The sequence below is a fragment of the Comamonas sp. JUb58 genome (assembly GCF_004364775.1).
GTDB lineage: Bacteria > Pseudomonadota > Gammaproteobacteria > Burkholderiales > Burkholderiaceae_C > Comamonas.
This window is the reverse complement of sequence record NZ_SOAL01000017.1, coordinates 54,839-110,493: the sequence shown is the minus strand read 5'-3', so window position 1 is coordinate 110,493 and position 55,655 is coordinate 54,839. Positions and strand designations below refer to the sequence as shown.

Here is a 55,655-nt window from a genome sequence, read left to right as displayed (position 1 = left end):
CTCCAAGGTCAGATAGCGGGCTTCGGGGCCATCCATCCACTTGGCGTCCATGTTGGGGTCTTGCTGGCGCATGCGGTCGGAAGCAACGCGGTGCGCATTGTCCCAATCCATCTGCGTAATGTCTTTGCCATTGACTTTGGCGACCACCGGGCTCTTTTCGGTGAAGTAGTTCTGGTTCACTCCCACCAAAACAAAAGACAGAATGATCAGCAAGAACAGCGGATACATCAGCACCTTGGAGTACTTGCGGATGGTTTCAAACATCGTCTAACTTTCCTGAGGACAAAAAAAAAGGCGAACCCTCATTCGCCTTTATTCGGTTTCACTAGGTGGTACGGGCTTGCTGCCTGGCCAGAAGCGCCTACCCTAGCGCTTGCAATGGATGATTTCCCATTGCAAATCAATCAGATAGAACCTCAGCTGACGCAGACACCCCGCCCCCTGTCAAATAGGGCGTGCAACATGCGTCTTGGCAACGCACGAACGTCGAAACAGCAAGTGTACAGCGAAAGAGTTTTTGATCCCTATGAGGGCCAGGGGCGCCTCAGGGAATACGGGAATTTTGCGGCTGCGGGTGCGTGGAATGCGGCGCGGATGCTGCACTTCAGCCGTTTGCATCCAGCGGCAGAACCTGGATCTTGCGCCTATGCAGCCAGAATGCAGCGCCCTCCCCAACCCCGTCGGCCTGGCGACGTCACCCGTTTTGCGCTAAACGACTGCTTCTCAATAAGGTCATCGCGACCTACAGATGTTGAACGCTGAATCCAAGGATACTTTTTAACAAAGCTGAGGACTCTTATCGATTCCATTGCAGTGGAGCTACTCCCATGCCCTCAAGATAATGACCACCGGCTTAGACCAGACTGTTAAGTTTTTATTCCGAGAGTAAAAGGCCGAGCGCGGCAGCCGTTGGGACAAATAAATGCACAAAGAAAAAACCCCTTAGATTGCTCTAAGGGGTTTGTTTTCTTGGTTAGATTGGTGGGTGCTGACGGGGTCGAACCGCCGACCTACGCCTTGTAAGGGGATATCATGTTTGATTAAATCAGCAACTTACAAGTAAAACCCACTTTTTTCGCCCACTTTTGGAAAAATTCTAGATTTTATCTCTCTAGCTAACCAATCCGACTTCTCGGGCCAGGTGCTACACTAAACCATCTTGCCGGAGTGCAAATTACTGTATACACACAGAGTATCTTGTAACCTTTCTCGCTGGAAGCCAGTCCCGTAGAACTCCCCCGTGGCCGGCTGCACCATGCAGGCCAACTTTACGAATCCGGCTATCACTCCCAATCCCAACCTACCGCATTTATGCGGTTTCTACTGGCCGCAATTCAACGTAGGCCTCCAATGACACTAGTTAACATCGATTTGAAGTGCCCCCTGTATTTGAGGACAAGAGCCCTCACGTAATTTAACTGATGGTCACTGCCTTTCGGCGGAACTCAAGTGGCGAGTGATACCGCAAGGCGCTATGGGGATGGTGTTCGTTGTAATGTTCGAAGACGATGGCCAGGTTGCTGATAGCTGTGCGGGCATTAGGCTTGGGCATAAAGTCCACGTAATCGCACTTCATTGTCTTCACAAAGCTCTCGGCCATCCCATTGCTCTGCGGACTGCTCATCGGAGTGTTGACCGGCTCCAGACTCACATCACGAGCGAAGCTGCGGGATAGCCTCGCCGTGTAGACCGAGCCGTTGTCCGAGAGCCATGAGATGGTCCTGTCAGGCAGTACGTTGCCGAAGCGCCGTTCCACAGCAGCCAGCATCACGTCGCGGACATCGTCACACGTTTAGCCTTCTGTGGAGGCCACTCAGCTGATCGCCTCGCGGTCGCAGCAGTCCAGCGCAAACGTCGTTCGCACGGCCTAGCCGTTATCACAGCGGAACTCGAAGCCATCCGAACAACAGAGCTGGTTGCTTGCGTCCACGGAGACCCGCCCATCGTGGCTGCGCTGTGGGCGCACCACAGTGGCTCGGGTTGCACCTGCCGCCACAGTTCTTTGCTAACAGGTCCTCGTGCCGTAAGGACATCGAGCATAACTGCTTTGCGGGGGCCTCTGACCAAGTGGTGCTAGCCCTTCTAAGACCTATAAATTAAGACGCGCCAAAAGATTGAAAACAATTCATTCTTAACCACACACGCGCAGCGAAAAAACTCCAAAGATTGATGGCATCGGTAGTATTTGCTCACTTTTACTCAGAAATTCACGAAGATGCTGGTCAAGAAAACTTTTGGTCTATCACTCCTTGTCGCCCTAGGCCTGCCAACCGTCAATGCGCAGACCTATCTCACCCCTGGCGTTTACACCTATAATGTCCCCCCGGACACAGCCTCCCTTCAAATTACGTTGAAAGGTGGCGCAGGTGGCGCAGGTGGCTGGGACGATGCTCATGGAGGCGATGGAGCTGGTGGATCTGTTTTGGAAGCAAGCATCGCGGTTAAAGGCGGCGAGACGGTAGATATTGTGGTAGGCGATGGTGGGCAGGGAGCACTCGGCAATCCTAATCTCGGCCAGGGCGGTACAGGGGGAGGCCTGGCAGCAGCGTTACCAGGTGCCGGAGGCAGCGGGGGCACCAAGGGCCCAGCCGGTAGTAGTCCAGGGGGGGCTGGAGGTGGAGGAGCCTCTTTTATTAAAATTGAGGGTGCTATTGCGCTGGCTGGCGGAGGTGGCGGCGGCGGCTCTAATTCAGTGATTCGCGGGCCTAGCAACACATGGAATATTCCAGCTGATTCAGCTACAAACAACTTAATCCTGAATCTACAAGACCCTAATTGCTTCACCCCCACAAACGGAGGGATGGGTGAATCCGGTCCGGCAGGTGTTGATGGGAGCGGCGGCAGCGGCGGCGGCGGCGGATACCTTGGATTTTCTGGGGTCGGCGGAGCCTACGGTGTAGATCGAACAATCGATAAAAACGGTCAACCCGGAACTAGTGGTGCATCATGTACACTAGACGCTGGTGATTACCGTATCACAAACGCTAGCGTTATATCAGTAGGAAATCCATCGTCTTCAAATAAGACAACCAAAGGTACCAACGAAGCGTCGGGCGAAGCAGGAAGCGTCACAATTAACGCCATTCCGGCCGTTATGCACACCATCACCTTGCGTGCTGAGGCTAATGGCGCTATTGACCCCAGCGTTCAGCAGACTGTTCGAGCTGGAACCATTAGCATTTTCACAATTACCCCTAATGCTGATTACACTACTGACGTTGTCGCAGGATGCGGGGGATCTTTGACTGGAAATATATTTACTACAGCAGAAATTAATGCGGATTGCATTGTAACTGCAAGTTTCAAAAACTCCGCACCACCTACACCCACTGTCGCCACTCCCGTACCTACCCTGGGCACTTGGGCTCTGGCTTTGTTGGCAGGCTTGCTGGCATTCCTGGGTTATCGCCGCCGCGCCTGATCCTCGTACTAACATAACTGCCTCCCCAGTGCCGTAGTGGCGCCGGGAAGGCTTTTTCTATCCTGGCTTGAGGCTTGGTCGCTGTCGTGGCCGCTCAGCCGACACTCATTTTTTCAACTGGTCGCACAGCGCTACATTGGCGTCTCACTGCCCGAAGAACATGCCAAAAGAAAACCTTACCTCGTTATCAAGGCATGAGTTGAAGAGGACGTGGAAATCTAAACTTTCACCAAGGTCCGAGTCAGTCCGGGCAGCATCACAAAACGGGGCATCACGCCCTGTTTCCCTTTCGCGTCTCTGACGAACTGCCGGTAGTGGTCTGTGCGAAACCGTGGCGACCGAGCCAAAGCTCTCAACGCATAATGCGATGCTTGATAGTCGCCACAGCCAACACACTGGATAGAACACAAGGCGAACCGTCCACGTGCCCAATGCTTAGCTTGGTGCCGGCACAGAGGACAAACATCGATCATCAAGGCTTCCATAGATCACTCCTTAAAAGCCATTGACGATGTCAGGCTTGGCACGGCCGCCAAGCAGCGCCCTACTGCAGTAGCTCCCCCTTGGCTTCCAGAATCTCCCGCTTCATCTGCGTGCGCATCGCCTTGGGCGCGGTGGCAGCGATTCGGTCAGCCTTATCGCGCTGCAGCTCCTTGGCCTTCTTGATGATGGCCGGCAGGTTGGCCACCATCGGCTGATCGGGGTTCTTGGTGTTCCAGTCCTTGAGCGCCGCGCGGGCGCGGGCGATGATGTCCTGGTCCTTCTCGGCGATACCCTTGGCCCAAAGCGCCCGGATCTCCTGGGACTTCATGTTGTAGAAGTTCTTCGCCTGCTGACGCAGATAGTTCCCCTCTTGAATGTCGGCCACCGAACTGGGCTGGAAACCGATGGCCTTCATGATGGCCTCGGTCGGGGTGACATCGGAAACCTTTCCGCCCCGCGTATCCTTGTAAGTGCCGGATGCCCCCATATCAACACCCTTCTCCAGGTTGGACACGGCCTTGGGTGCCATTTGCATGGCGCCGCGCATCACTTTGGAGGCGTCGCCTGCTACGGCCCCGCTCAGTACCTGCTTGCCGCCCTCCGCAACCCGGCTGACGAAGTCACCTGCTGGCCCGAGCATTTCCATGTAGTCGCGGGTGTAGCTGGTCTTCTCCTGCAGCAGGCCGGTGCCTGGGATCAGGTTGCCCATGCCCAGCCGGCCAGACACATCGATGGGCACGCCAGGCACACCGGACAAGCCTTTGTCCAGGAACTGAGCCAACTCGCGGCCAAAGGTGCGCTCCAGGAAGTCCTGGCGCGCCTTCTTGGCGTTCCAGTTGAAACCCAGCATCTGGCCAAAACCTGTGGCCACATCTTCGGCATCCTCCAGAAATGGGATACCACCACCCCCACCAAACAGCATCAGGGTGCCCAGCGCGATCATCACAGCCTTGCGACCGTCAGCGCGCTCACGGGATCCAGCTTCGCCGGCGTTCCACATGCGGTACATCAGCTCCAGGTAGGCGATGCTGAAACCCTTGAAGGTCATCAGCGTGCCGCCCACCGCCCCCCGGCCCCATTCCATCTTGTTCGCCTTGTTCTGCACGAACTGGGTTTCGTCCACCGCTTTGGCGGCGAAGGCGTAAGGGTTGTCGACCTTGTTCTCCTTGGCCATGCGGAAGGCCGCCACGAAGGTCATGCGGCGGTTCACCTGCTCGGCCCAGCCGAATGCCGTGCCCCAAAGCAGCTTGGTGCGCTGCCAGGCGTTGTGGCGCATGGCGTTGACCTGGCCGGCCTTTGTGCCGTCGCCCGAGCGCAGGGATCCTGAGCCCCGTGCCTGGCCCATCAGGTAGTGGATCTCTTGGGGAGACACCACACCCGCCTTTTCTGCGCGCTCCAGCGCGGCGGCCAGCTCTGGCCCATAGGCCTTGCCCCCGCTGGCCATGTCGATGGAGGCCTGCACCAGCGCCTGGCCGGCCTTGGCCGCGCCGCCAAACCGGCTGAGGTACGGCAGGCTGGTGGTCAGTGGCTGCGTCAGGTTGACCGCGGCGCTGGCCAGCGAGCCGCCCAGGTACTGCGCGAACATGAATGCCCGGATGCCTGCGCCCTTCTCCTGGGGCTCCAGCACATGCTGACGCAGCCGCTCGGCCGCATCGCGCATCTGGCCCTGGTTCTTCGGGATGTCCGCCACGGCCTTGCCGATGTCGCCAATGTGCAGGCCGGCCGAAGTCATGCGGGCATTGGAGTAGATGAACGAGGCCAGGCCCCGGCCCACATCCTCGCTGAACCCGGCGATACCCTGGCGGTGGATCATGCGCTTGAGCGCCGACTGGTCGCTCTTGGCCTTGCGCAGAAACTCCTGGTACACATGGTCGGTGCCGTTTTCAGCACCGGCCAGGCCCAGCATGTCGCCGAAGATCTCGAGGCTTTCCGGCGTAATGCCGGCCAGCAGCTTGTGCTCCTCCTTCGAGAGGGTGCCCTGCACCACGGAATCGCCGAACTCCTTGCGCAGCTTGGCCGCCATGGCGTTGGCCTCCTGCTTGGTCTCGAACATTCCGAAGTAGCGGCTCGCATCGCCCTCCTTCTCGCCTGCCACATGCACGGTGAATTCGCCGAAGCGCTGCAGCGGCGCGTAGCCGCGCGCCTGCAGGTCAGCCAGGCGATCAGCGCCCCGCTTCACCCCTTGCAGGACATCCGCATAGGCGTTTGCCTTGCCTGGATCTGCAGCCACCTCCTGTTTGACGAAAGAGTCGATGGCCATCATCGCATCGCCGATGTTGGCCGCATCCATGATGATGTCGCGCACTGGCGCAAGCAGCGCGCCGCCAATGCGGACGATGTCCGAGCGCGTTGTCGTGTCCAGGCTGCGGTCGATGGCGGTGCGGTATTCCTTGTACAGGCCGACCTGGCGATCATTCAGCTTGAACTGGCTGCGCAGCTCCGCATCGCTCCACACCACTCCCCCGGTCAAATGCTGGGATTCAAAGCGGCTTGCGACATTCTTCTCGTACTGGGAGATGGGCAGAGCGCGCCAGGCGTTGAGCATGCCGGGATCGATGGTGCCGGCCTTCATCATCCGGGATACCTTCTGCTCCACACCCAGGCCTTGAGCCTCCTTGACCGCGTCCTCCACCCGCACAGGCTTGCCGCTCAGGTCACGCACCCAGTTGAGCGTGCCCTCGAAGATAGGCGCGGCAATCGCTCCAGCGTCCTCGGTGGAAATGGGCTGCTTCTTGCTCAGGCCTGGCACGGCGTCACGCCAATCCTCCAGACGCGGGATGAGGTTGGGCGCGCGATCAGCGGCGTCCAGCGCGTACTGGCTGATGTCATCGATATAGGCCTGGGCCGACTGGTACACCTTTTTGAACGCTGGGGATTGCTCTGCCAGGTTGTACATGGTGCCAATGGTCTTGTGCCACCAGGACAAGGTGCCGGGGTGAGCAAACCGGCTGTTGAGGGAATCCCGCACCTGGCTGCGCATATCACGCATGACCGATGGTGCCCGGCTGTACATGGGCGCTTCAGCTGCGCGCAAGGGCCCGATGGCCGCCTGGCGCCCGGCCTTATGCCCACCCGCCACAAACTGGCGCGCCGGCACGATGTAGTCGCGGATGATTTCTGCGTCGGTGAGGCGCAATTGGCGGAAGGCGGGCACATTTTCACGCAGCCAGGTGCGAATGGCCGCGATAGCGCGCTGCACCCAGGGCTGGCCGGGAGCCTCCTGGGCCATGACGGCCAAAACTTCCTCGGCAGCGTACTGGCGCTGCTGCTGGGTCATGGATTGCCACACCTGGTTGTCGGAGGCCGTCTCCGGATCTATGTTCTCGCCCACCAGTCCATATTCGCGGGCCTTGGCTAACACTTCGGCGCGCCGGTTCAGCGCCACGCGATTGAGAATGCTGGCCAGGTTCTGGCCAAACACGCCGCGCAGGCCGTAATGGCCCAGCGCCTCATGGAACAGCACGCGGGTGACATCCTTGGGCGTCCGCAGCTCAGAAGCGACCAGGTAGACCTTGCCCTTGTAGAAGAAGCCTTCGGGAGCCCCTTCGGCCCCGGCGCTGCGCTGCGCTTCATCGGCCTGGCGCACTCGCTCAGGGATGAGGTCATCCTGCATGTGCGCAGCAACAACAACCTTCGGCGCATTCGCCCAACGCGATTTGATAGCATCGACCTGAGACTGGACGCGCTTTACCTCTGCGCTTGCCCCCTCTTGCTGCTGCGAGCGGCTCATGGCCGGGCCGTCAGAAACAGCAGCGGCTTGCGCCTTGCGGTAGCCACCGAGGTGCTTTTCCGTTAAAATCCGTTTCGTTCCCGGTTTATTTTGGAGTCCCCCGTTGGGCAACTGCAGCCCAAGGCGTTCCAAGATAGCCGGGAATTTCTTTTGGTCAATGAAACGGCCAAGGCCCTCTCGGATCCAACGTGCAAATGGCGATTGTCCAGAAGAGTCATATGCGTTCACCAGCACATGCACCGTAATGCCTGCACGGGTGTCTTTAGAGTTGGGCTGCACAATCAAGCGGACTGGCGAACCGTTCACAAGCTCAGGCCCCACCAGCACCAAACGTCCTGGCACCGTGTCCGACTCAAACACCGCTGCAGGGTTGTCCAACCAGTTGGGAATCTTCTTCCAAACCTCCGCCGTCATGTGCGGGTGGTTGTCCTGGCCGGCGAGCACCTTACCCTCGGCCAGGTTGATCGGGCCGTTTCCAAGGCCCAGCAAGCCCAGCATGTCCGAACTGTCAAGCACGCGCACGCCTGTTTCGTTGGCCTTGCCGCCGGCAAACAGCTCGTCAATGCGCTTCTCATACTGCTGTTGAGTAGCGTCAGTGCGGCTGAATCGAATATCTGGGGTAGCTGGATCAAAAGACCCGTCATTGCTGGTGGCGCTCTTGATCTGCTCAGGACGGAAGGCAACGATTTCCTTCTCACCGCCCTTGTGCTCGATGATGATCCCGTCGTAGCCCATTTTGGCGAGCGTGTCGCGCACATGCTCGGTGTCCATCTCCGCGCCTGGCTGGTCCATCACCCGCTCCACCACGCTGCGCGGTGCCGGGTTCTGGATGGACAGATAGACCTCCATCACGTTGCCCGAGCCTTGGGTGTAAGTCTCTGCGGCCGCGCGCGCGCTGGCGAAATAGAACCCGGTGCCCCAGTCCGTGTTGCCGTCGCCCTCGCCACTGAATTCGTCGCTGAATTCCGTGAAGACCTCAGGCGAGCCGTGATAAACCACCATTGGCTTACCTTCACCGTCCACCACCTTGCTGTCACCGAACCAACGCTTGAAGGCAGGTGAATCGGATGGGTCTTTGGGTGCACGGCTGAACGGCACACCAGAGTCATCCGCAGCCGCTGGCTTGTCGACCACAACCATGCGCGCGGACACGCTGGTGTTCACAGGCAGGCTAGGATCCATGAAAGAGCCAGCAGGCAGTTTTTCATCGGTCGCGCCCATGGTGCTCAACCATTCCCGGAAGGCCTCAGCCCGCTTGTTGGAATGGAAGAATGCGCCCTCTCCCATGATCGCCACCAGGCGCCCGCCAGGCTTGAGCAAGCTGAAGGCATGCTGCACATGCTGAATGTCCCGGCCATCAGAGAATGGTGGATTCATCACAATGCGGTCGTACAGCTTGCCAGTGACCTCCAAGAAGTCCGAGCCCACCAGGTTGTAGCCCTTGGCCTCCAGCAGCTCGCGGCGCTCTCCGGAAAGCTCCACAACATCAGGCTCCATGCCCGATTGCGCGCGGATCGCATCCGAAATGTGCCCCATGCCTGCGGACGGCTCCAGCACCGTCATGCCAGGCTCGATGCCTGCGACCGACAGCATGCTGTCGACCACCGCCTCGCTTGTGGGGAAGAAGTCCAGGCCATCAGCACGACGGCCGATCATTGCCCGCTCCATTTGTTTGATCTTGTCCGGGGTGGCAACAGCCTCCTGGATGCCCGCAAACTCGCGCAGTGCCGCGCGGTACTCGCTGCCGGTCAAAATGCCCATGGCGCCCAGGCGCTTGCGCTTCTCGTAGGCAGACTCCAGCACCCACGGCAGGCTAACCTTGCCATTCGCACGCCGGCCGACAGCCTCTACCAGCTCGGAGCCAAATTCGCCGCTCAGGGTGATGCGCTTATCGCCATCGCCTTGCCAGAGGCCCTGGCGTGCTGCTTCGCTGGGCGAGAGCACAACTCGGTTCTGTCCTCGTTTGATGGGCAGCACAATGGCTTTGTCGGCGATCCCGGACTTGCGGATGGCACGCTCAGCGTCATCCTTGCTACGGAATTCGGCCAGCTCGCCGGCGCGGCCAAAACGAGAAATTTGGGACAAGTTTTCCTTGGCCCACTCGGTATAGGCCTCGCTCACATCGTCGGCAACGCTCATCAGGCGCGCGCCCAGCTTTTTCGTACCGTCCACTTCCAGCAGCTGCCGGCCTACTGTGGCAAGGTCGCTGCGCATAGCGGTGTAGCTGGGGTAGGTCGAGAAATCCACTGTTTCCGCGTCTAACGGCTCACCCCGGTGCCGCTCCTGCTCCGCATAGGTCGGATACCGTGCACGGATCTGCGCATCCTTGGCGTTGCGCAGCTCGCTGGCCAGAAACTCGACTTGAACCTTTTGGCGCACGGCATCAAGGAACTTGGCATTGCCGTCCTCGATGGCCTGGGCCAGATTCCCCATAGTGCCAGCCAGCGCCTGGTCGGACCGTGCCGCTGCCTCCGCGCTGGCGGCAAAGCGGGCGCGGCGGTCGGTGTTGGCTTTGCGATCCCGGGTCAGGGATTCATCAGCCCGCTCGTTCAAGGCCTGCGCCATGGCGCGCAGACGTTCCACAGCCGTTTGGCTGCGATCATCCTGGAAGGCATCGCGCCTGGCCTCGGCCACCGCTTGGGCGTCAACAGCATCGCCGGCCACCAGCTTGCCGAAGGCGTCGGCCGCTTCCCGCGTGCGGAACTGGAAGCCCGGCACAGCGCCATTGCCACGGTAGCTGCTGTAGCTGCCGCCCATCCGCTTCGCAGATGCATTGAGGGTGTCATAGTCCTCACGGCTTACGCGCTCCCCCAGCTGCACCACAAAAAGGTCATGTCCCTTCTTGGTGTGCTTCGTCTCGATCACCTCACCGGTCGTGAGCTGGCCGGCCGTCGCCACCTTGGTGCGCAATTTGGCTTTGGCAGCCTCGCGCATTTCCTTGGTGCTCGCCGCGTCCAGCTCGTCGTAGCGCGCGCGCTGCTCAGGGGTCAGCCGCAGAAATGCATCCTGCCGGCTGTCGCCCAGGGCTATGTAGTGCCGCATGACAGCGCGGAAGTCGGCCAGGGTTTCAGGGTTGGCCAAGGTTTGCTCAGCCGCAGCTTTACGGCCGGCGGCCTCCGCTCGCGCATCCGCAATCTCCTGCGCATGCTGCTTGATGTCCTCGTCGGAGGTGTTTTCAACCAGCTCAGCCAGGGCTGCATCCATGGCTTTGCGATGTGCAGCCAAGCCGTCAGCAGTCATGACGTACGAGGATGGGCCGTAGCTTCGGCCCAAGGCATACTCCTCCAGCACACGACGCGCCAGGGCGGCGACCACGTCGCCCTTTTTCTCAGTGCGGTAGCGCAAGGCGAACGTGTATCCGCCGGACTTGAGCAGCTGGTCCTTTGTCATGGTGCCCAGCTCCGCCACCATCGCGTCGTGGCCGGCCTCAGCTTCCGCAAAGCCCGCCTTGAAATCCTCGGCCGATGCTTTGCCCTCGCGCACCTTGGCCAGCAGCTGCACATGGGCATCGAGAGTGGGAGTCTTGCTGGATGGCTGGTCAGGTGCTGCTGGAGGTGCTGGAGGTGCTGGAGGTGCTGGAGGTGCTGCAGGTGCTGCAGGTGCAGAAGTCTGATCGTTTGCACGCAAGTCTTCCGCTCGAACGGCGTCCACCAATTCACGCACACGATTCTTGGAGTCATCCACACTCATGCCACGGGTGCGGAAGAGACTTGCAAGATCAAACTTATCATCAGTAAGAGCCGCACCATCAGTAGGCACTAACTTGATGCTGGTAGGGTATCCGTCCCGACCAAGATTCACGCCTGCGAGATTGGCCGTCTTGGAGACCGGCACCACATCGCCCCCCTTTTTCCAGCTCAGGATCTTTCGCATGAGGCTGCGGTCGCTCTCATTCTTGCGTTGTGCCTTGTCCGCCTTGGCCTGCTCTACCGCTTGTCGGTCGGCCGCCTTTTCGTCCTCGGTACGCGCATCGAGCGCAGCCTGTCGGACACGAGCTCGATTTGCCTTCTGCCAGGAAACGAAGGTATCGATTGCCTTGTCGTAGGCGCTATTGCGCTTATCTGCCTGGCTGCTGTTGAGCCCGGAGCGACCAGCGACAAAGCCGCTGTAGGTCGATGCGCGAACACCCATCAGGCGGCCATACTGCTGCAGATAGTCAGCACGCAGACTGTCCAAGGCCTGTTCTACCGCAGCTTTTTGAGCGTCGGTTTTGGCCACTTCGGCGCCGTCTGCGCGCTCAGCATCTAGATAGGATTGAAATTCATCGGCATCCGCTTTGGCGCGGCTGTTACCGCTATGCGAGATACCCGAGTAGCTCGCAGAAGCCTCCTGGAGCGGAAACGAAGACTTAGGCTCTGGCTCCTTGTTATCTGCTACGTGAGCTTCGTCTTGTGGTTGCGAGCGATGAGTGCCGGCATCTGCATCTTGCGTTACTGCAGCTGGTGTAGCAGCCGCCATAGGCTTGAGGATGCCTGGTACAACCGCTGGCTGATCGCCAAACAGGTACTGCTCCGCACTGTCCTTGTCGGCCTGTTGCGGCTTGGTCAAGCTCGCCTCAAACTGGCGCGCATTGAAGTCGTCGCCACGCGAACGGGCTTCGTCCAGCGCGTTCTGCATCAACCAGCCATCCGCCGCCTTGATGGTGTTCAGCGTCTTGCGGTTCGTGTCAGTGGCAACCTTGGGGAAAGCCGTAGTCTGACGGCCGGAGCTGGTCGATACCACCTCCCCGGCCGCCAACGTCATGCCGATCTCGCCCTTACGCGGAGCAGCAGTATTGCCTTGCGCCTCGCCCGGCGTTCCTGCAGCCTTCGGCGATTGCGAGCCAGCCGGCTGGTTTTGAGTGGCTTGAGCGCCATTTCCTTCTCCTGGAGTGGCGGTAGCGGCCAACTTGCGCGCCACCCACCCACCTTTGATCTTCACCGGCTCATAGCCGCTGCCTGCTTTTGCGCCGGCGCGTGCCGCCGCGCCACGAATGGTGAAGGGCTTGCCCTCGGCGTTCAGCAAGTCCGATGGCTGCGGACTGTCGGCCGCATCCTCCACATTCAGCTTGGCAAATGCGGTGTCGTCGGCCTGGGTATTGGCTAAGGCCGACTGCTCAGCATCCAGCTCATCCTGCAAAGAGCTTTGCTCGGTGGTCACTTCGCGCTGGCCAATCTCCTCATACAGCGCGCGGCGCACCTCGGGCGCCTGCGCGCTCTGGAGCTGGGCGCGCAGCTGCTCATCGCTCCAGCCGGCAATGCCGCTGGTGTTATCAGGGCTGTCAATGACTCCGTGCTCGTCTACCGCCCCGGGCTGAGTAGCCAGGGCCTCGCCGGTCTGATCCGGGAACATGGCAGTTTGCTGCTGCGCCGGTGCGATCACCGCTGGCACGTCGATGATGTCCTGAGGCTTGGCCTTGGCAGCTGCTCGGGCCAGTGGCCCCAGCGGGCGCTGCACGGGCTGGCCAACCTCGGATATGACATCGCCGTTGGCGATTCTCTGGATCCGGTCATTCCGGTCTTCGGCGGTGCGGGCCAATCCATCAGGCCCTACCGTAATGGTGGGCGCGGGCAGGCCCAGTGGCTCCGCCGCGTCGGGCGGTGGACCGCCAGTTGGGCCAGGTGGAACAGCCGTCACATCATTGAAGCCGCGCGCGCCCTCGGGTGCTCCGGCTGCGCGGTCCTGCCAAGTGGCAGCATTGCCTTGTGGATCAACCTGGATGGTCTGCGGGTCCGTACCGGCATACCCCAGCATCGGCACTGCTGGTGCAGCTGGCGGCACGGGAGGCGCGGGCGGTGGCACTTTAGGTGTTCCATGCAGGGCATTCATGCCGCCGCCCATTGCCGCACCGGACAGCAGGCCCATCACGGCAGCCTGGTCGACGCCTTCGTCCAAAGGCTTGCCCAGCGCATAGTTTTGCAGCACCTGCTCGGAAATAGATTGCGGCAGCTCTTCCAGCACGCCCTCAGACATGGCGCCTTCCAGCGTGCGGCGCACCAGGGACTTGGCCACAGCGGGCTCTGCGCTGGCTCGCACAATAGCGGTGTCCAGGTCGGCGATGCCCAGGGACTTTGCCACCTTGCCGCCCAGCAGGCCAAATGCACCGGTGGCCGCACCGCTCAGCGCCGCGATACCGGATTGCCCGGCGGTCATCACGCCTGTCTCAGTGCCCTGGCGGATCTGCTCTGCCGCCGAGCCAGCGGCCGTGATGCCCTCACCTGCCGCTGCAGCGCCCACGGCACCGATGCGGGGCGCGAGCGCCGCAACACCACGGCCAACCACCCCACCAGCCAGCATCGAGGGCACCGATTGCCCAATGGTGTGGGCGATGGTGGACGGGTTCTGCAGCGCGGCCACGAACTTGCCGCCAACGCCATCAGCGTCGGCCACCGCCTTGTTAGCCTTTTTCTGCGCGGGGCTGTAGCTGTCATCCAGGATGGCATTGGCATCCTTAAAGCGCAGGCCGACATCTTCCAGGGCCTTGCCCACCCTGCCGCCAGTGGGAATGTCCAGCAGGCCCACTGCGGCCTCTGGCACTGCCATGGCCCCCTTGAGGGCCGTGATTCCAATGTCCTTGGCCGTACCCAAGACTGTGCGCCCCTCATCGGGCGCGGGTGCGTCCGGGACTTTGGGCCGCATGTCGACCCCCAGCCTCTTGGCGACTTCTTCTTCCGAAAAATCGGGGTAGAAATGCTGGTGGAACGCCTTGACGGCATCGGCATCATCCATGCCCGACAGCATGGGATACCGGCTCTTGACCTCTTTGATGTCCATAAAAAAATCCTCGCAGGGCTTAACACCTACGAGGACTTCTGAACCTGTCAAGCACAGTCGTTGGCTATTGCTCTAGTGACGATGCAAATTACTAGTTCAACGGGATGCTGCTGACTTCTACGGTTGGTGCAAGGCTAAGCAGGATCGGATTCGGGTAATTTATCTGACTGCTTACTATTTAAATCGTACCTATGCAGATCACCTTGAGCTCGTCTTAGAACTGTGCCCGGACCGGCATCGTTTTGCATTTTATTATTGGAATCACCTATATTCGGTGCGTAAAAATGGCCAGGAAAAAAAATTTTCTCTATCGTTCTAAACTTGCTAGGGCCAATATACGGCATCAACAGCAGTTTTTCAGGATAGCTATCTATCACTTGCCCCCGTTTATGAATATCATTCCTAGCCAAAGCTCTCCACGCGGTTAAAGGCAAAATTTCTCGGACATCATCATTTTCAAAATGATTCATTTTTAGATAATTTATTCACTATACAAATTCGAAAAATTCGACCTGCACTAAAATTTGTATTGACAGCGCAAACCGCAAGTCATGCTATCTAATTCCATGCAGTTTTTGATCTTTTGTCTTCTGAAGAAAAACTGAAAGCTTTTCACTTATTTCAGAGTCGCCGAGCCCTCTCATGTATGGAGTCGGCACAGGCTCATATTTTAAATCCGGAAAAAAAGCAGATTCAACCGCACGAAGGGATTTCATGCCAAATCCATCCAAACGTAAAAGCCGCTCTGGATAATTAGCTTTTATTTAAGCAGCCGTATGAATATTGTGCCTCGCCAAGGATTTAATTGTGCGTCTAGGCAGAATTTTATTTAAGTTAACTTCATCGCTCATTATTAATATAAACACAATCAAAAACTGTGCTCACCCCACACTAAAGCATCAAATGAAAACATTCAGTTGAAATTTTAGCAACGAACCTAACTAGTGTTTTTTTTCGTGAGTAAAGCTGCGCACACGTTAACTATTGTTTGCACTGTTTGACTATGAACTAAAGTGTTTTTAAATAAAGAAATTTAAAGTGAAAACCACTCGGTTTCTTAAGTCAGTCAGGCCAATCACCTTTGCCACATAGAGGCGGCGTTTTCCGCTACGCGGTGGTTCTCAGCCTGCCGGCGCGCCTCCTGCACAGCCTTCTTCTGGGCCTCCTGCGCTTCGGCCACCGCCTTTTGAGCAGCTTTCCCCTTCTCCTCAGCTTCCTCCCGTGCCTTGCGCTCTTCATTGCGCTGCTTGGTACGCGAAGAGTTGTAGAAATTGTTGGGATCCGAAGCCTGGGCGCTTGCCACCGGAGCTGGTGCCGCGCTGGCCTGCTGCGCCGCGCGCACGGCTGTGCCTGGCGGCGCTTCCAGCGTATTTCCGTACATAGGCACCATCCTGTTCGCCGCGATAGCGCCCAGGCCTGACATCGTGCGCTGCACATACTCTCGGTTCTCGGTGGTGGGATTGGTGCCCTTTTCGCCGGATATACCGCCGTTGTACCCGGCAAAGGTCTTGCCCCAGTCGCCGCCGTTGCGGCCGTTGATTTCCTTAAGCAGCATCGCTGCAGCCATGGTCTGCTCTTTCGGATCGCTGCTGTATGCGTCGTAGCCGTATTTCTTCAGCACGGCGTCACGGGTGGCAGGGATGAACTGATAGACCCCCTTGGCGCCCTTGGGGCTCACCTGATCGCCGTTGCTGCGCTCACCGTTCACGCGCACCGAGCGCAGCACCTCGGATGGAATGCCGGCAGCCTTCGCGGCTTCCGCTTCGTGACCATCCCAGGCCGCATCCTTGTAGCTGTTGGGCGCACTGCCCTTCTCGGTGCCGCCCGAGCGCCATCCAGCAGGATCCCCTCCCGACTTATCCTTGGTGGAATACGGGAACAAGGCCGTGCGGATCTCATTGCTAAGCGCCTTGCGGCGGTCCAGCAGCTCCTTGCCCTGTGGGGAATCCGGCTGAAAGGTCCCTTCTGCCTGAGCTTTGACGATTGCCGTATTCAGTGTCTTGAGCTCTTCCTGCGCAGTCTGCACCTGCAGCTTGATAGCAGACGGGACCTTGGCATCGCTCTTGAGGCCCTCCAAGCGGATACCAGCTTCTTCCAGCTGCATGTCAGCCAACCGATCCTGGCGGCCTTGTGCATGTTCTGCACGATCTTCGGCTCGGGTGGCCCTGCGGTCTTGGCTCAGCTGCAGGTCATACATGCGGTCGGCATTGCTCTGCGCCTGCTTGTGCTGGCGGTCCTGCACCATCGCCGAATACCGGTGCTCAGGCGTAATGGTCCGGTCCAGCATGAAGGCCGCCTGTGTCACGCCATCCTGGTCATTCTTGAATGGGGGAATGCCTGGGATGGCGCTGGTCGTGCCGTCTTTGCCCACCGCCATATAGGACACCGTTCCATCGCCGTTATCCACGGGCTTCACAGTCATCCCTGCCATTGGGCCGATGCCCGATGCGCTGACCAGCTTGGCCAGGCCCTCGTGCCCTGTTTGCATGGCGCGACCCAGGTCATTGCGCCACTGTCGATCGGACTGGCGTTGATCGGCTTCCTGCTGCTGCAGAAGCTGTGTGCTGACCGCCATGGCCTTTTCCGGCTTACCCACTTTGAGGTAGGCATCGCGGGTGCGCTCCATCATGGCAACAGGCGTATTCATGGAATCCGCCGCCTTTTGCGCTGCGGCCTGATCGGTGAATGACTGCCTACCAGCCTTCCACCCAACAGTCTCTGCAGGATTCGCTGGCAGTTGCGCCATGTCGATCTGCGGCGGCCCGGCATCCGCGCCGCCGGCGGCGTCTACTGCCTGTTGACCGGCGGTGTATTGCTGGACGGCCACGGGCTGTGCCGCCTCTTTCAGCGCTTGGCGTTCAGCCGCCAGGTCATTCCAGTCCTGCCGTTTCTGTGCACGCTCTTCTTTACGAAATGCGTCATCCTCCTCCTGACGCTCCCACCCTTTCGCCATTTCCATGCCACGCAGCCCACCGTTAACGGCCGCTGCCAATGCATATCCCCAGCCTCCTGCTGCCATATCAAGCCTCCAATTCGTGATTGAGCCACTGCATCTGCTTGGCAATGGCGTTGCGCACCAACACGGCGCGGTCGATAAAAATCTTGTGTTGCTCGGGATAAAACCGCCGCAGGTACTGCGCGCGGCCGTCATCCCACCAGGCAGTGCAAGTCATGCAGTCCGATGCCCGCTTGATGCCTTCCGGGTAGTAGTCGGCTATAGGCAGACCGTTCTCGCGCAGGTATTGCTCGACCTGGTCACCGGTCCAGCTCTGTACCGGATACAAAAACTCGAGTCCTTCGGCAAAGTCACCGGATCTCGCCGGCGGAGCCGCATAGTCAGAATCGCGCTGGCCACGGATAAGCAGCGTGCAGCCGTCAGCAAGCACGCGCTGGTGCATGGGAAGCATGATGTTGCGGGCACAGCATTCGTACCGGCCAACCAGCTGCATCTGCTCGCCGGAGACACGGCGCCCGAGCGGCGTGTTGTCCGCCGGCAGAAGATCGCTGGGCCACCCGTGCACACGGCGGCTTTCGTGCACGTCAGCAACGATGACCTCGAAGCGCCCACCGGCGGCGAGCACCTCTGCACGCACTTTCTGCACGATGGCTCTGGTCTCGGGGAACTGATCGCCCGCGTCAACGTGGTAGACGGTCAGCAAAGGCCAGTACTCGCGCAACAGGTACAGAGTGGCAGTGGAATCCCGGCCGCCGGAAAACTGCAGGCCCACCCGTTCATGACGGTTGAAGGCTTGAGCCACAGGATCCGTCAGCATGCGCAAGCTCAGCACACACGATTCGACGCCCGCCACGATGGCATCCGCTTGATCTGCGGGCACCAATGCATGAAATTGGGAAACCTTGGACTCCAGCAGGTATGCGCTTTCTACGGCGAACCCAGCCAGTCTTGCCAGTCGTGCCATTTCGTCTGGCGTCTTGATGTCGGAACCAAGGCTGCGCCATAGCTCATGGTCTGCGCCAAAGTCTGCTGGCTCGTGCAGGAATACCTTTCCACCCGGCTTCAGCACGCGCCGGCACTCCTGCAGCATCGCAGTCCAGTCGTCGCAATGGCAGGCGGCATAGTTGAACATCACCAAGTCCACACTGGCATCGGAAAGCGGCATAGCGCGGTAGTCAGCTAAATGCTGCTCCATGTGGCCAGGGCAGAGAGCCAACTGCTCAGCAGATAGGTTCACAAGCACGAAATGCAGGTCTGGCCGCAGCTGCTCCATCAAACGTGCAGTCTCGCCAATGCCGCACCCCGCATCAACAATGAGCGCGCCATCAGGGGCATTGAGAAGCTCCAGCAAATGGCTGGCATGCTCCAGATCGGTTCCTGTCAGATGCGCTTGAAACTGCCGCACCCCATTGGAAATGGCTTCCGGAAGCTGTGAAGCTGTAGAACTCATGTCCATCGCCTTAAATAATCACTGCGGCGCCCAGAGTGGCCCCGGCGCCGATCCCCGCGCCAATGCCGCCCATGTTTGAGGCGCTCGTCGCGGCATCCTGCTGTGCAATATTTCCGTAGATATTTCCAGCTACAGACTGGCCCTGCATGGCGCCTGAATAGCCGTTCTGCATGATCCCCACGCCACTTTGCCCCGCTGCCAAACCCGAGTTGCTCGCATTCAAGGCACCGGCTCCTGCCTGCGCTGCAATGCCGGACTGGGTCGCCTGGTTCGACACCACTCCTCGCCCCAATCCGGCAGCATCCATACGGCGTGCCCACCCCTGCTGCTGGACGTTTTGGCGGGCAGTGTTTGCTGCTTGGGCTTGAGCCAGCGCAGCAGCAGTGCTGCCCTGCTGCTTCATGGCTGCAAAGCGGCCGTCATTTGGATTGACGCCCATGCTCTTAAGGTCGGAATCCTGGGCGGCCTGTGCAGCCGTGTATTGGGCCTGGACATCCGTGACGGCTTTAGCCGCTTCGGAGTTTTGCCGGTCGACCGTGTCGTAGTTGTTTGCCTCGTCAACAATTCGGTCTTCGGTAGGCTGGAAGCGTGTTTTATATCGCTCGTACTGCTCCTTGCTCATGTCCGATGCTTGCTGCATCTGGTTCATTTGCAGATCGGAAATTTGGTTTGCCCGCTCTTGAGCAGCCTGGCGATCAGGCGCAGTTTCCTTATAGATTTCTTTTGCCCATTCGAGCTGCTCTTTCGAGAGTTGGGCGCTCATCAGTGCAGCCTGCTGCTGTCCTGAGGTGTCTGGTGTACTAGCCATTGGTGGATCCTTGGTGTCTGGTTGGAGTAAGGGAGGCTTCGCCTGAATAGTTCGCCTTGCGGTACAAATCGGCGACCTTTTGATAGCCCAGGAACTTGGCCAGGCGGCCAGCCTTGTTCACGTCGTATGACTGCAAGGTGCATGCACGGGCCCCAAGGCCGAACATCACAGCCTCTGCGTAGCGGCAAAGGCCGACTGCGAGCAGCGAATTACGAACCTCCGGTTCCAGGTACAACATGTCATCAGTCACCGTAAGGGTGCCGTTGTTCAGGCTGCGAGTGAAATACAACCAAAGGCTCGCCGCCAAGCGCCCATCCGGCCAGCGTGCAACGAAGATGACATATCGGCCCAGCCTCTCAAGCTCCCGGATCCTCTCCCAGCACACGTCCACCGGCTCGCCTGGGTGAACCTCTGAGAGACCGTTGAGGCGATGCGCCTCCAAGGCAGAAAATTCCGAATCAAGCCATACGGGTTGGAGGGTGAACGCATCAGCGTGCCATCCCGGTGCGATGCTTTCCAGGTCGAGCGAATGCCCGCCCGTCACTGCGCGAGCAATTGCTTTGGCATCGTCCAAGGTCAGGACTTGACCCACGCGTTTGGCAAGCTCTATCGATAGTCCGTCCAAGGAGGCCTCCTTTTGAGCCTCAATACCTACTTGAACTTTTCCGCATGTCAAGTACCTTCAGTTTAGGAGCCTGCTCAAGAAGAGAGCTGCAGATCCGGTTTTCCTATCCATCGTTGAAATTGCGATCAGCGGGTGTTGTTTAGAATAATTAACAATGTTCCCCTCCTGCAGATATCTTTTTGTGTTACAAATAGATTCCCAAATTTAATCCTCAATATAATATATAACAACACATTATCAAACGTATTAACCAAAGGTCTCATAGTGCTTAAGAAAATTGCCGCATTCTGTGTTCTCACCGCAAGTCTTACAACCTACGCTGCTCCAACGCTTGTAAATGGCTCACTCAGTACTAGCCTCCCTAACAGCGAATGGCACAGAAATGCTCCAGATTCTTGGCAAGCAACTGGCAATTATCCGGAGAGTAAAACCCCTGACATAAATGATGTGGGTTTTACCACGGGTCTAGACGATTCGATAACTAACTTTAAGACTATAGCTCCATCATCACGTTCTGACGATGGGGGAACATTTGTTGGCATTGCTTCCGGTCCATTGCCACCGCAGGGAGGACCAGAAGTCCCAGAAGTACTTTATGAAGGAATTGGTCAGAATGTTTCTGGCTTTGAGATCGGAAAACTTTATAAAGTCAGCTGGGAACTTGCGAATTTCGGAATTGACAGTCAAACCGGCAATGCGGCTAACGTTATAAATGGAGATGCGGGTGTATCTATTTATGTCGATGGAGTCCTTGCTGGAAGCGGAAGCGCTCGAACAGTTCAAAGCGGCTGGGAAAAACAGAGCATATCATTTAAAGCTAGTGCTAACAGCCACTTTATTGAGCTTCGACCATTCAACTGGAACACTGCTTCATCGATGTCTTACACTCTAGTCGACGGTGTAGCTGTTAACGCCGCTCAAACAGAGATTACTACTGCAACCCCAGTCCCGGGACTCGACACTCTCGGTTTATTAATGTTGGCTAGTGCAATCGGCATTGCTGGAATATCCGTATCGAGAAGAGACAAGTCTCAAGGATAAGAGCCAGTCAATTAGCGCCCTACTTATTGCTATCTCTGCATGTTCACATAGACGCTTTATTTTGGCAAGATATCACGGTCTGAGTTTCTCAGCGATTTAGCAATTGCGCAGCAGGTATGTGTGGCCAAACGACATTAAAAGTTGGCTCATTTAATGTGATATCGCGCAGCGCCTGCCGGTAGTCCCGCCATTCCTTGGGCAGCGGCACGCCAGCCTCGTAGGCTTTCATGACCTCCCGGTCCGAGGCTGCGAGCAGCTCGTCGCGCTTGGCGCGCACCTGGGCCCAAGCTTCTTCATCGGTGAGTGGCGTCTCATCCCATTGAGCGGTGTGAATGTTCCAGCGGTGCCGCGCCGATGGGCACTGCGGGATGGGCCAGCCTGGCGGGTATCCCGCCTCCACAATGCTTCCCTCGGGATAGACCGCGCCGCCCGCACTTCCGAATCCCAGAAGATAGGTCCCGTCGTGGGCGTAGTTGACTGTGCTGCTCATCGTTTGGAGCCTATCGCAAAAAGCATGGCATCGTTAATCGAGCTGGGGGTGTCCCCCTTGAAACGCAGCGTCACGATGTTGTTGGATCCCGCGCTGGCATAGAACGCATAGGCATGCGAGACCGAGATATAGCCCGTGTCCACTTCATAGCCCGCAACGGATGCGCCATTCACCAGCAGGTTGGTGCCCACCTTCCTGAACCCTGAGCCATAGGTGATGACGGCAGTAGCATGCACATAGACCCACCCGGCCTGGTCCATGACAACGTTCAGCGACACCACGTCTGTCCAGTTAGAAAAGCCTGTGCCGGACTTGCCAGAAGGGTTCGAGGCAAACACAGGGACCGTAACGGCGTTGCCCTGGATGGTCAGCGTGCTCACAGCGGCATTGCCAATGTAGGCGTTCCCAATGGCAGCGTTCTCCATGAAGACGCCGATATTGCCGCTGCCGATCTTGGACAGCTTATTGACAAAATCTGTCGCCTTCATCTGGCTGCCGTCAGGTAGCCGGACATCGCTGTCCACCCAGTTCACCTGAATGTTGTTTTTCTTCCCGAGCGCTCCCAGGTTGGATAACCAGGCGACATCCATCTTTGCACCCGCTCCCAGAATCACATTCCCGGTAGCGTCACGGATGGTCAGATTCCGGGTATCGATCTTCTCGGCGGCCAGCGATCCGTTGACCACCATATCGCCATTGATGATGACGCCCGGGTTTGCCCAGGAAGAGCCGTTCCACATCCTGGCTTCGGAGTAGCTGGAGCCGTTGGAGATCATCACCTGATCGCCAATCACCAGGTGGTTGTTGTTTGCCGCGCTGCCGCCGTTGCCCAGCTGCTGCCAGACCGCATTTCGCGCTGTGGTGTCGCTCCAGAAGCTGCCGGACACGCCGATATTCACCGAACCGCGCAACCCTTGAATCAGCGTCTTGCCACCGGTGTCCACCCGCATGCTGCCTTTGATGTACACGCTGGTGTTCATGTAGATGCCATTGGCATCCACACCGAATGGCACCATGCTGAGCGCCGGCGTGTTGGTCATGCCGCCGTTGTAGGTCGGCGACACGACGGCAAACTTGTCGGCAGAGATGATGAAAGCACTGGAGGTTTTGCCGTTGACCTCCTCAGCCGCGAGACCATAACCCGCCAGCGCCCCGCCCGCCTGCACCTTCATCGTGTACTGCGCCCGCAATCCGGTTACCCGATCGGCGGTCACCGTCATCTGCTCTTCCAGGCTCGCACGGCCAGGCGAGCCATCCTGGTAGTAGTTCCCGAGCGATGCCTGCAGCTGTTTGATGTAGCCGGCCTGGGCAAAATTCGTCTCCGCGATCACCCATTTGGTTTCCCGGATGCCGGCGGCATTTCCATCTTGTGCCGCAAATAACTCGTCCACCTGATAGGCCAGCTTGCGGTAGCGGTCCTCGATCAGCTTCTTGACCTGGGTGATCTTGGTGCCCTGCTCCAGCGCAGCCTCTGCCACACTCTTGCTCACGATGTCGCGGATCTCGGCCGGCAGGTCATCGAAGCGGGTTGGGTCGTCCAGGCTCTTGAGCAGGTCCTTGAAGAGCTTGGTTTTCTTGATTTCCTCAATGAACTTGTCGACCGCCAGCGGAATCGAGCCGGCCTTGCCCAGGTCGAGCACCACCTCATTGTCCTTGGCCTCCTTGGGCTGCTGCAGGGCGGCAAAGGCCTCTTGCATGCCTTGGATGTCGCGCACCGTGACTGCACGGTCCCAGGGATTGCCCCGGGCGCCGTTGCGCACTTCCAGGTGCTCCTTGAACAGGGCCAGCGCTTCGTCGGTGGCCGCATTGCCCGTGGGCGCGAACACCAGGGCCGGCAGCTTGACTGCACCGGTATCGGGTGTGCTCAGGAACTCATCAGACATTGCGCAGCTCCTCGGTCGTGCCTGCCATCACCACGCTCGCTACACGCGACTCCCCTTCGATTTCCAGGACGTGCTCACGCCAGCGGCCGGGCGGCATGCGCTTGGGCTCCACGCTGCTCAGCTGCTTGGTGTGGCGCAGCTGGCCTTCTCCCAGCCAGCGAATAGTGGCAGGCGCTGCGGGGCTTTGCTCGCCCTCCACCTGGACCCAGGCCAGCGGCGCCTGCGCGGCCAGCAGCATGATGCCCGTCTTGTAGCGCCCCGTGCGGCGCCCTTGCGAAAACAGCTTCATGACCGCACCGGCCTGTGCCACGTAGACAGCATCGGTGATGTAGTCCTTGTGCACGGGCCCGCGCGGCAGGTCGACAGTGCCCAAGCGCATGGCCTTGAAGTCGAGCGCAAAGGTGCCGCCGTCGCACCAGAAGTAGTAAACGCTATCCTGGCAGATCGCCACAATGCTTGAAGGATTCAGCCTTTGCCAGTCTTCGCGTGCCCACAGTGCTTCGCTGATGACCTGCACGCCGGAAGCGTTGGCCAGGCACAAACCGTCAGGCGATGCATAGAGCACGCCGCCACCGTCGGCCGACACAATCGAGTCGGCGCTGACGCAGGCCTGCTCCTGGGAGAGCTTTACCGAAGTCATCGAGCCCGAGCTGGAGCCGCTGATGATGTAGGGGTGAGCCCGGGTGCCCACGAACAAGGATTGCCCGAAGACGCCCAGCCCCACGATAGGCGTGTCGGTGGTGATTTGGAATTCCACGGGCCAGGCAAACGGCCGGTATGGCACGCAGAACGCCACGAAGTTGTCGAGGAAAGCCGCCACAATGCCGTTGGGCATGGCCACGCCATCGCGCAGGTATGGATCCTCACCCTTCGGCGGCTTGATGGTCGCGGCGCTTTTGGGATCGCGGCGCAGTGGCGGCTCTGCCCAGGTCATGGATGGGCACTGCTGGCCCAGCATGGAGCTGGGCACCTTGTCCACGAACAGGCCTTGCGTGATTACCACCTCATCGACAAGGCGCCATGAGGCCGCCACATTGCCAGTGGCCGACCGGTACACGCACCAGGTCAAGATGTTGCGCCCGGCGGGCACCGGCGGCCGCTGCACATTGACTGTGTCGTTTTGGTCGACCTGCAGCACATCGGTAACCTCGCTCGGGGCGGATTCTTCACCCCGATCGGTCTTGAAGGTCACCAGGTAAAAGCGGTCCTCGATGATGCGGTCCGGATCCACGTCGAGCAGCCCGTTAGGATCATCCTTCTTCGACAGCGACTTTCCGGAGGCCCAGTCCTGAATATAGGTTTGCAGGTTGTTCATCCGCTTGAGGTACTCGGCCTCAATCACAGTACTGGTCAGGCGGGTCGCCTCTTTCTGGCACTCCTGAATCACGGCCACCGAATCGGTATTTTGGGTGGCGCTGCCGGTTTTCTGGTCCTCCCAGGCCCGCAAATCTTTGCGGTACTGCGCCATGGCGGCATCGTAGGCAATCCACTCGGGCGCCCGAGTCATAGACATGGTCTCGCCTGAATAGTCGGGCACGAACTCAGGCACCGTGGGCTTGGTCGGCTCAGTCGGGCGCGCCGCCGCCGCAGAGGCCCGCACGGCCTCATCGATGGCCTTCTTGAACTTGCGCACCACCACGTCCATCTGGTCGCGGTAGCTCTTGATGCTGGTGTCGGCGGGATCCAGGAATTTGCCGAACTCTTGGACCAAGGTGGTGATCTGGGCATCGCTGAAAACCTGGGTGCCGTCCTTGGGGCTCTCGATCTTGCGCAGCTCGGCGGCCAGCACCGTGGTGTCCAGCTCACCCCAGAATGGCAGGCACATCAGGCGAATCACCCAGTTGGCGCCGGATTGAAACCCGCTGGTGCCCGTGACGTTGAGGCCCTTGTCTTTGGCATCGGCCAGCGTCATGGTCAGCTCGCCAAACCACTGCTCTGTGGTGGACTGCGTGAGGCCAAACATTTCATAGGCGCCGGCCCGGGGCTTGCCGGCCGTGATCCGCCCAGTCACCTGGTTGACCGGCTTCGTGGCCGTCTGGATGGCCTTCACCACCGCAGGCACCATGGTGCCGGACAGCCAGGTGCGGGCATCCTCCGCAGTGAACTGGCTGGTTTCGTTCAGCTTCACCGCTGGCTTAGCGGGCGCGGGCACCCCCAGCAGCCGGAAATCACCGGCCACCGTGGTCATCTGCGGCGCTTGCTTGCCGTCACGCGAGAAAACCACCGTGCGCTCGGTGGCGTCATCGTTGATCTGGCCGCGCACGTAGCGCCGGGCTTCAGGGGAGGTAATCCAGCCGGTGCTGTCGCCTTGCTGGATGACGCCATTGGCGTCACGCATCATGCGGTACAGGCTTTGCACCCCCGCCGGGCATGTGGCCACCTGGGAATCGCCCAGCAGTGGCCGGAAGTCTGCAGAGGTCTGCAGCAGGTTGTGGCTGACCTGCGCACCGGCGCCACCCATGCCGCGCGCGGTAGCCCGGGGCACCAGGCCGGGGAAGCTGCCAACCTTTAAAACTGCCATCAATCAGTCCTTCTCAGATCCGTTCAATTCCCGCTCGATGCGGATTTGTCGCTGCTGGGCTGCGACTTCAGCGTCTCGCCTTTCAAGATCGCCTTGGAGTCGGCCGACCACGACGAGCCCGCCGTCGACCACGCCGATCCCTCGCTCAAGCTGGCCTTCGAGGGTGACGAGTCGATTTGCGAGATCGTCACGGGCCGTGGACTCGGCTTTGGCCCAGGCCCGGGTAGTGGCCTCCCGTCTGGCGGAGTCGTCGCGCAGCCGCCGATACTCATCAGCACGCCGATCAGCGTCATCAGCTCGCCGAGCTTCTGACCCAGCCAGCTTTTTGAGGTCGGCGATAAATTGGGCTTCGTTGGTGTTTGAGGCTGTGGCATGCTGCTGCTCCTTCTGGCGGTCTGTCTGCTCTTTTTCGCGCGTGGCGAGTTGGTCGGCCACTGCCTGGTCGCTGCGGTCCTGCTTGAGGGTTGCGATGGTTGTGCCCAGCCGCCAGGCCTGCACCTGCCAGCCTGCTGCTGCACCAGCGGCCAGGCCGGCCAGCAGCACGGCCGCGTAGCTCCAAAGGCGAATGGGCGCCGTCACCTGGTCGACTATCACGCTGGCACCCTCCACACCGCGCATAGCTCGGCATTGGAATCACCGCGCGTCTGCAGGCCGGGCAGCACGGTAAGCACGCCCTTGACAGTACCCTTGTTCCATCGAGGGTTCTCCGAGCAGGATCCCAGCAGGTCCCCTGCATTGGCCTTGGCCCGCATGGTGCTGGTCCTGAACGACGATATGGGCTTGTTCCAGCCAAAATCTATGAAGGTGGCCTGCACAAACGGGTCGTAGCTTGCCCAGTAGCGCAACAGCGGCGCAACAGCGGCCTCGGTCATGAGGTAGCGCGCGCGCTCCAGCTGGTAGCAATCCTGGGGCGAGTAGTACTTGCCCGGCACGACACCGGCACCAGTGACGCCGTTGCACACCGTCAGGGGCTCGCCACGGCCGGCCTTGTCGACATATGGACGGCCAATATGCCGGTTGCTGGACTCGTAGTAGTTGCCCATGACCATGGCGATCTTGACGGCCATGGAGGTCGTCTCGTCGGCCGCCACGGCCTTGACATACGCATTGCTGTTAGCTTCCTTTATGGCCGCCTCGTTCCCGAGGTAGGCACCGCCGGCGCCCATCAGCAGCATCAGGGCCACAACACTGCTCTGCAGCAGCTTTGGGACTTTGGAATCACTCATTGGCCAGCGCTCCGAAGTCGGTGGTGCCCGTCCGGATCATGCTGCCCAGCTTGCGCCAGTTGGATCCGTAGCGTATAACCATGGTCTCCTCGCCGTAGCGCTCGATCATGGACATTTCCCAGCTGATCTGGTCCCGGCGCGCGCGAACACTCGCCCGGGCGTCCTCTTTTCGCTTGTAGAACCGGTTGAGCAGATAGCCGGCCAGTGCCACACCGACACCCAGGGCACCGAATACAAGGTCAGAACTCAGTGCACCAAAAAATGTCATAGCGCCTGCCGACCCGTAGGTCATAGATTTGCCGATCCACTGGCCCCAGGTGCTGATGGTGGATTCAGCGGCTTCTTTGAAAATTTCAGACATTTATTCGACCGCCGTGATGGTGATGCCCGCGAAATCCATGTGGGCCTCGGGTGGCAGGTTGCTATTGATCAGTTCGCGAGTGACCTCCCAGCGCTTGCTGTCGTTCATGGCGGCCACGAACTGCGCGCTGCCGTCAACAAACTTGATGTCGATGTGACGCATCAATCCGTCTGTGCTGCGCATGGGCATGGCGAATTCCTCGCCAAAGCCGGACACGCGCTGGCCCTGCCACTGCAATTCCACATCAATGGTCACAGCAGAGCCCACTGGCAGTTTCATGGTGCGGAAGTCGGGTGCAATCACGGCGCGCGCGGCGTTGGCCTCGTCGACTGTGATGCCGGTAATGACGACAGCCGGCAGCTCAACCGTGACCACAGGAGAAGACATTTCACGAATGATTAATCCGCCGATTTGATACTCGATCATCACTCAGACCCCCTTACGATGTAAGCCAACGCTCCCACTGTCGCTGACGTTGTCGCTGGCGTGTAGTAAACCTGAAGCGAGCGCTTGAACTCAATCCCCGCTGCCGGCACTGCGTAGTAGGCTGGGACAAAAGTAGACCCAGGGGTGGTGCCGCTAAATGCCCCCACAAATACAGCAACTTCTTGATTATTTGGAGCTACTGAATCATTGAACAAAGTGCGCCCATCAGCATAGATTTCAACTTGCCCGCCATTTGTCGAAGCCTTCGTCAAACCCAAGAACTGAACCGCGCCGCGTCCAGAAATATTGAGCAAGTTTCCTCGTGTACCCACCGCGAGATTGATTGCCACCTTGGTTGCCCCATTGGCAAAGCTCCCTGCAGCAGCAGTCCCATTTGCAAATACCGTGGCCGATAGTGCAGTTACTCGGCGATAGCTCACAGCCAAGTAGTTTGTGAGGTCGTTCGCAGGGTCTGTAGCACCGGAACCGCTTGCCGTAAGGCGTCGATAAACCTCGCCATCGAGTGGCGAGACAACCATGGCCCCTTGTGGAACAGAAACACCCGATACCCACAAGTTGGGACCGCCGCGAGCATTCGACACGGCCGTGTTTGTGTTGTTGTTGATGCTGGTGACGGAATTTGTCAGCTGCGTTGCGAGAGCTCGCACCGCGTTCATGATTGCAGTGAGTAGGGCTGTCATGCTTGTACCTCGGTAGAAGTGGATCCGGTAACGCGCCCGCTGCTATAAGTCATGGTCTCAACGCGTGTAAGCCCACGGTAGACCGTTGTTACGGTGTTGACTGTGTCGTCGCCGTTGTAGGAGAGCGTGGTCACTTTGTTCGCACCATCAATCACCTCTGTGACGGTCGAGACGCGGCCACTGCCGTCATAGGTCATGACGGACGATGCTGAGCCGTGAACTTCATTGATGCCATATCCAGACAGCGTGCTGGGCGTGCCCGTCAGCGAATCAAACGCCTTATCAGCGGCACGCGCTGCATCCTCAGCCGTGAAACGGTTTGCGATCACAGTGCCTACCAGCCATGCCCTGGCCGTGGTGCCTTCCTGGCCACGCAGGACATTGGTCATCTGGTCGCTGCCCGAGGCATGCGATCGCACTGCTACGATTTCAAGACCGCTTGCGTCCTGCAGCACCAGGCGGAACCAGTCCCCACCAGATCCCAGCTGCCCAGTACCTACATTCGCCACGGGCAAAGCTGCACCGCCAGCGGCCAGATTGATGGTCGTCGCTCCAGCAGCAAGATCGCTCAGCAGCTCAAAGCGCCCAGCGTTGATAAATTTCTGAGCCATCAGGAGTCCTTCACCTTGAAAATCAGCTCGTACTCGTCCTGACGGCCAAACTGGGTAGTCGCCCGCACGGTCACCTTGTAGCGTTGGCCATCGGTGCCACCTGACACCCACAGCTTGACCCGGTCGGCGGTAAATTCCACCTTGTCCACCACCAAAGAGGCATCAAGCGGATCCGTCAGGCAGGTGGCCGTAGCAGTCACCTCGTCCAGGATGTCTCCACCGTTGAGCCAATCTTGGAAAGACTGGTCGAAGTCCTTCCGCTCCCATGGCTGTTTTTCGTATCGTTCAAGAATCATGTCGACACCGCCTCTCTCGGCTCCGCAGGGCGGCTTGTTGCTCGGTTCTCAAAGGGCCGGCTCACCAGCGCGTAGCCTTGCGGCATCTGATTGAGACGGTTGGTGCCGCGTTCTGCTTGGGCATCAATGCGAATGGCGGCTACACCCTGGGCATTCCTGACAGACTGGCCATAAGCGCGGCAATCGACACTCAGTCGACCTGCAGCAGCTCGGTTTGCCAAGGCACTGGAGTAAGCCAAGGACAGGGCCTGCCAAAACCCGCTTGCTGTGCCGGGCATAAATATGTAGCTGCCACCTGTCGCCAAGCTCTGGAGCTCCACCTGGGCCGCTCCTGCTGCCTGGGCACCTGAGACGCCCACTGCAGCCGACTGCAGCTGCATGCGTGCCATGCCATCAGTCCCAGCCATTGCACTGGCATACGCGCGTGCAATCACCCTCATGTCTGCTTGCGCCAGGCCATTGAAGACGCCTTGTACTTTTGCGGCAGTGGCTATTGCCAGGCTGGCAATGCTGACGGCGTAGACCGCCATGGATCCCTCACAGGCAGCAGAGATTCGCAGGTCAGCTGAGCCGAATGTGTGCGCGAGTACTGAACTGACCGAGACAGCCTCCAGAGCAAGACGCGCAAAGGCGTCAGAGTCCAGTGTGCCGTCAGCTACAGCCATGAACGCAATGACCGCAGTGGCAGTCGCCTCCATGGCATATCCACCAATGGCACTGGGCGCGATTCGCAGCAAACTCGAACCGGTAGCCAGCGTTACTGCAGAGAGCCCTGCATCAGCCAACACCTGCCACTCACCCCGCCCATCGGTGTTGTTGACTGCTTGAGGAGCAGGATTGCTTACTTGGCCCATGCTGGCCGATCCCACCACATTTGCCACCGTCTGCCCACGGGCTCCGGCCAGCACGCGCACATCCGCCCCGCCAACTGCATCAGCGTGGTAGCGTGGGTCGCGGGCCAGGTCTGCCGCGCCAAATTCGGACGCGGCAAGCTCAGCCAGAGGGAAAGCAGACAGCATGACGGCTTAGCTCGTCACCAGCGTCAGCGTCGTGGTGGTGCGGATGCGCGGCACCACACCGAGCTTGCACTCGATGGTGGGGGTGATGGTCATGCGTACCAGCACCTTGCCCGAGCCAGCTGCGGCGATGCCAACACACAGATGGGACGCTGTCTGGTTGGTGCCGCCGGTCATTTCTGGGAACTCGGACGTATTGGTGGGGTTCACCACGTTGCCGGTCACGGTCCAGCCACTGGGGCCGCGCACCAACGCGATGCGGGAATAGCCCGTGTAGTTCACCTCGCTGGTCGTCTGCGTGCCGGCCGCCAAGGGGTCGGCCGTGTGCAGGGACAGATACAGGTTGGTCAGCGCGCCGCTGGCCGCATTGTCGGCAAGGCCAGCGATGGCCAGGCCTTGAAAAATCAGCTTTGCCAGGTCATTGGCGAATACAGCTCCGAGCATTGGAATCTCCTTTGGTTAACGGGTGCTGGCACTGATGTCGGCCTTGTTGCCAACACCGGTGCCATTGGGGGAAGAAACGACGGAGGCGCGGATGTCACCCGTCAAGGTGGAAGCGAAGGCGCTGTAGGCCAGTTGCATGATCTGGGCGTTGCCGGCGTATTCAGCATCCTTGGCGTATGCCTTCCAAATGCCGCCCTTCAGCAGCGCAGATTCGTACACATCGGCCAGGTCAATGGCGCCGGTGCCATCAGCGGCGATGCGCTGGGGATAGGCCACCACCACCAGGTCGAGACTGGCCTTAACGCCATCGGCAGGCGGCCACACAAAGAAGTGGGTGGGATCGCGCAGGTCGTATATGTAGTGCCGGATGCGCTCACGGCCTGGGGATGTCATCCAGCCAGGCGCTGACACATCAAGCTCGCGGCGGCTTTCCACCAGCGAAATGGGGCCTCCACCCGTGTTGCCGATGGCTTCCACCAGCCGAAAGCAGCCCTCAGGCAGGACTTGGCGCGGGCCGGCCTGCAGCTTGTGCTCCACCGTGCGCGCGAACAGGTCATGCCGCTGAATGGCCACCTCATCGGCGGCCTGGTTCAGTGCGTCAGCAAGCTCAGACAGGGACCAACGGTCCATATCCACGTCCTGCAGCTCCCCGCGAAGCTTCTGGATCAGGGTTGCGCCGTCGAGTGCCATCAGAACGCCACCCCCACAGCGCGTGGTCGTGCGGACGAATTGCCGCGCCAGGTCTTGATCTTGATGCGCTCGCACTCGTCATCGAACCACTGGCCCATGGCCGCATCGCTGTTGATGCGTGCGACCGCTCCACGGGCAATCACCTCGGCATAGGAGGCAAAAAGCTCGTCCTCGATGCCGTAGGCCTTGTTGGAGGGCATCACGCTCACCCGCAGCACCAGGGTGCGATTGGCGCCCACTGGCCGGCTCAGCTCGACAGTCTTGCGCTCCGGCGTGAACACATACAGGCTATTCTTGGCGCCGCCGGCGCGCCACACCTCCAGCTCGTCACCATCCAAGGTGGCAGATTCGAGTCGGACCAGGTCAGCAGCGCCTGGGAAGTCGATGTCATAGGAAAGCTCGCTACCGCTGGTGCGCACGGGGTCCAGGTCGACACACCAGGCGCGAGTGGCACGGCAGAAAGCCTGCGCGCTGCGCAGCAGCTGGTGATCGACCATTGGCTCTGCACGGCCTGGGCTGATCCAAGGCATCACATCAGGGTAGAGAGCTTCCCACGGGGTCATCAGGCAGCCTTCTTGCGGCCGGCCGCAGGCTTGGAGGTATCGGCCTCGGTTTGAGCCTTCTGGGCGGCAGCAGCTTCAGCAGCAGCCTTGGCCTCATCAGCCTTGGCTTTCTCGGCTTCAGCCGCCTTTTCCTTGGCCGCAGCATCGGCTGCATCTGCCTCGGCCTGAGCGCGGGCCTTGGCTTCGGCAGCTTCCTTCGCCTGAGCGTCAGCCTGGGCCTGGGCTTGCGCTTCAGCATCCAGGTCCTTCAGCAGCACATACGCTTCCTTGATCTGCAGCAAGCGAGCAGCCACGGGCCCATCCTCCACCTCGGCCACCATGCGGCCGCGCGCGTCGGGTTGGAACTGGATGACTTCGCCGAAGAGCTCAACCTCGATAGGGGCAGAGCGGCGGTGGGCGTGAATGAGCTTCATGGCACACTCCTTACAGGCTGGCCAGGCCTGCGATCACCACCAGGCGGTTGCCCGTGGCGCCGTCAGTGGCGGCAGCAGCCGTCACCTTCAGGCCCAGCTTGCGCGAGAGCTTGGCAGGCTGCACCAGGCCGCCACCGGTAGCCAGGCGTGCGGTCGTGCCGTTGACGCCGCCGCCGCACTTGAGGCCGGTGTCATAGGTCACAGCCAGGTCAGTGCCTGCAGCGTTGATTTCACCAATGGCAAATGCCAGGGTGGGCGTTGCGTTGGTGTCCAGGCCGGCGCCGGTCAGCTGCGCATCCACCAGGCGAACGCCTGGATCCAGCTCGTCCAGCTCGATGATGTCGCCGACGGCCAGGGGCTTGGTCAGCAGAGTCAAGATCACCGCCTGGGCCACAGCCGCAGTGGTGGGCGTCACGCCGCCACGGCGACGCGATGCGGTTTCGGATTTGATGAGAGACATGGGATTTCTCCAGAGGATGAGGAAAAGGCTGCCTAAGCAGCCCTCCGGGGTTGGCGCTTAGGCAGCGTTGGGGTCCACGCAGTACGTGTCCATGGCGAAGAGGCCAAAGTCACGCTGCACGCCACCGTCCTTGGACTTGTAGGTGGCCTTCTTGGCGCCGAGGATGGCGTGGGTGCCGATGGCAACGTAGTTGCCGTGGTCCTTCTTTTCCTCGGTCCACTGGTAGCGGGTGCCGGACTCGGTATCGCCGTAGGCAACCATCAGGCCCTGCGCACCCATGAACAGCGAGCGTGCCCACGGCAGATTGGCGCCGGCGCCCGCAGTCTTGTCGCGGATCACGTTGCGGTGCTTCTGCAGCACGACGTTGTTGTGCAGGCCCATGGCACCCGTAAAGATCGGGTTCTTGGAGCCTTGGGCAGCAGCTGCAGCCTTCTGGATGTCCAGCCACTTGCCTTCACCCGCTTCAGAGCGCAGACGGTCTGCCTGCCAGGTGTGCATCAGCGCGATGTAGTGCTCACCACCGTCGATTCGCACGGGCACCATGGACAGCTCGTCGGTGCCGTCGCCGCCCATGGTTTCAGCCTTGGACACGGCCTTGTCGATCAGGCGCAGGCTGAAGCCGTCAGCGGCGGTGATGGATGCCAGGCTGGTGGCCGAGCCGCCGTACATCTGGTGCATCGCATCAGGTGCGGTCAGCGGGTTGACATCGAACATCTTGGAGTTCGATTTCCACACAAAGCCTTCACCCGAGCCCAGCGTGCCCGAAGCATAGATGAACAGCATTTCATCCATCAGGCGAGCCCACCAGTCAGCGCTGGCCTGCTTGGCGTCAGAGCGCAAGTCACGCAGGGTGCGCTTTTTGGTCATGCGCGAACCGAGGTTAACGCCACCGCGCACCTGGTCGATGCGCAGACGGTCGGTGTAGTAGCGCAGTGGGGCCTCGTTGCCGTCCAGCGTGTCATCGCCGATGACGGGCTCCATGTTGATCGGCATCAGCAGATCAACCATCACCTCGTCACCTGCACCCGACTGCAGGTCGTCAATGCGCTGCACCGGGGTGCGGGACTTCTTGCCCTCACCGATGTAGCGCTGTGCCCAATAGCTGGTCTTGTTGATGGCCACGGCCATCAGCGTCGACCACTTCTTTACTGCTTGGGGGTCGTTGACCCCGACTAGAGTACGCATAGAAACGCTCCCCCAAATGGGATAAAAGCGCCTCTTGCGCGAACAATGAAAAGTTGTAGCAGTTAACCTAAGAGGACTTTTTCCGTTGTCAAGTCCTTTTTAGGTTTCGGCGTATCGATCACCACCTCCGCAGGCAGTTCAAGCCTCAGGCTGACTCGCCGGCCCGGGACCTGGATGGCCTCCAAGCGAATGCGTCCGTTGTCCAGTGTGATGCTGTCGCCCGGCTTCAGGGTGCGAACCAGTCTGGTCTTGAAATGTGAGGTCATTGGTTGGCCCAGCGCTCCTGTTGCTCGGGGGTCATGCGCGCTACGGCGCGTTCTTGGTCGGCGATTTCCATGCCTTCGAGGTGCGCGAATTCATCGTCGCCCACGTTGGCCTCGGCAGCTGCAGGCACGTTGGCCAGGGATGGTGGGATCTTCGAGCGGTCATCCACCTTGGGGCGCGGCTTTTGCGCCGGCGCTGCTGGCTTGCCGCTGGGCAGCGTGACGGTCTTGCCGTGGCGGGCCTGCAGCAGCACCATGGCGTCCTTGAGGCCTGCCTTGCTGGCTGCGATGTTGCCCGGTGCATCGGTCAGGCCGCGCTCGACGGCGTCCTGGGCGCACAGCGCGACCATGCGCTCGAATTCCTTTTTCAGATCACCCTGGCTGATGTCCAGGCCTGCGGCCTTGGCTGCCTTCTGGTACTGGGCCAGCTCGCTGTTGTAGTCATCGGTCATGCGCTCGAGCGCAATCTGGCCGCGCGTCTGGTCCACCGCTTCGGCGCGCACCAGGGCGTCCAGCTTGTCCTGGATGTTGTTCTCGATGGTCTCGAATTCCTCGGGCTCCATCAGGCCATCGAACACCTTGCGCTGGGCTTCTGCTCGCTCCTTGCGCAGCTGGGCACGCTGGTCCTTGATGTCATCTGGAGCAAGCGTCTTGGGCGTGGTGGCGGGTACAGGCTGTTCGTGCTCCTGCAGGTCCTGCTCTTGCTCCTGCTCATTGGTCTTGGCCTTGCCGTTGCCAGCGTCATCAGCAGCTGCGCCGCCGGCTGCAGCAGCACCAGCAGCAGCGTCCAGGTTCTGGTTTTCGTCGTCTGCGCCATCGTCATCGTCGTCGTTGGCCTGGTTGTTGACTTCGGTGCCGCCGTCGTCTGCCAGAAGCGCCTCGCGCTCTGCTTCGCTCAGGCCCTCCAGGTCATCGTCGGTGAGGCCGTGCAGATCGGGATCGTTGGATTTTTCAATGGTCATGATGAACTCCTATCAGGGTTGGGTGTGTGGAATGGTGGGGAGCTGGGCCGCCTCGGGCACCTGGGCCGCGCCCTGGTCTGTCAGGCCTCCAGCCGTGGCAATCTCGTCGGCGGCTTCAGCCAGGCCGCCGGGCTCATATGCGTTGGCGATGCGCTCAGCGGTATCGGTCGCCACATTCATCGTGGACACGTTCTTGTGGATGGAATCGGCCAGCTTGAGCTTGGTGTCGGCATCGAGCTTGTCGATTTCCTTGTGCAGCTTGGCCAGCATGGCCTCGGCCGTCTCGTCCTGGATCTGTTGCTGCTTCTGCTGCGCTTGAGCGGCGGCCAGCTGGGCCTGCTCTTCCTCGGGTGTCATCGGCTTGGATGGATCGCGCTGGCCATTGATCTTCCGGATGCGAGCGATCCATTCGTCTTTGTCCTTGATGTCGACCGACTGCACCACCAGGTCCAGCACGTTCATTACCACCTGAGGCGCAAAGGTTGCGATCTTGCCCAGCAGGTCGAAAATCTGCTCCATGGCGGCCTGGGCCAGGCTGCTGCGGTAGTCCTGGGTGTCAACCACAAAATCAGCCTCGCGCGCTGTCACATCGTTGAGAATGCGGCCGGTAGCAGGGTCGAATTTGTTGATCTCCAGCCATTCGATCGGGCGGCTTTCACCGGTAATCCGGATGACCTTTTCAGCGGTATAGAACTGCTCGATGTGGCTCAGGCGCAGGCGGCCGGCCTGCTTGATGGCCAGCAGCAGGTTGTCGAAAAGCTCCGAAGTGGTCAGCGAGCCCTGGTCCTGCTTTGCCAAGATGGCACGGCCACTGCTGGCATTGGTGTCCCGGCCCAGGTTTTCATTGGTGACGCCGCCCACATCCCGCAGCATCTGCGAGTTGCGGTCGGCCATCATCAGGTTTGAAGCCAGATCGGTCTGGTTCTGATCGAATACCAGCTGCTTGTCCTTGCGCTTGACGATGACGCCATTGGGCAGGGCTGCTTCCCGGCGCACATCCTCGATGTCGTCTACAGCGCCCTCATCCATGATGATGCGGTTATTGGACAGTGCCCATTGCGCCTTGCTGTGGCGCTTGTTCAGGTCGTCCTGAATGTCGCGCATGCCGCGCCAGACACCATAGGGCGAGCCATCGCGTGCCCGGCGGTAGCCCCACACCGGGATAAGCGTGAATCGCTGGTGCCGGAACGGGCTGGACAGGTCCAGGCACGGAGCCGCGCGGGTGGCGAGCATGAGGCGCATGCGCATCTTGACCGTCTCATACACGTTGGCCTTGTCCACCATCTCCTTATGGCGTGGGTCGATAGAGGCGTTGACCACCTGGCCAGCAAACTCGCCGTCGGCGAAGACCTTGACGGTCTCAGGCACCTTATAGGCCACCTCGATCAGCTCCACGGACTGGCGTGGCGCATTCAGCCGGAACGACTCGCTCACACCTGGGAAGATGCTGTGCTCCATCCCGTAGTCGCGGCCCCACTCCGTTTCAGTGGAGTTGGTCAGGCGCTCGCCCATGTACCAAGGCTCGTCCTGGGTATCGTCCAGGTTCTGGCCAGCCATGGCGATCAGGTGCTTGCGGCTGTTGGGCAGCAGCGCGCAGGCGTAGTCCAGATCCAGCACGCGCCGGCGGAACTGATAGCGGGCATCGGTGTTGTAGTCGACATTGCGGCTGTGGCTGTCGCGCAGCACGTTGCGCCAGTCCTCGGAGCCCGAGTAGATGATTTCCTGCTCTGGATCCGGGTTCAGGTTCTCCTCGATCCAGCTCAGCCCCCCTATGGCCGCCTGCTTGAAGGCGCGGGAGCGGTGCCAAACGGTCAGATTCACGTCATCGGTGTATTTGATGAGCTTGGTCTTGACCTCGGCCATGGCCTCGTCGTTCTGCTCACGCGGAAGCACCTTGTAGTCCTTGCGCATCCGCTTCTCGGTGCCCGCGATCCACTCCAGCGACTGACGGCCCTGGTTGTAGACCAGTGGCGCCTGGCCGCGCTCCAGCAACACCTGGGCATCTTCGGCCCGCCATTGCAGGTGGTCGTGGTAGTCCTCATCGATGGACATCTGCTGCCGCTCGCCGGCCTGGCGCCGCGACTCATAGTCCATCAACTGCATCAGGCGCTGGTGGCGGCCGGCGGCCTGGGAGTGCTCGCCGGTGTCAGCCACTCCGCCTTCGGTGTCTTCCACCTCGGAGGCCTCCAGGTCCTTGATGACCTCGCGGCGCTTCTTGTCGTCTTCGTCGTTTACTTCAAACATCAGATGACCTCCGAATGCAGCTCTTGCCCGTGGGCCTTGACGGCCAGCTCCACGCCGATCAAGCGGCGCTTGGTGGCCAGCGCTTTAGGCTGGTCCGTGGGCATCATGATGAGATCCGGCAGGCCTTCCACGATGATGTCGATGATGCGGTGGATGGTCGACCGGTCGTGCGCGGTGTAACCCAGGGCCTCGGCCGCCTCAAAGGCCTTGCGCAGCAGGTGCTCGGTCGGCTTGCCTTCCGAGGTGACATACAGGTAGGCCAGGCGTTGGGGAATGCAGTAGGCACCGGTATCCATGCGGCGGTGGGCCGGGAACAGGCACATGCATGGCTCGGGCTCGCGCGGGGCAGACTCGTCGCCCAGCTTGTAGAGCTCGACCCACTGGTAGGAGCACACCACGTCGCGGATGGTGCGCTGCCGCCAGCAACGCTCGCCGCCGAGCTCAACAAACGGGGTGCCGGATGGGGAAAGGAGGCTGACGCTGCTCATGCGGTTGTCCTTGCAAAATTGCCCCAAGCAGCAGTGGCGGCCTGTGCATATGCCGCTTTCGCGGCGGAAATTTCGGCAAACACACCCAGGTAGCGATTCCGTCCATCCACCTTGATTTGCGCCTGCCATTTGCCAAGCTGTTTGTGCCAACACACCCCTTTGTGACCGGAGGTGTTGTTGGCGCTTGCGACTGTGTTCCCCAAGTTTTGGGACTGCGTGGCTAAGCGCAGATTCCTAGGCCGGTTGTTCGACTTGTTTAAGTCCTTGTGATCCAAGCGGCTCGACGGCCACATACCGTGATGAAGTGCCCAAACAACACGGTGCGCCAGGTGTTGCTTACTGTTGACGGTCAAAGTCAAGTACCCTTGGCCGTCCTGCGTTCCAGCCCGCGCACCTGCCTTAGCTTTTCCGCGCGTCACAAGCCAAAAAAGCTCGCCAGTCTCTTCATTCAAGCGCAGCAAGCCACGGAGTTCTGATATTGCGATGTCGTTTTTCACTAGGCGGTTCTCCAGGAGGTAGAGCGCGGCGGCTTGCTCGCGCGGGGTTTCACGCGGGCCAGATCCAGCCCGGTCTTTACGAGGTAGCGCGTGGCGTCCATAAGGTGGTCGTTGCTCTTCACGACTCGGCCCTGTTCGTCACGGCGGTAGATGCGGTATTCGTTGAACCAGTCCAGGCAGGACTTGAAGACCTTCAGGCGGCCGGTAGAGAGGCGCTCCCACACGTCGTAGATGCCGCTCTCGACCCCGTTGTCTGCTGGGTGGATGTCCAGGCCCAGGTCGGTGTAAACCACCATCAGCTGCTCGCCATCCTTCTGGCTCCGGCCACGGGCGGCCGGGTCGATGGCGCCCGGGATCCACTCGCCGCGCGCCTTGATGCCCGTCGCATGAATGGATGGCTCGGCCTGGCCACGATAGTGCTGCGAGAACAGGTAGACAATGTCGGCCTCGCGGTCGTATGCGCCCCAAATGGCCGCAGTGCGGTTCCAGCCCACGTCCAGCCCGTAGGCCCGTGGCCAAAAGTCCGGGATCTGGAAGTCATCCACCTTGATGTCGTCTTCGTCCACCGGGTAGATGGCACCGGCACCCAGGGCGGGCACGCCCTTGGTACGCGCCTGGCGTTGGTAAGGCTGCAGCTTGGACAGCAGCTTGGCCTTGGCCTGTTCGGACAGGTGGGGCACGTCATCCCAGCCGCATCGCACGATGAGACGGTCAGCAGCTGCTCGGCGCTTGAGGCCGTCCGGGTCTTCCTCCTCAGTGAAGGCTTCCACGGGCTTGATGAGGTCCTGCACCAGGGGTGTGAGGCCGTTGAGCGGGGTGAAGGTCAGGATGCTGATGCCGTCGCGGGTCATCAGGCGCACCAGGCCTTCTTCGTACACGTCGGCCGGGCACTCTTCGTCAGCCCAGAAGCCGTCCAGCTCGAAGCCCTGGAAGATTTCCCGGCCCTGCACGTAGCTGCGCAGCCAAAGCTCAGACTCGCCGCCGGACTTGTGGCGCACGATGATCTTTTCCACCGCGCCCTTGACGTGGGAGCGCGGCACCACGCCCACGATTGCATCCCCAGGAATGAGGCCGGTGCCGTATTTCTCGGGCTTGTCCGTGGTCGATCCGAGCATCTTGAGCTGGATGATGTCCCGGGTGGTTTCGTGCGTGTCGCCGCTGGCCAGCCAGCGACAGGCCTTGTCAAAGCGGTGGCCTTCCCACCAATCCGGATACTCGCCAGTGAGGTGGTAGGCAATCTCGGTGCCGGCCGCCACGGTCTTGCCCACCCGGTTGCCCGCCATGAAAACGCGCTCAGAGGCTCGGGCAATCTCAGTCAGCTCGCCAGGTGGCGTGCCTGGTGCGCGCGACTGGAAGAACTCTTGGTGCTTTGGATACAGCTCGCGGCGCAAAGGCCCCTCGTCGGGGAACATGGTTTGCAGCAGCCGTGTGTTCTGGCGGCGCTCCAGCTCCAGCACCAAGCCCTCCAGCTCCAGGCGCTGCTGCGCAGAGAGTGCGGCCAGGTCAAACTGATCGCCCGCGCTCACTGGTCGCCCTCCGCCTTGGGCACGATGCCAGGTAGGTTCACGCCAAAGCGCTGCAGGCGCTCCAGCAGCTGGTCATCGCTCAGCTTGGTGGGGGTGCCAATCTCTCCGGATAGCTCTAGTTTGTCGCCGTAGACGCGGGGCTTGAGCTTGGATGCTACCCACTTGCGGGCATCGACACGCAGCTTGTTGCGGGCCACGGCCACAGCATCAAACACCACCTCTGTCTCGCCCTCCCCGTCATCAGCGCTGCCATGCTTGCTAGCTTTGACGGTGGTGCATTCCTCGTCAGCGATTTCCACAATCTCGTCGGCCAGCAGGTCAGCACGCTCTTGCCTCGCGCGCGCGTACATCTCGGAGCGTGACGAGTCGGCGTGGATAAATTCCAGCATCCCCGTGTACGAAAAGCCATGCAGCTTGCAAAAGCCGTTCAGGTGTCCGCCTGCGCAGACATAGGCCATGAACTCATCGAGCGCACCTGCACGGGCGAACCACTCCCTCTGGAGTGCTGCCTTCGTCTTTGGCTTGGTGGTGGATTTGCGAGCGGGCTTCTTTACCTTGGCCGTTGCAGCCTTGCCCGCGCTCTGTGTGGTGGTCACGTCTAGCGCCTGCGCTTCGTGCGCGTTGTTGATAACGGCGTTAGACCATCAGGACTTTTAGGATTGTCAAGACAATTTCGGGCTACAGACGTACAAGAGTGGCTGTTTTCTGCGGCGATAATTTCTTATGACAAAAGAAACGCTTGCTCACTTCCTTCTTCAATCGCTTCCTTTTTTTGAAAGAATGCGGGAATCGGGGTTGCCTTTTATGAGTAGATTCCCGCTTTCTAGCTGTGAACCGTCGAGTGCAATTGTTGCTGTAGCACTAGCAAAACGTTTTCCCGAATCCGAAATAGTTGTAGTCAAGGCTTACTCAAGTAACGGTGTTAGTGGTCATTTTTGGGTAGAAATTGACGGATTCGTGGTAGATGCTACTGCCCACCAGTTCGACGGCTTTTCTGGACCAATCGTCCAAAAAATGCCAAGCCCTCTCGAAAGCACATTCCCTTTCATGCATAGGATGTCTATCGAAGCAGCAATGCTCGGTATGTCGGAAATCGATTACTCCCCAGGGCTAGTCAAAATGCTGGGGTCGGAACTGCTGGAAGAAGTAGAGAGCCGTACACGGGTTGCTGGATAGCTTTCACTTCCATTCCAGGCCTTGGACTCTGGGCATGGCCTGCGTTCGGGTGGATGCATGCCGTGCAACTCCCCCCACCGGGCCCGGAACTCCGCCCAGGGCAATACGTGAGACTCCCCCCAGGCTTTCACCTGCGCCTCCCAGTGGCGCCGCGCCATCGTCTTGTTCGACCTGGCAGCGGTCAGTATGCGTTCAATCATAGGTAGGCAATCCCTCCGGCCATAGGCCCATCATTTGAATCTTGCGGCGTGTATCCGCCCCCCAGGCCTCGGCCACCAGGGCAGCAGCTGCTTTGGGGTAAAGCTCGTACTGGTCGAACTTCGGATGGCAGCCCTTCACGCCCGGCCGGTCGCAGCACAGTGCAAAGCAGGTGCGGTCGTCGGTCTTCAGGCCTGCGCCCTTGCCGTGGTTGGCGTGGGCGGCCTGGCTGTACCCCACGATGCCGCACGCGCAGCATGGCAGGCTTGCCACGGCACGGCGGTAGTCCTCATTGCGCAGATGCTCGCCCTTTTTGATCGGTGGCACCGTGGCGCCGACCGCGCTCGCATAGTTTGGGGCGCTGGCCAGAGGCTGGTGCACGGTCTTAGGCGCGGGGGCCCAGGCGGTTTGCCGGAATCCTCCGCGCTTCATAGCTCACCTTTCACCAGGCGCCGGGCATACCCCAGCTTCTGCATCACCACCATCACATTGCTCTTGTAGTTGTGGGCCAGAGTGCTTGCACCTGCGCCGCGCTTGTGGTCCAGGTACATGTTCATGATCCGCATTGGGGTCCAGTGGGAAAAGGTGCCCTTGGCCTGCCGGTGCAGGTAGTACTTGTAGACCTGCTTGGCCCATGGGATGCTGATCTGGTACTCCTCGGCGATCTGGGCCCAGGTCATGCGCCGCTCCACGCAGCCGGCCAGCTCGTAAAGCTGCGCGTCTGTCCATTCCTTCATCCGGCTCATTCCCCAAAGCTCCTCAGAACGGCTTCGATCATCTCGATGCGCTGCGCGGTCCCCAGGTGCTTCCACAGCGTTGCGCCGGCGTGCTCGCTGCGCAGGAAATTGACGGCATCCGCGTGGAACTGCTCCATGTCACCCTGCTCCAGGTTTGCGTAGCTGATGGAGCGCGGCACCGGAATCACGCCACCCTTGGGCCCGGGATACCAGTCGACAAAGCTTGCGCCCACCTTCAACCAGGTGCGGAAGCTCTCGAAGTCCTCGAAGCGATCCTGCGTCTCGAATACCGCCTGCTCCATGGCCATGTGCTTGCGGTGATACCAACCCAGGCGCGGCTGTACGGTCTTGATTTCGACCATTTCACCCGGCTCCAGGCGCATCAGCCGATTCCACAGGCGCCGCCACTGGCTGCGGCCACGCTCGCCCAGACCGTCCACGATGCCGAAGATGACGCGGCGCGCCACTGCGGCGTCCTGCTCGCTGATCTGCACAGCTTCCTGACGAACAATCGTGATTTCAGGCATGTTGCACCTCCACTTTCACCATCCCACCGATCTCCCCGGCACGTTCAATGCCCAGGCTCCAATGCTTGTCATCCACCCCCAGCACGTCGGCCAGGCCGTCGAGGCCTGACTTCATGCGCGCCAGGGCGTTGTCCAGGTCGAAGGCGCGGCGCGTGGGCGGGTAGAACGTGAGGTGCACATGCAGCTTGGTGGCAGCCAGGCGGTGAACGCCTTGCACCTGCGCCTGCAGGGCGCACGCAGCGCGGTAGGCCTTCTTGGCCTTGGCCAGACGCGACCAGTGAACCCGCGCATTCGGGCTCAGATCCTTAGGCGGCCATGGCAGCGTCACCTGAGCGATCACCACATCGGCTCCAGCTCCGCCGGCGGCGGCCGGAACCCCTTGGCCTTCAGCTCGGCCCGCACCGCCTCCCGCATCCCCGCCCAGGCCCCGGCCGCTTGCGCGTCGTTCTCCAGCTGGGCGGCCTGCTCCCTGCTGTAGTGCCACCACCCCGGCGTCATGGCCAGCGTCACCAGCCAGTCCCTGGCCTTCTGAAATTCGTTGCATCCCTGTCCCCTCATGCGGCTTTGCGCTCGATCAATTGCGTAAAAATTCCGTTTGCTGCGTATTCGCGGCGGTTGCGTCCTGAGCGGATCCCTTGCACCGCAGCCTTGCTGATGCCGAAGCGCTCCGCTGCTTGCCTATTGGTGCCCTCAAAGGCCCTGAGCTGCCTCACCACGTCGTCCGAAATGTGGGACCGCTGCTTTCGGCCAATGGCCTGGCGCATCCGTGTCACCCAGGTCAGCTTCTTGCCCTTCTGCGACTGGCCGCGCTTGGTCTTCGCTATGTGGTCGAAGGCCACGCACGCTGGGTCGCCGCAACGCGGCAGCAACACATCCGAGGTAGTCAGCTGCTTACCGGTGGTGGCTTCCCAAACCCGGCGGCGCACGGATGTCTTGGGTTTTCCCCCGGGTATGTAGGTGAGCGGACCCTGGCGGCCATTCGTTGAGCCGGCCCAGACGTGGCAGCCCGTTTCCCGGTCGACGCGGCATTTGCCGAGGATGTAGGCCAGCAGTTCGGCGGGCGACATCTGCCAGTCCGGCAACGCATAGCCGATCCACTCGCCGACCTTGAGCCGTTTTATGCAGCCCTCTGCCTCCAGTTCCTTGAGCGCTGGCCCAATGCTCTTGCGCCAAGAGCGGCTCAGGGGGTCACCAAGGGTTTGGGCCAGCACCAGGCCCGCCTGCACCCGTTGCAGGATTTCAGCTTTGGTCATGGCCGACCTCCTTCTGATCCAGCATCAGGCACTTTCCCCCGCGTGCAAATCGCAGGTTGCCGATGCGGTTGCGCTCCAGGAATCCCTTGCGCTCAAGGGCATCGACGTGGCACTGCGCCGCATTTGGCGAGCGAAAGCCAAAGTGCCGGGCAATCTCGGCCTTGGGTGGCAGCTGGTCGTTTTCCGCATGGAACGCGAGCATGAAGTTCAGTACATCCATCTGGCGGGGTGGGAGCAATGTCATGCCTGCAGCTCCTGGCCGGTGGCGTTGGCCAGCAGGTGCATGGCATGCGCTGGCAGCGAAGAGATCAGGGTCTTGCCGCCGGCATTGCCGTTCTGCAGCACTGCGATGGCCTTCTCGCGCGCGCCCACCAGGGCGGGGCGTGGGAGCTTCAGCCCATGGCTGAGGTACTCATGGTCCGGAGAACGGTCGCCCGGCAGACGGCGCATGTACTCAAACTGGCCGCGTTCGGTGTATGCGCGGTGCGCCTCCTGAAAGCGGTGCTGCAGATAGGACAGCTCGGCAGTCTCGGTGCGGCACACCTTTGGCCAGCCGCCCAGGTCTTCGATGGCAGCATGGATAGCTGGGTCATCGAAGACCACATCGGTGTATGCGCCGACCGAAGACATCGCGCCCAGCACCTTCCCCCAGGCCAGCGCGGCGCGATCTGTCGTGGTGCCCTGCAGGACCTTGATGATGTCCGCCACCCGAGGTGCGAATCGGCCGCGATCTGGATCCGTCGCGTGCCGGCGCAGCGACGAACTGATCTGCTCCATCTCGAAGGAATGCAGCGCTTCCCACCAGACGGTGAGCATGAACTCGCTGCAGTCCTTACCGTAGTAGGCCATCACGTCGGTAAGGAGGTCGCGGAAGCCCTCCAGTTCGGATTCACGCATTTGCAGCACCTCCCATAGACCGGCCACCGCGCATCTTTTCGACCCAAGACTGGCCGACAGCGCGGTTACGTGCCTCCAGTTCCTCCTGCTTGTTCACGGATCTGGAATGGCCAGAGGCGTTGCCCCGGAACGCTGGCTTTGGACCATCGCTGCGGCGGATCCAGTTCCGCCAAGTCGCGGCCCAATCCAGCTTTTTGGCGTTGGCTCCAGCTTTGGCCCGCCAGTGGTCAGCGAAGCAATCAGCCTCTCGGCGCACGTCTTCAGGCGTCATGTCGGGCCGTTCCCGCAGTGCCCAATCACCCCAGGCCTTCAGCAGGGTCCAGTCGTCAGGCAGGCGGGTAGCGGTAGCAGGTGCGGGCTTGGGCTTTTTTGCCAGAGCCGCAGGCGCAGGGTCAGGGTCAGCGGTAGCGGGACCACCACCAACATCTGCTAGTTCTTTAACTACTTCTTCTTTATCTTTATCTATATCTGTATCTATATCTGTACGCGTGACATCGTGACCTGTCACGCGTGACTTATCCGTGACGCCATCGGACCCCGCATCAGCCTTAGCTTTGGCCCGTTGTCGGCGCTTGCGCTCTGCGGCCGTGGGGTCCGTGTCGCTGCGCATCTGGCGGGCGTTCCAATTCAGCGGCTGCAGCGTCTCGCGCTCAACCAAACCGACCTCGGCCAGGCGGCGCGCCACCTCTTCGAGCGTGCGGGTGTCGATTCCCATCTTTACGGCTACCTTGCGCAGCAGCAGCGGACCGGCATCGTCCAGCACGCCCTGCCCCTTCAGGCACAACAGCGCGATGAAGTGCCAGCGGTCCTCAAAGGCCAGCAGGCGCAGCTTTTCGTCATCGATCATTTCCGTGTAAGCACGGAACCAGGGCAAGGGCGCGCTCATGCATTCCCCTTGAACTGCGCCGACACCCATACGATCGCATTGCGGCCGCCCAGAGTCTTGCGGCGCTGGCCGCTGTCCACCACCAGCTTTTCTTCCACCAGCTTCACGCGGCGCGGGCGCTGGGTGTTGGGATCGAGCAGCAGCTGCCGGGCGCACTCTTCGTCGGTCATGCCGTGCACGCCGGCCTTCTGGATGGCGTCCAGCACCTTGGCCTTGAAGGTATGCGCGACATCAGCGATGGCCTCGGCCGCTGAGCGGGAGGTGTCGCTGTGTTTCTGGAAAGGTGTCTCGATCATTCGGAATTGCCTCCGAATGCTTCCGAGAGCGCCGGATTGTTCCGCGACACGCGATACAGGAGACTGGCGGCATGCAAACGCTTCTTAGCCCAGTCACCCAGGATTTCCTCCACCATGCGGATTCGGTCCTTGCCAACGGCCATGCTCTCTGCGTCAATAACGCTGATGATGTCGGCCGTAATTTCGCCACGGAGTTCAACCTTGTCGCCCCGCGCCTTCGTTCCTTGCGTGCGGCTGAACGCCGGGAGTTCGTCGTTGTCTGTCATAGCGTGATCCTTGTGGACAGCGCAGGCGTAGCCCGGCCTGCGTATCGGTTTGAATTTGTTAGTGAGAACGTGTCCGTAAGCAGCGCTGCCCGTAGAGCGCTCTCACGGCGTATGCGCCGTCAAAGCGGCGCAACAGGGGAAAAAATGGGCCCCGGTTCTGAAGCTCCGTGCACTGTTCGTTGATGTCGCCTCTAGGCTTCAACTGTTTCATCGTGGTTGGCGAGTTCGGGCCAGAAGCGAGGCCAGTCACTGGGCTTCAAATCCTTCCGCGTCACCACGCCAGAGGTTGCAGCTTCAATGGCTACACAGCGTCCGATGGGAACGGGACGTTCACCGGACACCCAACGCGACACGTCGGGGGTAGGTGCGCCGATCTGTTTTGCAAGGGCGGTAATTGCGCCCCGGCCCTGGGCGTTGATGTATTCGGATAGGGTCATTTACGAATTATTAGCCTCAGGCTAACCAAAGTCAATAGCCCTGCGCTCATTGCCAATGTTAGCTTCGCGCTAAATACTCACGCCATGCAACCGATAGACGTAACTCGACGTGAAAAACTGGGCCTGCTCATCAAGGAAGCAGGGAGTCAAGCAGCTCTTTCCGAGACCATTGGGAAAGCGCCGGCTCAGATCAGCCAGTGGCTTAACGCTTCACTTAACTCCAAGACAGGCAAACCGCGTGTGATGAGCAATGCGATTGCCCGAGAGATCGAAGCCAAAGCAGGCAAGCCTGAAGGCTGGATGGATGCTCCTGCTGAATCCAGCGAGCTATCCACTCCAGGCGGCTCAAATGTGGAGTTCCGGCTCCCCAAAGGATCTCGATTGATCCCACATATTTCGTATGTTCAAGCGGGAGTTTGGACAGAAATCTCCAACAGTTTTCAGCATTCAGATGCGCACGACTGGCTCCTCTCCAGCGATGCTCACTCTGGAGAGACGTTTGTTCTTACGGTGCGAGGCAATTCGATGGAGCCAGACTTTCGTGAAGGAGATCTCATCATCATCGATCCTTCCGTCCAGCCAAGACCTGGATCATTCGTCGTCGCAAAGAATGGCCGAGAGGAAGCCACGTTTAAAAAATATCGTCATCGAGCTGTAGATGTTTTGGGCAATGACATCTTTGAGCTCGTCCCTCTAAATGACGACTATCCGACAATGCGCTCTGATGAGCAGAGCATTGAAATCATTGGAACAATGGTCGAGCATCGTCGGGCCTACAGATAGCTACCTACCGACATCTGCAAAGGAGTTCACTGGCTCTGTGTCTATTTGGCAACATGCACAGATCACGTCAAAACAAAAAAACCAGGGCGAAGTACTGTACAAAAACACAGTTCAAATTTACACTTTGTACTGTGTTTTTAAACAGTGCTGAGGTGCCCTATGAACGCAGTCATTGAAGTCCGATTGGAAGATTGCCCTGCAGATCTTGATCCAGCGCTAAAGCAAAAAGCTGAAGACCGTTTCAGCAAAGAGTTGCGCCGTTGCTTCCCGTCCGAGCAAGCGTTGAAGCAAGCGTTCAAGCTTTTCATGGATGCATCGGAGGGCGGCCACATCTCCAAGTCCGACGAAAAGATAGCTATCACCTGGAAGAACGCATTCGACAAGGCCCGGCAGGCTGGCTTCAGGGACATCGCTGTGGAAGAGGCCTACTTCGACGTACGAATGTCTTAGCCTGTTCGGCGAGGAAGTCGGCCAGCGCCAAGTCTCCCTCGCCTCTCACGAACATCGCCCGTCAGGGCTTTTTTTTCGTCTCCAAAAGCTCAAACGGAGAAATTTTTCAAAAATTAGCCTGTGGCTATTGACGCCAATATTAGCCCTAGGCTAAGATGCATCCCAACGAAGCTAATCAGCGGCGTAGGGGGCCAGGATCACCACCCCCGAAGACCCCGGGGGGATCGCCCGGGCTTCCAAGAGACGGGCAAGAACCTGCAGGGGGGCGAAAGGATCACGCAGCTAAGGCTAGTAGGCTGGTGAGAAACCAGATAGGACCGTGGATACGGGGAAACAAACGAACGAGATGGCAGCTGCGGCACCGGTCCCTGGGTGTGTACGGGGTGAGGCAAACAGGGTTGCCAAGAAAAGTAAATCCCAGCGTGAGAACGCACTGCCCTTAGCGATAGGGGCAAATCAAAAGCATCGGATGCCGGTGCTTCTGATTTTGTTCAAGTAATACTCTGTTACGATCAAACAAGATCCTCCAGTTTGAAACCAAACCCTCCCGCCTGTGACCCCACAGGCGCTTAGCCACCTTCACAGGTGGCTTTTTTTGTCCACGAAGCGCTGTTTCGGAACATTCAGCGCCTTTGCCCGCCCAGTGCGGGCTTTTTTATTTGGGGCTTCCTATGACCTATGCACTCACTCGCGCCCAGGCCGGCTATGACGGCATGCTGCCCGACGATCCGCCGGCCGATCCAGAGCGCGCCCGGCTCGAAGAGCAAAACGCCCAACTGCTGGAGCTGATCAAAAGCTACCAGGAGATCGGCATGGAAGCGGCGGAAAAGCTGGATCGAATCTCGCCGGCAGGCGGCCACCGCGTTCATCGTGTGCTGGGCGAACTCAAGGAAGAGCTTGCATGCGTCATCCACTGAACCGCCCCACCCCGCGAACGATGGAAGAAGCATGGGGCCGGGGCGCCGCGTACTTTGACCCGTTTGAAAGCTACACCAGGCCGCTGCACAAGCGGCCTTTCTTTTGGCTGGGCCTGGCCGCCGCGCTGGTCCTGTTCGCATTTATCTGGAGCCGCTATGCGTAAAAACGCAATCCACACAGCTTGGATGCTGGCCGCCCTGCTGGCGGTGATCTTCTTTTACGACCCTGGTACCGACCTGGCCGTCGAGCAGGCCACGGCCGCCGATGTGCAGGACGCCATGCACGCCGCCCAGCAGGTGGCACTGAGCACCAAGAAAGGAACCGACCAATGAAGCTCCCCCTCTGGGTCCTGCTCTACATCGCGCTGAACGTTACCGCCATCGCGGCCGTAAACATCATCGCCAAGACCAACATCGCATTCCTGTAACGCCATGAACGAAGTCACCACCCGCCCCCCAGCACCTGCCCTCCCCATGCAGCAGGACAACACCGAAGCCGCGAAGCTGACCCGGGCCATCATCGCCGCGGCTAAGAATCCAGAAATCCCGATGGACAAGATGGAGCGCCTGCTGGACCTGCATGAGCGCATCACGGCCAAGGAGGCCGAGCAGCAATTCAACATGGCCATGGTGAGCGCGCAGGCGCAGATGGTCCGGATCGCTGCGGACGCGGTAAACCCGCAGACACGCAGCCGGTACGCCAGTTATGGGCAGCTGGATCGCCATCTGCGTCCCTTGTACACCTCCTCCGGCTTCTCACTGAGCTTTGACGAGGGCGAAGGCGCACCGGAAGGCTGTGTGCGCGTGCTCTGCTACGTCGCCCACATCGGCGGCCACACCCGCACCTACCACTGCGACATGCCCGCCGACGGCAAGGGCCCCAAGGGCGGCGATGTGATGAACCGCACGCATGCCGTTGGCTCGGGCAAGAGCTTCGGCAAGCGCTACCTGCTCAAGGACATCTTCAACGTGGCCGTGGGCGAAGACGACGACGACGGCAACGCCGCCAGCCCGCCGGGCACCGCCCCGGCCAAGCCCGTGTCTGAATTCACGCAGGGCTGGATCGACTACGCGCTCAGCGTCAAGGGAACGCCAGAGTTCCAGGCCGCGTGCAAGCAAGCGCGCGCCGAAATCAGCAAGGCCCGCGACATCCAGGGCCTCAAGGACTTCAACGCAGCAATGGGGGTTTCCAATGCATAACACTCTCTTCCGGTGCCACAGCCTGGGCCGCATCATGACCGAGCCCAAGACCAAGGCCGAGGGCATCCTGTCGGTGGGAGCTAAGACCTACATCCGCAGCCTGGCCCAGCAGGAAATCTTCGGCATCGACTTCGAGTTTTCCAGCAAGGAAACCCAGAAGGGCATCGAGGTCGAGCAGGAATGCATCGAGCTGCTCAACCGCGTGCGCGGCCTGGCCTTGGTGAAGAACACCGAGCGCCGCACCAACAAATGGCTTAGCGGCGAGTGCGATCTGTTCGACGCGGCCCCCCGGCGCGGCCACGACATCAAAGCATCCTGGTCGGCCAAGACCTTCCCCGGCTGGCTCAAGGACTGCATGGACCCCATCTACGAGTGGCAGATGCGCGCGTACATGATGCTTTGGGATGCTGACGAGTGGCAGGTCGACTACTGCCTGGTCAACACCCCAGACAAGCTGATCGGCTATGAGCCCCCAACGATGCACATCGTGGACCACATCGCCGAGCATCACCGTATCACCAGCTGGACCATCAAGCGCGACTTGGACAAGGAAGCGCTGATCCAGCAGCGCCTGGAAGCCGCACAGGAATATTTCCGCCAAGCGCTGACCGAGTTCGACCAGACCCACTCCCACCACACGGACATGGCCGCTGCCTACCCGCAGGCCCAGGCCGCCGTCGCCCAGGCCATGGGCAACGCCGTGATCGCAGACCCATTTGCAGCTTGAGGACGCCATGAGCAACGAATTGACCACCACCGCCCTGGGCACCCCCAGCATCAACGACGCCGCCCTGGCGCTGTTCACGCCCTTGGAGGCCGATATGACGGCGCTGGCCGCCAAGTACCACAACGTGGCCTACGACATGACCACCACCAAGGGCGCAAAGGCTGCGCGCGATGCGCGTCTGGAGCTGCGCGAGTCTGGCCGCTTTGCCATCCAGCGCCTGCGCGACCAGACCAAGGGGCAACTGAACGACTGCAAGACGGTGATCGAGACGGAGGCTACCCGCCTGATCGCCATCGTGGAGCCCGCAGAGGTTGCGATCGACAAGCAGATCAAGGCCCATGAGCAGAAGCTGGCCGACGAGAAAGCCGCCAAGGAAAAGGCCGAGGCCGAGCGTGTGCAGAAGCACACCGAGGCCATCGCCACCATTGCCGGCTACTCGGACAAGGCGCGCGGCCTGCCGGTGGAGCGCATCGAGGCGGGCATCGCTTACGTGCGCGGCATCGACGTGAGCGCGGCAGTGTTCGAGGAATTCGCCGACCGCGCCGCCGCCGAGAAGGCGGCAACCATCGGCCGCCTGGAGCAGATGGCCGCAGACCGCCGCTCTGCTGACGCAGCCGAAGCCCAGCGGCAGGAAAACGAGCGGGTGGCGGCAGAGCTGGCCGCGCAGCAGCGCAAACTGGACGAGCAGGCCGCCGAGCTGGCCCGCCAGCGTCAGGCCCTGGCGCCCGCGCCGCAAGCGGCACCAGTTGCAGAACCTGTGGCAGAACCTGTTGCGGCACCTGCAGCGGCACCAGCTCCGGCGCCCGGCGCTGCTGCGCGGCCAGCACCCGCCGCCATGCCGCAACCTGCCGCGCGTGCCGCCGCCGGCGCCGCACCGGCCACCGAGGTGGATACAGATGCGAGCGTGTCGCTGGGCCAGATCAAGACCTTGATCGCGCCGCTGAGCATCGACGCCGCCGGCCTGGAGCAGCTGGGCTTTCCGCCTGTGGCCACCGACAAGTCAAAGCGCCTGTATCGCGCCTGCGATCTGCCGGCCATCCGCGATGCCATGGTCCAACACCTGCTGCAGGTCGACCTGGGGGCGAAGCATGCAGACGCATGACTTTTTCACTCGCATCATCAGCACGAACTGCGTAGGCCCGAACATAGCGACGCAGGTTACGCCGGCGGCACCATCGAAAGCTATGCGTGCGCAGCGTGCGGAGAAGAGCATACCGACCAAGAGGACGCAAAAAGCTGCTGCCCACCGACAGTCATTTTCAAATGCAGGGTGTGTCGCTCTCGCTATGAGGACGATGACGATGCGGAAGACTGCTGCCCAGGCGTTGCCAACGGACAAGCACTGCAGTGCCCTGTCTGCCTCAAGCGCGCCGATTCATTCCTGGTGGCAGCTGATTGCTGCCTGCACACCCACCCCACCATGACGGCCTATGGCCGACAGCGCGTAGCTGAAGCCGTGTCCAAGGGGACCCCTTGGCCGGAAGCGGTGGCGGCCAACATCAACCACTGACACAACACCGACCCGCCCAGTGCGGGTCGTTTGCATTCTTGGAACACCCATGTTTAAAAATCTGATCATTTACCGCATTTCCGAAGCCTGGCAGCCCGACCTGGTGCAACTCGACCAGGCGCTGGCCAAGCAGCAATTTGAGGTGTGCGGCGCCACACAAGAGCAGTCCACGGGCTGGGTGCCGCCGCGCGGCGAAGAGCACGGCGCCATGGTCGAGTCTGTGGGCGGCCACTGGATAGTGCGCCTCATGAGCGAGAGCAAGATGCTGCCCGCCAGCGTGCTCAGCCGCAAGATCGATGAGAAGGCGGCCCACATCGAGGAAACCGAAGGCCGCAAGCCTGGCCGGAAGGAGCGCCAAGACCTGAAGGACGAGTGCAAGCTGGAGCTGCTGCCCATGGCCTTCACCAAGCAGGCGGGCACCTGGGTATGGATCGACCCTGCCGCGCGCCTGCTGGTGATCGATGCCAGCACGCAGGGCCGGGCCGACATCGTGGTGACCATGCTGGTGGAAGCCTCGCCCGGCTTTGCCGTCGCGCTGATCGACACCCATAACAGCCCCCAGGGTGCGATGGCCGCCTGGCTGCACAGCTACGACGCGCCCGCCGGCTTCAGCATCGACCAGGAGTGCGAGCTCAAGGGCACAGACGAATCCAAAGCGGTTGTGCGCTATGGTCGCCACCCCCTGGGCATTGACGAGGTCCGCGAACACATCGACCAAGGCAAGCTGCCCACCAAGCTGGCCTTGACCTGGGATGACCGAGTGAGCTTTGTGCTCACCGAAGGCATGCAGCTCAAAAAGGTGGAGCTGCTGGGCGTGGTGCTGGAAGACAAGCCCGACGAGAACGGCTTCGACGCTGATGTGGCCATCGCCACCGGCGAGCTGTCCAAGCTGATCCCTGATCTGATCGACGCGCTGGGCGGCGAAGGCCGTACCGAGCTGGGCGCAATGCCTCAGGCGAGTGCCCTGGCTCCCTCTGGCTCAGGCGACGGCTCTCAGGACCCGATTTACGAGCAAGCCGTAGAACTTGTCCGCGCTGAGAACAAGGGCAGCATTTCGATGGTGCAGCGCCTCCTCCGGATCGGCTACAACCGCGCCGCCAGCCTGCTGGAAGCCATGGAGCACCAGGGCATCGTCACCAAGATGGACAGCTCCGGCGCGCGAAAGGTCATCGGATGACCCAGCAAACCACCCCACCCAGCCCACCCAAGCGCTGCGGCAGCTGCGGCGCGCCCGTGGAACGAGAACCCGAACCAGGCGAAGGCCTGCCTTGTGGACACTGAGATATGAAGACAGACAGCAAAGTGAAAAGACCTCGCATTAACCGTCCATGGACGGCATCCGATATAGAAACTTTGCTGTTTCTTACTAATGAGAAGAAATCTCCCGACCATATTGCCACACAGCTGAACAGAACCAAACCGGCCATTTTTCAGCAAATTAAAAAGCTAGGGTTTAAAAATCAATATGTTCCATTAGAAAGCTGGACACAGCTTGAGGATGAAACACTCAGGCGCTTGTATGAAACACATACATATAGGCAAATCAGCGAAATACTTGAACGTAAGGAAACCGCCACCCGCAAAAGAGCGAAAATTATTGGACTCTCCAATAAACCCATTAAAGGGACTAATGAGCCGAGAAAGCCATGGAGTCAAAGCGATTTAGAAATACTAAACGTCATGACTAAAAGTGACTGCAGGCGATCAGACATCGCAGCGAAACTTGGTAGAAGTCTTTCCGCGATTTATGTTGCTCAAATCAAACATGGTTTGAGAACGCGTAGCGAAAATCGCGTGGGGCGCGGTTACCATGCCGCATTAGGGGCTGAGACAGTAGATAGTCACGGGATAAGGGTTAGAAAAGTTTCCAACACCGGCAAACAACGGATCGATTGGAAACGAGTCGATGTTATTGAGTGGGAATCCATGCATGGCCCAATACCAGATGGCCATTATTTGGTGGCGATAAATAAATCTTTGCCTCGCACTCTTGACAACCTCCTTCTAATCAAAAGGAACGAGCAATGGAAAATAATGAACGGATGGACCCTCCCCCCGGAAGTGCAGGAAATCATTCGACTCAAAGCAAAAATATCGAAAGTTTTGAATCAACAAAACAAATGCTCCTGAAGACGCTTCAATCCGTGAAGCAAGGGGAATTTCCAAAGAACAGAAAAAACGCCGTTATGACGAGTGTTTCCCTCGTTGTAAGCACCGCACGATTGGAAGCAGACGCAGTGCAGCAAAACCTAACCACTGACTTCTTTAAGAGGTGATCGTATGAACAACAACGTTCAGGGCTTGCGAGATATTCTTTTCGACCAGTTGCGAAACTTGGTAGATCCAACCAAAACAGTTGACCTGGCACAAGCCGGCATGGTTAATGAGACGGCGCAAACCATCATCAACAGCGCAAAGGTTGAGGTGGAAGCTGCAAAGGTGCTGAAGGGCGCCCTCTCAATCCCATTCATTGAAAGCCAGGAGGGGTGCACAGAGCGTCCCTACCCTGAGCCCAAGCTAACATCGGCCCCCTCCAGCCCGCTTCCAGCTCCGGCAACCGCCGAAGACAAAGAGCAGGCAGCGCTCTCTAGCGGCCCCGGCCCTAACCATCCTTGGCGCGGCCTTGGTGCTCGCGTCCACCGCCTCCGGGGATAGCCATGTCCAGCCCCACCACTTTGACCCTCAACGGTCACCAGCTGCTCGATGCGCTGAATGCCATAGCACCAGAGCGCACAGAGAAGCAACTGAGCGACCGTGTGTGCCTGAGCCTCACGCCCACCGGCGCCGCACCAACGGAAGGCGTGGAAAGCATTCACTGCTGGCTGGCCGACTATCCGGAGAGCGGCAGCATCCTGCTGCACC

At 60.1% G+C, this 55,655-nt stretch carries 58 protein-coding genes and 2 pseudogenes (2 of these 60 running past the window's edge); 15 read left to right on the top strand and 45 right to left on the bottom strand.

Going from position 1 to position 55,655, the window contains the following annotated elements; all coding sequences use genetic code 11:
- Together EDF71_RS18325 and EDF71_RS18320 are read right to left on the bottom strand one after the other, a co-directional pair.
- A protein-coding gene (locus tag EDF71_RS18325) for a SurA N-terminal domain-containing protein (protein ID WP_133857997.1) crosses the window boundary here: on the bottom strand, positions 1–264 show its start. It extends 1,650 nt beyond the left edge of the window; 264 of the gene's 1,914 nt are visible here — the first part of the coding sequence; it begins with the start codon at positions 262–264; its stop codon lies beyond the left edge, outside the window.
- 1,150 nt (positions 265–1,414) lie between these two features.
- Positions 1,415–1,963 (bottom strand): annotated as a pseudogene (locus tag EDF71_RS18320) (integrase core domain-containing protein); the annotation flags it as partial.
- A 222-nt stretch (positions 1,964–2,185) separates the two neighbouring features.
- Here EDF71_RS18320 and EDF71_RS25585 point away from each other — a divergent pair.
- Positions 2,186–3,421 carry an IPTL-CTERM sorting domain-containing protein gene (locus tag EDF71_RS25585; protein ID WP_133857996.1) on the top strand — a complete coding sequence of 412 codons (1,236 nt, stop codon included), beginning with the start codon at positions 2,186–2,188 and terminating at the stop codon, positions 3,419–3,421.
- Between the two features lie 544 nt (positions 3,422–3,965).
- Here the strand turns inward: EDF71_RS25585 and EDF71_RS18310 are convergent.
- The 7 genes from EDF71_RS18310 to EDF71_RS18285 all read right to left on the bottom strand — a co-directional run bounded on the left by EDF71_RS18310 (position 3,966) and on the right by EDF71_RS18285 (position 20,226).
- Positions 3,966–14,387, bottom strand: a complete 10,422-nt coding sequence (locus EDF71_RS18310; protein WP_133857995.1) for a PLxRFG domain-containing protein — start codon at positions 14,385–14,387, stop codon at positions 3,966–3,968.
- Between the two features lie 134 nt (positions 14,388–14,521).
- Positions 14,522–14,857 (bottom strand): hypothetical protein, encoded by a 336-nt coding sequence (locus EDF71_RS18305; RefSeq protein WP_133857994.1) that lies wholly within the window; start codon positions 14,855–14,857, stop codon positions 14,522–14,524.
- 84 nt (positions 14,858–14,941) lie between these two features.
- Entirely contained in the window at positions 14,942–15,103 is a 162-nt protein-coding gene (locus EDF71_RS25100; protein ID WP_166656579.1) for a hypothetical protein, read from the bottom strand.
- Positions 15,104–15,462: 359 nt separating this feature from the next.
- On the bottom strand, positions 15,463–17,406 hold the full coding sequence (locus EDF71_RS18300) for a lytic transglycosylase domain-containing protein (RefSeq protein WP_166656578.1): 1,944 nt from the start codon (positions 17,404–17,406) through the stop codon (positions 15,463–15,465).
- A 1-nt stretch (position 17,407) separates the two neighbouring features.
- Positions 17,408–18,793 (bottom strand): methyltransferase domain-containing protein, encoded by a 1,386-nt coding sequence (locus EDF71_RS18295; RefSeq protein WP_166656577.1) that lies wholly within the window; start codon positions 18,791–18,793, stop codon positions 17,408–17,410.
- Between the two features lie 10 nt (positions 18,794–18,803).
- Positions 18,804–19,556, bottom strand: a complete 753-nt coding sequence (locus tag EDF71_RS18290; protein ID WP_133857991.1) for a hypothetical protein — start codon at positions 19,554–19,556, stop codon at positions 18,804–18,806.
- A 37-nt stretch (positions 19,557–19,593) separates the two neighbouring features.
- On the bottom strand, positions 19,594–20,226 hold the full coding sequence (locus EDF71_RS18285) for a hypothetical protein (RefSeq protein ID WP_133857990.1): 633 nt from the start codon (positions 20,224–20,226) through the stop codon (positions 19,594–19,596).
- A 264-nt stretch (positions 20,227–20,490) separates the two neighbouring features.
- Here EDF71_RS18285 and EDF71_RS18280 point away from each other — a divergent pair, with 264 nt between their 5' ends.
- On the top strand, positions 20,491–21,267 hold the full coding sequence (locus EDF71_RS18280; RefSeq protein WP_133857989.1) for a hypothetical protein: 777 nt from the start codon (positions 20,491–20,493) through the stop codon (positions 21,265–21,267).
- 88 nt (positions 21,268–21,355) lie between these two features.
- Here EDF71_RS18280 and EDF71_RS18275 read toward each other — a convergent pair whose 3' ends face one another.
- The 24 genes from EDF71_RS18275 to EDF71_RS18160 form a co-directional block, all read right to left on the bottom strand.
- Entirely contained in the window at positions 21,356–21,757 is a 402-nt protein-coding gene (locus tag EDF71_RS18275; RefSeq protein WP_133857988.1) for a phage tail assembly chaperone, read from the bottom strand.
- Positions 21,754–23,583: a DUF1983 domain-containing protein gene (locus EDF71_RS18270; RefSeq protein ID WP_166656576.1), complete on the bottom strand. Its 1,830-nt coding sequence runs from the start codon at positions 23,581–23,583 to the stop codon at positions 21,754–21,756. Before EDF71_RS18270 ends, EDF71_RS18275 begins: the two co-directional genes overlap by 4 nt.
- Before the next feature lie 49 nt (positions 23,584–23,632).
- Positions 23,633–26,161 carry a hypothetical protein gene (locus EDF71_RS18265; protein WP_133857986.1) on the bottom strand — a complete coding sequence of 843 codons (2,529 nt, stop codon included), beginning with the start codon at positions 26,159–26,161 and terminating at the stop codon, positions 23,633–23,635.
- Between the two features lie 3 nt (positions 26,162–26,164).
- Positions 26,165–26,755: a hypothetical protein gene (locus EDF71_RS18260; RefSeq protein WP_133857985.1), complete on the bottom strand. Its 591-nt coding sequence runs from the start codon at positions 26,753–26,755 to the stop codon at positions 26,165–26,167.
- Complete coding sequence (locus EDF71_RS18255) at positions 26,752–27,387, bottom strand: endolysin (RefSeq protein WP_133857984.1); 636 nt, start codon at positions 27,385–27,387, stop codon at positions 26,752–26,754. Before EDF71_RS18255 ends, EDF71_RS18260 begins: the two co-directional genes overlap by 4 nt.
- Positions 27,380–27,748 carry a holin gene (locus tag EDF71_RS18250; RefSeq protein WP_133857983.1) on the bottom strand — a complete coding sequence of 123 codons (369 nt, stop codon included), beginning with the start codon at positions 27,746–27,748 and terminating at the stop codon, positions 27,380–27,382. Before EDF71_RS18250 ends, EDF71_RS18255 begins: the two co-directional genes overlap by 8 nt.
- On the bottom strand, positions 27,749–28,174 hold the full coding sequence (locus EDF71_RS18245; protein WP_133857982.1) for a hypothetical protein: 426 nt from the start codon (positions 28,172–28,174) through the stop codon (positions 27,749–27,751).
- Positions 28,174–28,875 carry a hypothetical protein gene (locus tag EDF71_RS18240; protein WP_133857981.1) on the bottom strand — a complete coding sequence of 234 codons (702 nt, stop codon included), beginning with the start codon at positions 28,873–28,875 and terminating at the stop codon, positions 28,174–28,176. Before EDF71_RS18240 ends, EDF71_RS18245 begins: the two co-directional genes overlap by 1 nt.
- On the bottom strand, positions 28,872–29,486 hold the full coding sequence (locus EDF71_RS18235; protein ID WP_133857980.1) for a hypothetical protein: 615 nt from the start codon (positions 29,484–29,486) through the stop codon (positions 28,872–28,874). Before EDF71_RS18235 ends, EDF71_RS18240 begins: the two co-directional genes overlap by 4 nt.
- A complete protein-coding gene (locus EDF71_RS18230) occupies positions 29,486–29,782 on the bottom strand; it encodes a hypothetical protein (protein ID WP_133857979.1) in 297 nt (98 codons plus the stop codon). The genes EDF71_RS18235 and EDF71_RS18230 overlap by 1 nt, the downstream gene beginning before the upstream one ends.
- Positions 29,779–30,801, bottom strand: coding sequence for a hypothetical protein (locus EDF71_RS18225; RefSeq protein ID WP_133857978.1), 1,023 nt, complete (start codon positions 30,799–30,801; stop codon positions 29,779–29,781). Before EDF71_RS18225 ends, EDF71_RS18230 begins: the two co-directional genes overlap by 4 nt.
- Before the next feature lie 6 nt (positions 30,802–30,807).
- A complete protein-coding gene (locus EDF71_RS18220; protein WP_133857977.1) occupies positions 30,808–31,242 on the bottom strand; it encodes a hypothetical protein in 435 nt (144 codons plus the stop codon).
- A 15-nt stretch (positions 31,243–31,257) separates the two neighbouring features.
- Positions 31,258–31,932: a DUF6682 family protein gene (locus EDF71_RS18215; protein ID WP_347876681.1), complete on the bottom strand. Its 675-nt coding sequence runs from the start codon at positions 31,930–31,932 to the stop codon at positions 31,258–31,260.
- On the bottom strand, positions 31,932–32,495 hold the full coding sequence (locus EDF71_RS18210; RefSeq protein ID WP_133857975.1) for a hypothetical protein: 564 nt from the start codon (positions 32,493–32,495) through the stop codon (positions 31,932–31,934). Before EDF71_RS18210 ends, EDF71_RS18215 begins: the two co-directional genes overlap by 1 nt.
- On the bottom strand, positions 32,495–32,908 hold the full coding sequence (locus EDF71_RS18205; protein WP_133857974.1) for a hypothetical protein: 414 nt from the start codon (positions 32,906–32,908) through the stop codon (positions 32,495–32,497). The genes EDF71_RS18210 and EDF71_RS18205 overlap by 1 nt, the downstream gene beginning before the upstream one ends.
- Before the next feature lie 10 nt (positions 32,909–32,918).
- Positions 32,919–33,368, bottom strand: coding sequence for a hypothetical protein (locus EDF71_RS18200; RefSeq protein WP_133857973.1), 450 nt, complete (start codon positions 33,366–33,368; stop codon positions 32,919–32,921).
- A 57-nt stretch (positions 33,369–33,425) separates the two neighbouring features.
- Positions 33,426–34,553: a N4-gp56 family major capsid protein gene (locus tag EDF71_RS18195; RefSeq protein ID WP_133857972.1), complete on the bottom strand. Its 1,128-nt coding sequence runs from the start codon at positions 34,551–34,553 to the stop codon at positions 33,426–33,428.
- A 62-nt stretch (positions 34,554–34,615) separates the two neighbouring features.
- Positions 34,616–34,819 (bottom strand): hypothetical protein, encoded by a 204-nt coding sequence (locus EDF71_RS18190; protein WP_133857971.1) that lies wholly within the window; start codon positions 34,817–34,819, stop codon positions 34,616–34,618.
- Complete coding sequence (locus EDF71_RS18185; protein WP_133857970.1) at positions 34,816–35,778, bottom strand: hypothetical protein; 963 nt, start codon at positions 35,776–35,778, stop codon at positions 34,816–34,818. The genes EDF71_RS18190 and EDF71_RS18185 overlap by 4 nt, the downstream gene beginning before the upstream one ends.
- A 12-nt stretch (positions 35,779–35,790) precedes the next feature.
- Positions 35,791–38,022, bottom strand: coding sequence for a portal protein (locus EDF71_RS18180; RefSeq protein WP_133857969.1), 2,232 nt, complete (start codon positions 38,020–38,022; stop codon positions 35,791–35,793).
- Positions 38,022–38,510: a hypothetical protein gene (locus EDF71_RS18175; RefSeq protein WP_133857968.1), complete on the bottom strand. Its 489-nt coding sequence runs from the start codon at positions 38,508–38,510 to the stop codon at positions 38,022–38,024. The genes EDF71_RS18180 and EDF71_RS18175 overlap by 1 nt, the downstream gene beginning before the upstream one ends.
- Positions 38,507–39,007: an HNH endonuclease gene (locus tag EDF71_RS18170; protein ID WP_133857967.1), complete on the bottom strand. Its 501-nt coding sequence runs from the start codon at positions 39,005–39,007 to the stop codon at positions 38,507–38,509. Before EDF71_RS18170 ends, EDF71_RS18175 begins: the two co-directional genes overlap by 4 nt.
- On the bottom strand, positions 39,007–40,533 hold the full coding sequence (locus EDF71_RS18165) for a terminase family protein (RefSeq protein WP_133857966.1): 1,527 nt from the start codon (positions 40,531–40,533) through the stop codon (positions 39,007–39,009). The genes EDF71_RS18170 and EDF71_RS18165 overlap by 1 nt, the downstream gene beginning before the upstream one ends.
- The gene (locus EDF71_RS18160) at positions 40,530–41,129 is read right to left on the bottom strand and encodes a hypothetical protein (protein WP_133857965.1); all 600 of its coding nucleotides are present in this window, start codon (positions 41,127–41,129) and stop codon (positions 40,530–40,532) included. Before EDF71_RS18160 ends, EDF71_RS18165 begins: the two co-directional genes overlap by 4 nt.
- 127 nt (positions 41,130–41,256) lie before the next feature.
- Between EDF71_RS18160 and EDF71_RS18155 the strand changes: the two genes are divergently transcribed.
- Complete coding sequence (locus EDF71_RS18155; protein WP_133857964.1) at positions 41,257–41,709, top strand: hypothetical protein; 453 nt, start codon at positions 41,257–41,259, stop codon at positions 41,707–41,709.
- A 192-nt stretch (positions 41,710–41,901) separates the two neighbouring features.
- Here EDF71_RS18155 and EDF71_RS25300 read toward each other — a convergent pair whose 3' ends face one another.
- The 12 genes and pseudogenes from EDF71_RS25300 to EDF71_RS18095 all read right to left on the bottom strand — a co-directional run bounded on the left by EDF71_RS25300 (position 41,902) and on the right by EDF71_RS18095 (position 47,206).
- The gene (locus tag EDF71_RS25300) at positions 41,902–42,288 is read right to left on the bottom strand and encodes a hypothetical protein (RefSeq protein ID WP_208301083.1); all 387 of its coding nucleotides are present in this window, start codon (positions 42,286–42,288) and stop codon (positions 41,902–41,904) included.
- Positions 42,289–42,335: 47 nt separating this feature from the next.
- A complete protein-coding gene (locus EDF71_RS18145; RefSeq protein WP_133857963.1) occupies positions 42,336–42,653 on the bottom strand; it encodes a hypothetical protein in 318 nt (105 codons plus the stop codon).
- Positions 42,650–43,171 carry a DUF1367 family protein gene (locus EDF71_RS18140; RefSeq protein ID WP_133857962.1) on the bottom strand — a complete coding sequence of 174 codons (522 nt, stop codon included), beginning with the start codon at positions 43,169–43,171 and terminating at the stop codon, positions 42,650–42,652. Before EDF71_RS18140 ends, EDF71_RS18145 begins: the two co-directional genes overlap by 4 nt.
- Entirely contained in the window at positions 43,164–43,511 is a 348-nt protein-coding gene (locus EDF71_RS18135; RefSeq protein ID WP_243854353.1) for an endonuclease, read from the bottom strand. The genes EDF71_RS18140 and EDF71_RS18135 overlap by 8 nt, the downstream gene beginning before the upstream one ends.
- On the bottom strand, positions 43,508–43,729 hold the full coding sequence (locus EDF71_RS18130) for a hypothetical protein (protein ID WP_133857961.1): 222 nt from the start codon (positions 43,727–43,729) through the stop codon (positions 43,508–43,510). The genes EDF71_RS18135 and EDF71_RS18130 overlap by 4 nt, the downstream gene beginning before the upstream one ends.
- Positions 43,726–44,424, bottom strand: coding sequence for a hypothetical protein (locus tag EDF71_RS18125; RefSeq protein ID WP_133857960.1), 699 nt, complete (start codon positions 44,422–44,424; stop codon positions 43,726–43,728). Before EDF71_RS18125 ends, EDF71_RS18130 begins: the two co-directional genes overlap by 4 nt.
- Before the next feature lie 73 nt (positions 44,425–44,497).
- Positions 44,498–44,644, bottom strand: a pseudogene (locus tag EDF71_RS25465) (repressor LexA); the annotation flags it as partial.
- Positions 44,645–44,664: 20 nt separating this feature from the next.
- Positions 44,665–45,321, bottom strand: a complete 657-nt coding sequence (locus EDF71_RS18115) for a DUF6475 domain-containing protein (RefSeq protein WP_133857958.1) — start codon at positions 45,319–45,321, stop codon at positions 44,665–44,667.
- Positions 45,314–46,207 (bottom strand): hypothetical protein, encoded by an 894-nt coding sequence (locus EDF71_RS18110; protein ID WP_133857957.1) that lies wholly within the window; start codon positions 46,205–46,207, stop codon positions 45,314–45,316. Before EDF71_RS18110 ends, EDF71_RS18115 begins: the two co-directional genes overlap by 8 nt.
- Positions 46,204–46,503, bottom strand: a complete 300-nt coding sequence (locus tag EDF71_RS18105) for a hypothetical protein (protein WP_133857956.1) — start codon at positions 46,501–46,503, stop codon at positions 46,204–46,206. The genes EDF71_RS18110 and EDF71_RS18105 overlap by 4 nt, the downstream gene beginning before the upstream one ends.
- The gene (locus EDF71_RS18100; RefSeq protein WP_133857955.1) at positions 46,500–46,769 is read right to left on the bottom strand and encodes a hypothetical protein; all 270 of its coding nucleotides are present in this window, start codon (positions 46,767–46,769) and stop codon (positions 46,500–46,502) included. The genes EDF71_RS18105 and EDF71_RS18100 overlap by 4 nt, the downstream gene beginning before the upstream one ends.
- A gap of 191 nt (positions 46,770–46,960) precedes the next feature.
- Positions 46,961–47,206 (bottom strand): YdaS family helix-turn-helix protein, encoded by a 246-nt coding sequence (locus EDF71_RS18095; protein ID WP_133857954.1) that lies wholly within the window; start codon positions 47,204–47,206, stop codon positions 46,961–46,963.
- A gap of 84 nt (positions 47,207–47,290) precedes the next feature.
- Between EDF71_RS18095 and EDF71_RS18090 the strand changes: the two genes are divergently transcribed.
- The 12 genes from EDF71_RS18090 to EDF71_RS18040 form a co-directional block, all read left to right on the top strand.
- The gene (locus EDF71_RS18090; RefSeq protein ID WP_243854352.1) at positions 47,291–47,989 is read left to right on the top strand and encodes a S24 family peptidase; all 699 of its coding nucleotides are present in this window, start codon (positions 47,291–47,293) and stop codon (positions 47,987–47,989) included.
- 159 nt (positions 47,990–48,148) lie between these two features.
- On the top strand, positions 48,149–48,439 hold the full coding sequence (locus EDF71_RS18085) for a hypothetical protein (protein WP_133857953.1): 291 nt from the start codon (positions 48,149–48,151) through the stop codon (positions 48,437–48,439).
- A gap of 671 nt (positions 48,440–49,110) precedes the next feature.
- Positions 49,111–49,356, top strand: coding sequence for a hypothetical protein (locus EDF71_RS18080; RefSeq protein ID WP_133857952.1), 246 nt, complete (start codon positions 49,111–49,113; stop codon positions 49,354–49,356).
- The gene (locus tag EDF71_RS18075) at positions 49,341–49,520 is read left to right on the top strand and encodes a hypothetical protein (RefSeq protein ID WP_133857951.1); all 180 of its coding nucleotides are present in this window, start codon (positions 49,341–49,343) and stop codon (positions 49,518–49,520) included. Before EDF71_RS18080 ends, EDF71_RS18075 begins: the two co-directional genes overlap by 16 nt.
- Entirely contained in the window at positions 49,513–49,689 is a 177-nt protein-coding gene (locus EDF71_RS25095; protein ID WP_166656575.1) for a hypothetical protein, read from the top strand. Before EDF71_RS18075 ends, EDF71_RS25095 begins: the two co-directional genes overlap by 8 nt.
- 99 nt (positions 49,690–49,788) lie before the next feature.
- A complete protein-coding gene (locus EDF71_RS18070) occupies positions 49,789–50,556 on the top strand; it encodes an ERF family protein (RefSeq protein WP_133857950.1) in 768 nt (255 codons plus the stop codon).
- Entirely contained in the window at positions 50,549–51,283 is a 735-nt protein-coding gene (locus EDF71_RS18065; RefSeq protein WP_243854351.1) for a hypothetical protein, read from the top strand. Before EDF71_RS18070 ends, EDF71_RS18065 begins: the two co-directional genes overlap by 8 nt.
- A gap of 7 nt (positions 51,284–51,290) precedes the next feature.
- Complete coding sequence (locus EDF71_RS18060; RefSeq protein WP_133857949.1) at positions 51,291–52,385, top strand: hypothetical protein; 1,095 nt, start codon at positions 51,291–51,293, stop codon at positions 52,383–52,385.
- A 457-nt stretch (positions 52,386–52,842) separates the two neighbouring features.
- Entirely contained in the window at positions 52,843–53,970 is a 1,128-nt protein-coding gene (locus tag EDF71_RS18055) for a recombination-associated protein RdgC (RefSeq protein ID WP_133857948.1), read from the top strand.
- A gap of 107 nt (positions 53,971–54,077) precedes the next feature.
- A complete protein-coding gene (locus tag EDF71_RS18050; protein WP_133857947.1) occupies positions 54,078–54,923 on the top strand; it encodes a hypothetical protein in 846 nt (281 codons plus the stop codon).
- A gap of 150 nt (positions 54,924–55,073) precedes the next feature.
- Positions 55,074–55,448 (top strand): hypothetical protein, encoded by a 375-nt coding sequence (locus tag EDF71_RS18045; RefSeq protein ID WP_133857946.1) that lies wholly within the window; start codon positions 55,074–55,076, stop codon positions 55,446–55,448.
- 2 nt (positions 55,449–55,450) lie between these two features.
- Positions 55,451–55,655: the beginning of a hypothetical protein gene (locus tag EDF71_RS18040; RefSeq protein WP_133857945.1), read on the top strand. The gene runs 539 nt beyond the window's last position; 205 of the gene's 744 nt are visible here — the first part of the coding sequence; it begins with the start codon at positions 55,451–55,453; its stop codon lies beyond the right edge, outside the window.

What these genes read in the sequence shown, in the direction of transcription:
- EDF71_RS18310 (WP_133857995.1), bottom strand. Translation starts at nt 14,387, where the DNA reads ATGGACATCAAAGAGGTCAAGAGCCGGTATCCCATGCTGTCGGGCATG.
- EDF71_RS18305 (WP_133857994.1), bottom strand. Translation starts at nt 14,857, where the DNA reads ATGAATCATTTTGAAAATGATGATGTCCGAGAAATTTTGCCTTTAACC.
- EDF71_RS25100 (WP_166656579.1), bottom strand. Translation starts at nt 15,103, where the DNA reads ATGAAATCCCTTCGTGCGGTTGAATCTGCTTTTTTTCCGGATTTAAAA.
- EDF71_RS18300 (WP_166656578.1), bottom strand. Translation starts at nt 17,406, where the DNA reads ATGGCAGCAGGAGGCTGGGGATATGCATTGGCAGCGGCCGTTAACGGT.
- EDF71_RS18295 (WP_166656577.1), bottom strand. Translation starts at nt 18,793, where the DNA reads ATGAGTTCTACAGCTTCACAGCTTCCGGAAGCCATTTCCAATGGGGTG.
- EDF71_RS18290 (WP_133857991.1), bottom strand. Translation starts at nt 19,556, where the DNA reads ATGAGCGCCCAACTCTCGAAAGAGCAGCTCGAATGGGCAAAAGAAATC.
- EDF71_RS18275 (WP_133857988.1), bottom strand. Translation starts at nt 21,757, where the DNA reads ATGAGCAGCACAGTCAACTACGCCCACGACGGGACCTATCTTCTGGGA.
- EDF71_RS18265 (WP_133857986.1), bottom strand. Translation starts at nt 26,161, where the DNA reads ATGGCAGTTTTAAAGGTTGGCAGCTTCCCCGGCCTGGTGCCCCGGGCT.
- EDF71_RS18255 (WP_133857984.1), bottom strand. Translation starts at nt 27,387, where the DNA reads ATGAGTGATTCCAAAGTCCCAAAGCTGCTGCAGAGCAGTGTTGTGGCC.
- EDF71_RS18250 (WP_133857983.1), bottom strand. Translation starts at nt 27,748, where the DNA reads ATGTCTGAAATTTTCAAAGAAGCCGCTGAATCCACCATCAGCACCTGG.
- EDF71_RS18245 (WP_133857982.1), bottom strand. Translation starts at nt 28,174, where the DNA reads ATGATCGAGTATCAAATCGGCGGATTAATCATTCGTGAAATGTCTTCT.
- EDF71_RS18240 (WP_133857981.1), bottom strand. Translation starts at nt 28,875, where the DNA reads ATGACAGCCCTACTCACTGCAATCATGAACGCGGTGCGAGCTCTCGCA.
- EDF71_RS18235 (WP_133857980.1), bottom strand. Translation starts at nt 29,486, where the DNA reads ATGGCTCAGAAATTTATCAACGCTGGGCGCTTTGAGCTGCTGAGCGAT.
- EDF71_RS18230 (WP_133857979.1), bottom strand. Translation starts at nt 29,782, where the DNA reads ATGATTCTTGAACGATACGAAAAACAGCCATGGGAGCGGAAGGACTTC.
- EDF71_RS18225 (WP_133857978.1), bottom strand. Translation starts at nt 30,801, where the DNA reads ATGCTGTCTGCTTTCCCTCTGGCTGAGCTTGCCGCGTCCGAATTTGGC.
- EDF71_RS18220 (WP_133857977.1), bottom strand. Translation starts at nt 31,242, where the DNA reads ATGCTCGGAGCTGTATTCGCCAATGACCTGGCAAAGCTGATTTTTCAA.
- EDF71_RS18215 (WP_347876681.1), bottom strand. Translation starts at nt 31,932, where the DNA reads ATGGCACTCGACGGCGCAACCCTGATCCAGAAGCTTCGCGGGGAGCTG.
- EDF71_RS18210 (WP_133857975.1), bottom strand. Translation starts at nt 32,495, where the DNA reads ATGACCCCGTGGGAAGCTCTCTACCCTGATGTGATGCCTTGGATCAGC.
- EDF71_RS18205 (WP_133857974.1), bottom strand. Translation starts at nt 32,908, where the DNA reads ATGAAGCTCATTCACGCCCACCGCCGCTCTGCCCCTATCGAGGTTGAG.
- EDF71_RS18200 (WP_133857973.1), bottom strand. Translation starts at nt 33,368, where the DNA reads ATGTCTCTCATCAAATCCGAAACCGCATCGCGTCGCCGTGGCGGCGTG.
- EDF71_RS18195 (WP_133857972.1), bottom strand. Translation starts at nt 34,553, where the DNA reads ATGCGTACTCTAGTCGGGGTCAACGACCCCCAAGCAGTAAAGAAGTGG.
- EDF71_RS18190 (WP_133857971.1), bottom strand. Translation starts at nt 34,819, where the DNA reads ATGACCTCACATTTCAAGACCAGACTGGTTCGCACCCTGAAGCCGGGC.
- EDF71_RS18185 (WP_133857970.1), bottom strand. Translation starts at nt 35,778, where the DNA reads ATGACCATTGAAAAATCCAACGATCCCGATCTGCACGGCCTCACCGAC.
- EDF71_RS18180 (WP_133857969.1), bottom strand. Translation starts at nt 38,022, where the DNA reads ATGTTTGAAGTAAACGACGAAGACGACAAGAAGCGCCGCGAGGTCATC.
- EDF71_RS18175 (WP_133857968.1), bottom strand. Translation starts at nt 38,510, where the DNA reads ATGAGCAGCGTCAGCCTCCTTTCCCCATCCGGCACCCCGTTTGTTGAG.
- EDF71_RS18155 (WP_133857964.1), top strand. Translation starts at nt 41,257, where the DNA reads ATGACAAAAGAAACGCTTGCTCACTTCCTTCTTCAATCGCTTCCTTTT.
- EDF71_RS18145 (WP_133857963.1), bottom strand. Translation starts at nt 42,653, where the DNA reads ATGAGCCGGATGAAGGAATGGACAGACGCGCAGCTTTACGAGCTGGCC.
- EDF71_RS18140 (WP_133857962.1), bottom strand. Translation starts at nt 43,171, where the DNA reads ATGCCTGAAATCACGATTGTTCGTCAGGAAGCTGTGCAGATCAGCGAG.
- EDF71_RS18130 (WP_133857961.1), bottom strand. Translation starts at nt 43,729, where the DNA reads ATGAGGGGACAGGGATGCAACGAATTTCAGAAGGCCAGGGACTGGCTG.
- EDF71_RS18125 (WP_133857960.1), bottom strand. Translation starts at nt 44,424, where the DNA reads ATGACCAAAGCTGAAATCCTGCAACGGGTGCAGGCGGGCCTGGTGCTG.
- EDF71_RS18115 (WP_133857958.1), bottom strand. Translation starts at nt 45,321, where the DNA reads ATGCGTGAATCCGAACTGGAGGGCTTCCGCGACCTCCTTACCGACGTG.
- EDF71_RS18110 (WP_133857957.1), bottom strand. Translation starts at nt 46,207, where the DNA reads ATGAGCGCGCCCTTGCCCTGGTTCCGTGCTTACACGGAAATGATCGAT.
- EDF71_RS18105 (WP_133857956.1), bottom strand. Translation starts at nt 46,503, where the DNA reads ATGATCGAGACACCTTTCCAGAAACACAGCGACACCTCCCGCTCAGCG.
- EDF71_RS18100 (WP_133857955.1), bottom strand. Translation starts at nt 46,769, where the DNA reads ATGACAGACAACGACGAACTCCCGGCGTTCAGCCGCACGCAAGGAACG.
- EDF71_RS18095 (WP_133857954.1), bottom strand. Translation starts at nt 47,206, where the DNA reads ATGACCCTATCCGAATACATCAACGCCCAGGGCCGGGGCGCAATTACC.
- EDF71_RS18090 (WP_243854352.1), top strand. Translation starts at nt 47,291, where the DNA reads ATGCAACCGATAGACGTAACTCGACGTGAAAAACTGGGCCTGCTCATC.
- EDF71_RS18085 (WP_133857953.1), top strand. Translation starts at nt 48,149, where the DNA reads ATGAACGCAGTCATTGAAGTCCGATTGGAAGATTGCCCTGCAGATCTT.
- EDF71_RS18080 (WP_133857952.1), top strand. Translation starts at nt 49,111, where the DNA reads ATGACCTATGCACTCACTCGCGCCCAGGCCGGCTATGACGGCATGCTG.
- EDF71_RS18075 (WP_133857951.1), top strand. Translation starts at nt 49,341, where the DNA reads ATGCGTCATCCACTGAACCGCCCCACCCCGCGAACGATGGAAGAAGCA.
- EDF71_RS25095 (WP_166656575.1), top strand. Translation starts at nt 49,513, where the DNA reads ATGCGTAAAAACGCAATCCACACAGCTTGGATGCTGGCCGCCCTGCTG.
- EDF71_RS18070 (WP_133857950.1), top strand. Translation starts at nt 49,789, where the DNA reads ATGAACGAAGTCACCACCCGCCCCCCAGCACCTGCCCTCCCCATGCAG.
- EDF71_RS18065 (WP_243854351.1), top strand. Translation starts at nt 50,549, where the DNA reads ATGCATAACACTCTCTTCCGGTGCCACAGCCTGGGCCGCATCATGACC.
- EDF71_RS18060 (WP_133857949.1), top strand. Translation starts at nt 51,291, where the DNA reads ATGAGCAACGAATTGACCACCACCGCCCTGGGCACCCCCAGCATCAAC.
- EDF71_RS18055 (WP_133857948.1), top strand. Translation starts at nt 52,843, where the DNA reads ATGTTTAAAAATCTGATCATTTACCGCATTTCCGAAGCCTGGCAGCCC.
- EDF71_RS18050 (WP_133857947.1), top strand. Translation starts at nt 54,078, where the DNA reads ATGAAGACAGACAGCAAAGTGAAAAGACCTCGCATTAACCGTCCATGG.
- EDF71_RS18045 (WP_133857946.1), top strand. Translation starts at nt 55,074, where the DNA reads ATGAACAACAACGTTCAGGGCTTGCGAGATATTCTTTTCGACCAGTTG.